Annotated in this window: 59 protein-coding genes, 2 tRNA genes and 3 pseudogenes (2 of these 64 only partly in view); 12 read left to right on the top strand and 52 right to left on the bottom strand. The window is 30.6% G+C overall.

Annotation, left to right across the window (positions count from 1 at the left end):
• The 13 genes and pseudogenes from rimM to FMM58_RS07345 form a co-directional block, all read right to left on the bottom strand.
• Nucleotides 1–486 carry the 5' portion of a ribosome maturation factor RimM gene (gene rimM / locus FMM58_RS07405; RefSeq protein ID WP_411675308.1) on the bottom strand. 75 nt of this gene lie to the left of the window's left edge, so only the first 486 of its 561 coding nucleotides appear in the window; it begins with the start codon at nucleotides 484–486; its stop codon lies beyond the left edge, outside the window.
• A complete protein-coding gene (locus tag FMM58_RS07400) occupies nucleotides 446–688 on the bottom strand; it encodes a KH domain-containing protein (protein ID WP_150141663.1) in 243 nt (80 codons plus the stop codon). Before FMM58_RS07400 ends, rimM begins: the two co-directional genes overlap by 41 nt.
• Before the next feature lie 2 nt (nucleotides 689–690).
• On the bottom strand, nucleotides 691–918 hold the full coding sequence (gene rpsP / locus FMM58_RS07395) for a 30S ribosomal protein S16 (RefSeq protein WP_150141662.1): 228 nt from the start codon (nucleotides 916–918) through the stop codon (nucleotides 691–693).
• 65 nt (nucleotides 919–983) lie between these two features.
• Entirely contained in the window at nucleotides 984–2321 is a 1338-nt protein-coding gene (gene ffh / locus FMM58_RS07390; protein WP_150180541.1) for a signal recognition particle protein, read from the bottom strand.
• Nucleotides 2322–2383: 62 nt separating this feature from the next.
• Nucleotides 2384–3136: a pseudouridine synthase family protein gene (locus tag FMM58_RS07385; RefSeq protein ID WP_150180540.1), complete on the bottom strand. Its 753-nt coding sequence runs from the start codon at nucleotides 3134–3136 to the stop codon at nucleotides 2384–2386.
• A complete protein-coding gene (gene waaA / locus FMM58_RS07380) occupies nucleotides 3117–4271 on the bottom strand; it encodes a lipid IV(A) 3-deoxy-D-manno-octulosonic acid transferase (protein WP_150141659.1) in 1155 nt (384 codons plus the stop codon). The genes FMM58_RS07385 and waaA overlap by 20 nt, the downstream gene beginning before the upstream one ends.
• Nucleotides 4272–4471: 200 nt before the next feature.
• Nucleotides 4472–5179, bottom strand: a pseudogene (locus FMM58_RS07375) (zinc ribbon domain-containing protein); the annotation flags it as partial.
• 9 nt (nucleotides 5180–5188) lie between these two features.
• Nucleotides 5189–5914: a Nif3-like dinuclear metal center hexameric protein gene (locus FMM58_RS07370; protein WP_150141657.1), complete on the bottom strand. Its 726-nt coding sequence runs from the start codon at nucleotides 5912–5914 to the stop codon at nucleotides 5189–5191.
• The gene (glyQ, locus tag FMM58_RS07365; protein ID WP_150141656.1) at nucleotides 5915–6775 is read right to left on the bottom strand and encodes a glycine--tRNA ligase subunit alpha; all 861 of its coding nucleotides are present in this window, start codon (nucleotides 6773–6775) and stop codon (nucleotides 5915–5917) included. It abuts the gene before it with no gap.
• Nucleotides 6772–7377 carry a DUF3972 domain-containing protein gene (locus FMM58_RS07360; RefSeq protein ID WP_223810266.1) on the bottom strand — a complete coding sequence of 202 codons (606 nt, stop codon included), beginning with the start codon at nucleotides 7375–7377 and terminating at the stop codon, nucleotides 6772–6774. The genes glyQ and FMM58_RS07360 overlap by 4 nt, the downstream gene beginning before the upstream one ends.
• 9 nt (nucleotides 7378–7386) lie before the next feature.
• A complete protein-coding gene (purE, locus tag FMM58_RS07355; RefSeq protein WP_150141655.1) occupies nucleotides 7387–7881 on the bottom strand; it encodes a 5-(carboxyamino)imidazole ribonucleotide mutase in 495 nt (164 codons plus the stop codon).
• Nucleotides 7882–9135 carry a peptidase U32 family protein gene (locus tag FMM58_RS07350; protein ID WP_150151995.1) on the bottom strand — a complete coding sequence of 418 codons (1254 nt, stop codon included), beginning with the start codon at nucleotides 9133–9135 and terminating at the stop codon, nucleotides 7882–7884. It abuts the gene before it with no gap.
• Complete coding sequence (locus FMM58_RS07345) at nucleotides 9132–9839, bottom strand: protein phosphatase CheZ (protein WP_150141653.1); 708 nt, start codon at nucleotides 9837–9839, stop codon at nucleotides 9132–9134. Before FMM58_RS07345 ends, FMM58_RS07350 begins: the two co-directional genes overlap by 4 nt.
• Before the next feature lie 262 nt (nucleotides 9840–10101).
• Between FMM58_RS07345 and glnA the strand changes: the two genes are divergently transcribed.
• Nucleotides 10102–11532 carry a type I glutamate--ammonia ligase gene (glnA, locus tag FMM58_RS07340; protein ID WP_150141652.1) on the top strand — a complete coding sequence of 477 codons (1431 nt, stop codon included), beginning with the start codon at nucleotides 10102–10104 and terminating at the stop codon, nucleotides 11530–11532.
• 1628 nt (nucleotides 11533–13160) lie between these two features.
• On the opposite strand, the gene FMM58_RS08805 is transcribed toward glnA, so the two are convergent.
• From FMM58_RS08805 to FMM58_RS07325, 4 genes are all read right to left on the bottom strand, one after another.
• On the bottom strand, nucleotides 13161–13307 hold the full coding sequence (locus tag FMM58_RS08805; protein ID WP_190317969.1) for a hypothetical protein: 147 nt from the start codon (nucleotides 13305–13307) through the stop codon (nucleotides 13161–13163).
• 81 nt (nucleotides 13308–13388) lie between these two features.
• The gene (locus FMM58_RS07335) at nucleotides 13389–13856 is read right to left on the bottom strand and encodes a tRNA (cytidine(34)-2'-O)-methyltransferase (protein ID WP_150141651.1); all 468 of its coding nucleotides are present in this window, start codon (nucleotides 13854–13856) and stop codon (nucleotides 13389–13391) included.
• Nucleotides 13856–14848, bottom strand: coding sequence for an alanine racemase (locus FMM58_RS07330; RefSeq protein WP_150141650.1), 993 nt, complete (start codon nucleotides 14846–14848; stop codon nucleotides 13856–13858). Before FMM58_RS07330 ends, FMM58_RS07335 begins: the two co-directional genes overlap by 1 nt.
• Nucleotides 14848–15828, bottom strand: coding sequence for a murein L,D-transpeptidase family protein (locus FMM58_RS07325; protein ID WP_150141649.1), 981 nt, complete (start codon nucleotides 15826–15828; stop codon nucleotides 14848–14850). The genes FMM58_RS07330 and FMM58_RS07325 overlap by 1 nt, the downstream gene beginning before the upstream one ends.
• A gap of 181 nt (nucleotides 15829–16009) precedes the next feature.
• On the opposite strand from FMM58_RS07325, the gene FMM58_RS07320 reads away from it, so the two are divergent.
• Genes FMM58_RS07320 through FMM58_RS07310 form a run of 3 tightly spaced genes read left to right on the top strand, consistent with a single transcriptional unit; the run spans nucleotide 16010 to nucleotide 17460 of the window.
• Entirely contained in the window at nucleotides 16010–16480 is a 471-nt protein-coding gene (locus FMM58_RS07320; RefSeq protein ID WP_150141648.1) for a copper chaperone PCu(A)C, read from the top strand.
• Complete coding sequence (locus FMM58_RS07315; protein ID WP_150141647.1) at nucleotides 16467–16904, top strand: hypothetical protein; 438 nt, start codon at nucleotides 16467–16469, stop codon at nucleotides 16902–16904. Before FMM58_RS07320 ends, FMM58_RS07315 begins: the two co-directional genes overlap by 14 nt.
• Nucleotides 16905–16908: 4 nt before the next feature.
• Nucleotides 16909–17460, top strand: coding sequence for an SCO family protein (locus FMM58_RS07310; protein WP_150141645.1), 552 nt, complete (start codon nucleotides 16909–16911; stop codon nucleotides 17458–17460).
• A gap of 150 nt (nucleotides 17461–17610) precedes the next feature.
• Here the strand turns inward: FMM58_RS07310 and kcuS are convergent, their stop codons facing one another.
• The 9 genes from kcuS to secA all read right to left on the bottom strand — a co-directional run bounded on the left by kcuS (nucleotide 17611) and on the right by secA (nucleotide 25383).
• Complete coding sequence (gene kcuS / locus FMM58_RS07305) at nucleotides 17611–17832, bottom strand: KCU-star family selenoprotein (RefSeq protein ID WP_150141644.1); 222 nt, start codon at nucleotides 17830–17832, stop codon at nucleotides 17611–17613.
• Nucleotides 17798–19912 carry a carbon starvation CstA family protein gene (locus FMM58_RS07300; RefSeq protein WP_150141642.1) on the bottom strand — a complete coding sequence of 705 codons (2115 nt, stop codon included), beginning with the start codon at nucleotides 19910–19912 and terminating at the stop codon, nucleotides 17798–17800. Before FMM58_RS07300 ends, kcuS begins: the two co-directional genes overlap by 35 nt.
• 402 nt (nucleotides 19913–20314) lie before the next feature.
• On the bottom strand, nucleotides 20315–20503 hold the full coding sequence (locus FMM58_RS09040) for a Fic family protein (protein WP_223810278.1): 189 nt from the start codon (nucleotides 20501–20503) through the stop codon (nucleotides 20315–20317).
• Nucleotides 20504–20632: 129 nt separating this feature from the next.
• Nucleotides 20633–20785: a hypothetical protein gene (locus FMM58_RS09035; RefSeq protein WP_190318980.1), complete on the bottom strand. Its 153-nt coding sequence runs from the start codon at nucleotides 20783–20785 to the stop codon at nucleotides 20633–20635.
• Nucleotides 20782–21000 carry a hypothetical protein gene (locus tag FMM58_RS07290; protein WP_150151990.1) on the bottom strand — a complete coding sequence of 73 codons (219 nt, stop codon included), beginning with the start codon at nucleotides 20998–21000 and terminating at the stop codon, nucleotides 20782–20784. The genes FMM58_RS09035 and FMM58_RS07290 overlap by 4 nt, the downstream gene beginning before the upstream one ends.
• Nucleotides 21001–21042: 42 nt before the next feature.
• Nucleotides 21043–21128 (bottom strand) — tRNA-Leu (locus tag FMM58_RS07285).
• Between the two features lie 26 nt (nucleotides 21129–21154).
• Nucleotides 21155–21493, bottom strand: a complete 339-nt coding sequence (locus FMM58_RS07280) for a F0F1 ATP synthase subunit C (RefSeq protein ID WP_150141638.1) — start codon at nucleotides 21491–21493, stop codon at nucleotides 21155–21157.
• 109 nt (nucleotides 21494–21602) lie between these two features.
• A complete protein-coding gene (locus FMM58_RS07275; protein ID WP_150141636.1) occupies nucleotides 21603–22802 on the bottom strand; it encodes an ABC transporter permease in 1200 nt (399 codons plus the stop codon).
• Nucleotides 22803–22806: 4 nt separating this feature from the next.
• Nucleotides 22807–25383, bottom strand: coding sequence for a preprotein translocase subunit SecA (secA, locus tag FMM58_RS07270; RefSeq protein ID WP_150141634.1), 2577 nt, complete (start codon nucleotides 25381–25383; stop codon nucleotides 22807–22809).
• Nucleotides 25384–25483: 100 nt separating this feature from the next.
• Here secA and lolA point away from each other — a divergent pair, with 100 nt between their 5' ends.
• Nucleotides 25484–25993 (top strand): LolA-like outer membrane lipoprotein chaperone, encoded by a 510-nt coding sequence (gene lolA / locus FMM58_RS07265; protein ID WP_411675310.1) that lies wholly within the window; start codon nucleotides 25484–25486, stop codon nucleotides 25991–25993.
• 2 nt (nucleotides 25994–25995) lie between these two features.
• Here lolA and FMM58_RS07260 read toward each other — a convergent pair whose 3' ends face one another.
• The 17 genes from FMM58_RS07260 to FMM58_RS07180 form a co-directional block, all read right to left on the bottom strand.
• Nucleotides 25996–26529 (bottom strand): HyaD/HybD family hydrogenase maturation endopeptidase, encoded by a 534-nt coding sequence (locus FMM58_RS07260; protein ID WP_150141630.1) that lies wholly within the window; start codon nucleotides 26527–26529, stop codon nucleotides 25996–25998.
• A complete protein-coding gene (gene cybH, locus FMM58_RS07255) occupies nucleotides 26526–27218 on the bottom strand; it encodes a Ni/Fe-hydrogenase, b-type cytochrome subunit (RefSeq protein ID WP_150151987.1) in 693 nt (230 codons plus the stop codon). Before cybH ends, FMM58_RS07260 begins: the two co-directional genes overlap by 4 nt.
• A gap of 9 nt (nucleotides 27219–27227) precedes the next feature.
• A complete protein-coding gene (locus FMM58_RS07250; RefSeq protein WP_150141627.1) occupies nucleotides 27228–28943 on the bottom strand; it encodes a nickel-dependent hydrogenase large subunit in 1716 nt (571 codons plus the stop codon).
• Nucleotides 28944–28945: 2 nt separating this feature from the next.
• Complete coding sequence (locus FMM58_RS07245; RefSeq protein WP_150141625.1) at nucleotides 28946–30085, bottom strand: hydrogenase small subunit; 1140 nt, start codon at nucleotides 30083–30085, stop codon at nucleotides 28946–28948.
• 140 nt (nucleotides 30086–30225) lie between these two features.
• Nucleotides 30226–32055 (bottom strand): bifunctional tRNA (5-methylaminomethyl-2-thiouridine)(34)-methyltransferase MnmD/FAD-dependent 5-carboxymethylaminomethyl-2-thiouridine(34) oxidoreductase MnmC, encoded by a 1830-nt coding sequence (gene mnmC, locus FMM58_RS07240; protein ID WP_150141623.1) that lies wholly within the window; start codon nucleotides 32053–32055, stop codon nucleotides 30226–30228.
• The gene (locus FMM58_RS07235; protein WP_150180543.1) at nucleotides 32052–34013 is read right to left on the bottom strand and encodes an N-acetylmuramoyl-L-alanine amidase; all 1962 of its coding nucleotides are present in this window, start codon (nucleotides 34011–34013) and stop codon (nucleotides 32052–32054) included. The genes mnmC and FMM58_RS07235 overlap by 4 nt, the downstream gene beginning before the upstream one ends.
• Nucleotides 34006–35097: a nitronate monooxygenase gene (locus FMM58_RS07230; RefSeq protein ID WP_150141621.1), complete on the bottom strand. Its 1092-nt coding sequence runs from the start codon at nucleotides 35095–35097 to the stop codon at nucleotides 34006–34008. Before FMM58_RS07230 ends, FMM58_RS07235 begins: the two co-directional genes overlap by 8 nt.
• Complete coding sequence (tyrS, locus tag FMM58_RS07225) at nucleotides 35094–36299, bottom strand: tyrosine--tRNA ligase (protein ID WP_150141619.1); 1206 nt, start codon at nucleotides 36297–36299, stop codon at nucleotides 35094–35096. Before tyrS ends, FMM58_RS07230 begins: the two co-directional genes overlap by 4 nt.
• Nucleotides 36300–36307: 8 nt before the next feature.
• Nucleotides 36308–38500: a RelA/SpoT family protein gene (locus FMM58_RS07220; RefSeq protein ID WP_150141617.1), complete on the bottom strand. Its 2193-nt coding sequence runs from the start codon at nucleotides 38498–38500 to the stop codon at nucleotides 36308–36310.
• A complete protein-coding gene (locus tag FMM58_RS07215; protein WP_150141615.1) occupies nucleotides 38487–38705 on the bottom strand; it encodes a DNA-directed RNA polymerase subunit omega in 219 nt (72 codons plus the stop codon). Before FMM58_RS07215 ends, FMM58_RS07220 begins: the two co-directional genes overlap by 14 nt.
• A 9-nt stretch (nucleotides 38706–38714) precedes the next feature.
• On the bottom strand, nucleotides 38715–39434 hold the full coding sequence (gene pyrH / locus FMM58_RS07210; protein WP_150141613.1) for a UMP kinase: 720 nt from the start codon (nucleotides 39432–39434) through the stop codon (nucleotides 38715–38717).
• A gap of 50 nt (nucleotides 39435–39484) precedes the next feature.
• Nucleotides 39485–40666 carry a murein hydrolase activator EnvC family protein gene (locus FMM58_RS07205; protein WP_150141611.1) on the bottom strand — a complete coding sequence of 394 codons (1182 nt, stop codon included), beginning with the start codon at nucleotides 40664–40666 and terminating at the stop codon, nucleotides 39485–39487.
• Nucleotides 40663–41469, bottom strand: coding sequence for an ABC transporter permease (locus tag FMM58_RS07200; RefSeq protein ID WP_150141609.1), 807 nt, complete (start codon nucleotides 41467–41469; stop codon nucleotides 40663–40665). The genes FMM58_RS07205 and FMM58_RS07200 overlap by 4 nt, the downstream gene beginning before the upstream one ends.
• Nucleotides 41456–42121 carry a cell division ATP-binding protein FtsE gene (locus FMM58_RS07195; protein ID WP_150141607.1) on the bottom strand — a complete coding sequence of 222 codons (666 nt, stop codon included), beginning with the start codon at nucleotides 42119–42121 and terminating at the stop codon, nucleotides 41456–41458. The genes FMM58_RS07200 and FMM58_RS07195 overlap by 14 nt, the downstream gene beginning before the upstream one ends.
• Nucleotides 42122–42156: 35 nt before the next feature.
• Nucleotides 42157–43326, bottom strand: a complete 1170-nt coding sequence (trmB, locus tag FMM58_RS07190) for a tRNA (guanosine(46)-N7)-methyltransferase TrmB (protein WP_150141605.1) — start codon at nucleotides 43324–43326, stop codon at nucleotides 42157–42159.
• Nucleotides 43326–44552 (bottom strand): fibronectin type III domain-containing protein, encoded by a 1227-nt coding sequence (locus FMM58_RS07185; RefSeq protein ID WP_150141603.1) that lies wholly within the window; start codon nucleotides 44550–44552, stop codon nucleotides 43326–43328. Before FMM58_RS07185 ends, trmB begins: the two co-directional genes overlap by 1 nt.
• Complete coding sequence (locus FMM58_RS07180; RefSeq protein ID WP_150141601.1) at nucleotides 44500–45471, bottom strand: RluA family pseudouridine synthase; 972 nt, start codon at nucleotides 45469–45471, stop codon at nucleotides 44500–44502. Before FMM58_RS07180 ends, FMM58_RS07185 begins: the two co-directional genes overlap by 53 nt.
• 73 nt (nucleotides 45472–45544) lie before the next feature.
• On the opposite strand from FMM58_RS07180, the gene FMM58_RS07175 reads away from it, so the two are divergent.
• Nucleotides 45545–46639, top strand: a complete 1095-nt coding sequence (locus tag FMM58_RS07175) for an FtsW/RodA/SpoVE family cell cycle protein (protein ID WP_150141599.1) — start codon at nucleotides 45545–45547, stop codon at nucleotides 46637–46639.
• A 47-nt stretch (nucleotides 46640–46686) separates the two neighbouring features.
• Nucleotides 46687–46763: transfer RNA gene (locus FMM58_RS07170), tRNA-Ile, on the top strand.
• 27 nt (nucleotides 46764–46790) lie between these two features.
• On the opposite strand, the gene FMM58_RS07165 is transcribed toward FMM58_RS07170, so the two are convergent.
• The 3 genes from FMM58_RS07165 to FMM58_RS07155 are packed head-to-tail and all read right to left on the bottom strand — an operon-like array spanning nucleotide 46791 to nucleotide 49729.
• Nucleotides 46791–47375: a DUF2726 domain-containing protein gene (locus FMM58_RS07165; protein WP_150141597.1), complete on the bottom strand. Its 585-nt coding sequence runs from the start codon at nucleotides 47373–47375 to the stop codon at nucleotides 46791–46793.
• Between the two features lie 54 nt (nucleotides 47376–47429).
• Complete coding sequence (locus tag FMM58_RS07160) at nucleotides 47430–48500, bottom strand: FUSC family protein (RefSeq protein WP_150141595.1); 1071 nt, start codon at nucleotides 48498–48500, stop codon at nucleotides 47430–47432.
• Nucleotides 48497–49729, bottom strand: coding sequence for a glutamate-5-semialdehyde dehydrogenase (locus FMM58_RS07155; protein ID WP_150141593.1), 1233 nt, complete (start codon nucleotides 49727–49729; stop codon nucleotides 48497–48499). Before FMM58_RS07155 ends, FMM58_RS07160 begins: the two co-directional genes overlap by 4 nt.
• Nucleotides 49730–49804: 75 nt before the next feature.
• Between FMM58_RS07155 and FMM58_RS07150 the strand changes: the two genes are divergently transcribed.
• The 3 genes and pseudogenes from FMM58_RS07150 to FMM58_RS07140 all read left to right on the top strand — a co-directional run bounded on the left by FMM58_RS07150 (nucleotide 49805) and on the right by FMM58_RS07140 (nucleotide 52061).
• A complete protein-coding gene (locus FMM58_RS07150; protein ID WP_150141591.1) occupies nucleotides 49805–50743 on the top strand; it encodes an NAD(P)-binding domain-containing protein in 939 nt (312 codons plus the stop codon).
• A gap of 44 nt (nucleotides 50744–50787) precedes the next feature.
• Nucleotides 50788–51560 (top strand): annotated as a pseudogene (locus tag FMM58_RS07145) (threonine/serine exporter ThrE family protein).
• Nucleotides 51557–52061 (top strand): annotated as a pseudogene (locus tag FMM58_RS07140) (threonine/serine exporter family protein). Before FMM58_RS07145 ends, FMM58_RS07140 begins: the two co-directional pseudogenes overlap by 4 nt.
• Here FMM58_RS07140 and FMM58_RS07135 read toward each other — a convergent pair.
• A complete protein-coding gene (locus tag FMM58_RS07135; RefSeq protein WP_150141589.1) occupies nucleotides 52042–53307 on the bottom strand; it encodes a M20/M25/M40 family metallo-hydrolase in 1266 nt (421 codons plus the stop codon). The pseudogene FMM58_RS07140 and the gene FMM58_RS07135 overlap by 20 nt on opposite strands.
• A 52-nt stretch (nucleotides 53308–53359) precedes the next feature.
• On the opposite strand from FMM58_RS07135, the gene FMM58_RS07130 reads away from it, so the two are divergent.
• Complete coding sequence (locus FMM58_RS07130; RefSeq protein ID WP_150141587.1) at nucleotides 53360–53899, top strand: thermonuclease family protein; 540 nt, start codon at nucleotides 53360–53362, stop codon at nucleotides 53897–53899.
• Here FMM58_RS07130 and FMM58_RS07125 read toward each other — a convergent pair whose 3' ends face one another.
• Entirely contained in the window at nucleotides 53900–54499 is a 600-nt protein-coding gene (locus FMM58_RS07125) for a sugar O-acetyltransferase (RefSeq protein WP_150141585.1), read from the bottom strand.
• A 162-nt stretch (nucleotides 54500–54661) separates the two neighbouring features.
• Between FMM58_RS07125 and FMM58_RS07120 the strand changes: the two genes are divergently transcribed.
• Nucleotides 54662–54829 carry a hypothetical protein gene (locus FMM58_RS07120; protein ID WP_411675309.1) on the top strand — a complete coding sequence of 56 codons (168 nt, stop codon included), beginning with the start codon at nucleotides 54662–54664 and terminating at the stop codon, nucleotides 54827–54829.
• Here the strand turns inward: FMM58_RS07120 and FMM58_RS07115 are convergent.
• From FMM58_RS07115 to FMM58_RS07100, 4 genes are all read right to left on the bottom strand, one after another.
• Nucleotides 54822–55397 carry a hypothetical protein gene (locus FMM58_RS07115; RefSeq protein ID WP_150141581.1) on the bottom strand — a complete coding sequence of 192 codons (576 nt, stop codon included), beginning with the start codon at nucleotides 55395–55397 and terminating at the stop codon, nucleotides 54822–54824. The two genes, FMM58_RS07120 and FMM58_RS07115, sit on opposite strands and share 8 nt — an antisense overlap.
• 2 nt (nucleotides 55398–55399) lie before the next feature.
• The gene (gene cmoB, locus FMM58_RS07110; protein WP_150151979.1) at nucleotides 55400–56263 is read right to left on the bottom strand and encodes a tRNA 5-methoxyuridine(34)/uridine 5-oxyacetic acid(34) synthase CmoB; all 864 of its coding nucleotides are present in this window, start codon (nucleotides 56261–56263) and stop codon (nucleotides 55400–55402) included.
• On the bottom strand, nucleotides 56264–57025 hold the full coding sequence (locus FMM58_RS07105; RefSeq protein WP_150151976.1) for a thiazole synthase: 762 nt from the start codon (nucleotides 57023–57025) through the stop codon (nucleotides 56264–56266).
• 62 nt (nucleotides 57026–57087) lie between these two features.
• Nucleotides 57088–57120 carry the 3' portion of a TolC family protein gene (locus FMM58_RS07100; protein ID WP_150141575.1) on the bottom strand. Its footprint extends 1341 nt past the window's final position, so the window shows 33 of its 1374 coding nt (coding positions 1342–1374); the start codon falls outside the window, past its right edge; its stop codon occupies nucleotides 57088–57090.

The raw sequence follows: 57120 nt of genomic DNA, 5'->3' as shown, positions 1-57120 counted from the left end.
ATATTTATCAATGTAAGGTATATAAAAATTCTTAGCTAAACCTTGTTTTATAAGTGTTTCATCGGTGTTAATTTCAAACAAACAAGAAGAAGTATTTTCTAAAATATCAACAACTTTTCCAAGTCTTTGTTTGCTATCATAAACCTCGCATTTTAAAATATCAAAATAAAAAAATTCATCCTTTTTAAGTTTGCATTCTTTGCGAGTTTTTTCTATACTTTGATAAAGTTCTTTATTTACTAAATTCTTAGCTAAATTTATATCTTCAAAGCCTTCAAATAAGATAGTTAGATTATCCTTATTAAAAGCTTTGATAGTAAGTGTTTTGTCATTACAAAAAAAAGTAGCACCTTTTTTAAACTGAGATAAAAAATCACTTAAATTATGCAATCTTAAATGGCCATTTAAACCTATAGTTTTACCAAGTTTTGCAACCTTTAATAATTCATTCAATGGCTTTAACCGTGACTCTATAATTAGTATCATCCTTGCTTTTATAAGCTGAAATCACAGTTTTAATAGCATTAATCATCTTGCCATTTCTACCTATCAATTTACCCGTATCAGCCTTGTCCGCATAAAGAATAAGTTCTACAAAATTATCGCCCAAATCAAGCTTTTCTATGGAAATTTTTTCAGGATATTGAGCTATTAATTTTGCATATTCTTCTAAAAATTTCTCAACCATAATTATTTACTAGTAATAGAAATAACTTTATCGCTAAGTCTAGCACCGACGCTTTTCCAATAATTTAATCTTTCAGTGTCAAATTTTACTACTTCTGGTTCTACCATAGGATTATAATATCCTATACTTTCGATCCAGCCACCATCTCTACGTTTTCTACTATCAGTTACAACGATACGATAAAATGGTCTTTTGGTCCTACCCATTCTTGTAAGTCTAACTACTGTCATATTTTCTCCTTAAAACTTTTAAAAAATTTTATTTATAAATACCACTAATATTTATAAATAAAATTTCACATAGGTCTTCTTGCTTGATTCATCATCTGCATTAAGCTATCCATTCCTTTTTTACCCGAAAAACGTTTTGCAAGTTTTGCAGCATTTTCAAACTGCTTTAAAAAACGATTTACTTGAATTTGAGATAAACCAGCTCCTAATGCAATTCTTCTTTTTCTAGCATTATTTAAAAGTTCAGGGTTTTGCCTTTCTTTTAAGGTCATTGATGAAATCATTGCCTTTATATGAATAATTTCTTTTGAATTTTCAAGGTCTATATCTTTTAATTGAGAAGCCATATTTGAAAGACCAGGTATCATTCCTATTAAAGATTTCATACTTCCTAACTTTTTCATACTTTCCATTTGATTTAGAAAATCTTCAAAATTAAAAGCCCCTTTTTTAATCTTTTGAGTTAATTTTTTCGCATCTTTTTCACTAATTACGGCTGCTGTTTTTTCAGCTAAAGTAGCTAGGTCACCCTCGCCCATAATGCGACTTACTATTCTATCAGGTACAAATAATTCTAAGTCAGCTACCTTTTCACCAACACCGACAAAACGCAAAGGAATTCCTATTTGTTTAGCTATACCAAGTGCAACCCCACCCTTTGTATCAGCATCAAATTTGCTTAAAATAACCCCACTAATGCCTAAACTATCATTAAAAGCTACAGCAGTTTTTACCCCATCTTGCCCACTCATAGCATCGGCTACATAAAAAATTTCATCAGGGTTTAAACTTTGCTTAATATCTCTTAATTCTTGCATCAAAGGCTCATCAATAGCCAAACGACCAGCAGTATCGACAAACAAAACATCCACCATGCTTTCTTTTGCTTTTTTAAGTGCTTCTTTAGCTACCTTTAAAGGATTTGTTTCATTTTCTATATAAAAAAGTGTTAATTCATTGCTTTCGCAAAGTTGTTTTAATTGTTCAACAGCGGCCAATCTTTGTAAATCACAGGCTGCGATTAATACCTTTTTATTGCGTAATTTTAAGTAATTGGCTAATTTAACCGTGCTAGTTGTCTTACCTCCACCTTGAAGTCCTACCATTAAAACGATAGTTGGTGGCTTTAAGGCAAACACAAAACCCGAATTTGCACCCTTAATACTTAAAATTTCTTCTAAATTTTTCTTAATGGCTAATAAAAATTGTTGCTGTCCTATACCACTTTTTTTTAAATCTTCTTCTATTAAAACTAAAAGTTCTTTTACTACTTTATGATGCACATCAGCCTTTAAAAGGGCTTTTTTTAGTGTATCTAAGGCGTTTTTAAGTGCCTTTTCATCATCTATAAAACGAAGTTTATTAATAGCAGTTTTAAAAGATTCGCTTACAAGTTCAAACAATTTTTACCTTTTTTATTAAAATTTTAAACTTCGCATTTTATAAAATTTTTGCTTAAATAGCTTTAAAAATCAAAATTTTTTAACTCAAAACCAAAATTTGAAAAACTATCATCTGGCAAGGCCTTAAATTTATAATCTAAAAGCCCTATTTCAAAGCTATGCAAATACATTCTATCAGCCTTAATTTTAGCATATTTTTCATCGCCTATAACACCATGTTTTATAAAAGAAGTATGCAGTCTAATTTGATGAGTGCGACCCGTTTTAATGATAATTTTAACCAAACTTTTATGCTTAGCAACCATTAAGGGTATTATTAAAGAATTTGCTTCTAGTCCTTGTTTTGAAATTTTACTAATAGCCCCACTCTTACCCTTTGTAGTTAACATAGGCTCATTTATCTCAATTTCTTGGGCTATTATGCCATCAAGTATGGCTATATAGCTTTTAAAAACTCTTTGTTTTTTAAACTCATTTATGCAAAGTTGGCGAAAATTCTCATCCTTACAAAGCAAGATAAGCCCACTAGTTTCTTTATCAAGCCTATTTAAAAGCCTTGCTTTGAAAAGTTCTTGCAAATTCTCACTTATTAAAGAATTTGGTTTATTTACAGCTATAATTTTTTCATCTTCAAAGATAATTTTAATATCTTGCATTTTTTTAATTTTAAATTTAACACTTGAATTTAATAAAGACCTAGCAACTGCAATTTTTTGTCCATTTACAAACACTAAACCCCTATCGATTAAATCCTTTGCCTTTGAGTGTGAAATTTTTTCTTGCAAAGCTAGTAATTTATATGCTTTTTCTTGCATTAATACCATCTTGAATACTTTGCATTATAGGGCTTAAATCTAGTTTTGATTTTAATTTTGCCCTTGTTTTAAAATTATGTATAAAATCATTTAAGTCCTGTAAATTTTCACAAAAACACACATTTTCAACCATTTCAAAGAGACTTTTTTGATTGTGTATAAATTTGCCACTTATTAAAACATTATCAAAACTTGCAACCTCTATAGGATTGTGCCCTCCTATATTATCAATAAAAGAACCACAAAGTACCACTATATCACTAATCGCATAAAAATTTACAAGCTCACCTAATTTATCTAAAAGCAAAATTTCTTTATTAAATTCGCTAATATCGTTTAAATTTGAAAATTTATCAAAGCTTAAATTTAAGTCCTTTAGCAAAGTCTCAACCTCCACAAAACGTTCAGGGTGTCTTGGGGCTATGATTAATTTTTCATTTTTTTCTAGCTTGAAATTTTGTAATAAAAGTTCTTCTTCGCCCTTATGAGTACTTGCAAAAATTATTAATTTTTCTTTAAATTTAGTATATTTTTTACTAGGATTAATTTTTAAAGTGCTTTTAATATTTGTAAAAACCTTAATATTTTTTGCCCCAAGTTCGCTAAATCTAGTTTTATCTTTATCACTTTGTACAAAAATTTCATCTATATAAGAAAAAATTTTTTTATAAAAAAAAGAAAATTTTTTATAAGAAGAATAAGAATTATCAGAAATTCTAGCGTTTATTAAAAGTATTTTAGCCTCTTTTAATTTTGCTATAAATACAAGCATTAACCAAAATTCAGCCTCAAAAATAACTAACACCTTGGTTTTACTCAACCAAAAAGGCAAAAATATCTCAAAGGCTAAAAAATTTACCTTAGAACAAAAACTTTTAGCCAAATCAAAACCCGTTTGAGTGATAACTGAAATTCTACTATCATAATTTAAACTTAATTCTTTAATGCTATTAACTTCCCCATAAGAACAAGCATGAAAATGTACATCTGCTTTTTTTTGAATTAAATTTTTATATAAAAAAAATCTTGCCTTTAAGCTTTGTTTATATTTTTCCTTACAAAATGAAAATATGAAAATAAAGGGGCTTAAAGGTATAAAAAGTATGATTAAGATTAAATAATAAAAAAAAATCAACTCTTTGTGCTTTTTGATTTAGTACTTGTTTTTACGCTCTTTGTACTTTTTGTACTCTTAGTGTCAGTTTTGCTAGTACTTTTTGCCGAAGTAGCTTTTGCCTTTGTAGCTGTTTTTGTATTTGTAGTCATCTTTGTACTAGCTTTTTTAGTGCTTTTACTTTCTTTTTTTTCTTCTTTTTTACTAATTAAATTATGGGCTTTTTCATCTTCAATATATAAAATTCTACCACAATGTGGGCAAGTTACAATCTCTTCACCCTTTAAGATATCCAAATAAGTCTTATCATAAATTCTCATAAAACAACCATAACAAGCTTGTTTGCGAACAGGAATTACAGCTGTATTTTTTGCCCATTTGCGAATTTTTTCATAAAAGCTTAACATTCTTTGATTTATATCACCGACAAGCTTAGTTTTTTTATCATAAACTACCATTCTTTCTTTTTCTATATCGTTAATCTGTTTTTGAATGCTAGTTTGAATATTTGTAAATTCTTCTTCTTCCTTTGTTTTTTGTTCTAAAAGCTCATTTTTAAAGCCTTGTTTATTGCTTAATAGCTCGTCAAGTCTTATTATCTCAGTATCTGCAGCCTTTAATTGTTCTTTTGCTATGCCTTCTTCTACCTTTAAGGCATTTGCCTCTCTTTCTGTTTTAATCAAGGCACTTTTTTTAGAAAGTTCTTTTATTTTTGCATTAAATTCTGCTATGTGATTATTATTTTGCACCTTTTGTTGTTCTATGTCTTTTATCTCATCATCAATTTGTGAAAGCTGGGTATTGATTTTATTAATTTTATTCTCAGATAATCTTAAAGCCTTACTAATATCTTCAATCTTTGGTTCAAAGCTATCAATCTCTTGGTCTATCTTTGATAAAAACACTAATTGTTCAAGGTACTTGTTCATAGAATTTCCTTAAAAATATTGAAATGGATTTTTTGAAACTGATATTATAACCTTTAAGGGCAATTTTTGCAAGTATTTTTTTAAACTTTGTGCAAAATATCTCTCGCTTTCATAATGCCCTAAATCTATTAAATTTAACTTATTGCTAATGGCTTCTAAGGCCATATGATACTTAAAATCTCCACTTAAAAAACAATCAGCCTTAACTAAATTTATCAAATCTCCCCCACTTCCAGTACAAATTGCAAGGGTTTTAATATTTTGCTTACCACAAAAACTAGTTCTTAAAATTTCTAAATTTAAACTCTTTTTTATATCATCACAAAGTGTCTTAAAGCTTGTATTTACTTCTACATATATTAAAAATTTATCCTGTGTAAAGTTTTTATAACCTAAAATTTCTTTCACAAAATACGCATTTAAATGAGATAAATCATAATTTGTATGCATAACAATCAAGCTTATATTTTTTTTAATTATTTCTTTTATAAATAAGCTAGGGTATTTATCATTGGCTAAATTCTTTAAACCCTTAAAAATCAAAGGATGATGAGTTATAAATAAAGAATTTTCTTCTGCCTTTTCAATCAAATTTTCATCTATATCAAGGCTTAAATAAATGGTTTTTATCTCATCGTTTTCATTACCTAATAACAAGCCACTATTATCCCATTCTTCTTGGTTAGCAAAGGGACTTAAATTATCTAAAAAATTATAAATTTCACTAAGTTTCATTTAATTCTCATTTAAGCTTTGCTTATAAACACTAGCACAAGATTTTGATAGCTCTCTAATTTTAAGCATATAATCTTGCCTTTTAGCCACTGAAATAGCCCCTCTTGCATCAAGTAAATTAAAAGTATGGGCTGCTAACATACAATAATCATAAGCTGGTAAGGCAAGGCCCTTTTCTAAAATTTGCTTACATTCTTTATAGGCATTTTCAAAATTTTCATTTAAAATTTCTACATTACTTACTTCAAAATTATACTTACTATACTCAAATTCGCTTTGCTTGTGTATATCATTATAAGTGATTTTTTCACCATTAAACTCATTCCAAACTATGTCATAAACATTATTTACATTTTGAATATACATAGCAAGTCGTTCTAAACCATAGGTAATTTCAGCACTTACTAAGTCAACAGCAATGCCTCCAACTTGTTGAAAATAAGTAAATTGAGTAATCTCCATTCCATCAAGCCAAACTTCCCATCCAAGTCCCCACGCACCAAGACTTGGGCTTTCCCAGTTATCTTCTATAAAACGAATATCATGCTTTTTTAAATCAAAACCTAAATTTTCAATACTTTTTAAATACAATTCTTGGATATTATCAGGGCTTGGCTTAATGAGTACTTGAAATTGATAATAAGCCCCTAAGCGATTTGGATTTTCCCCATATCTTCCATCTGTTGGCCTTCTACTAGGGGCTACGTACGCAGTGGCAAAGGGTTTTTTGCCTAAACTTCTTAAAAAAGTAGCAGGGTGAAAGGTACCAGCCCCTGCTGGCATATCGTAAGGCTGCATAATAGCACATCCTTGTTTTTGCCAAAAATCTTGTAAACTTAATATTATTTGCGAAAATGTCATTTTTGCTCACTTTGTTCTAAATTTTCTTCTAAAATTTCTATATTTTCGGCTTCTTCTTTAATATTTTCTTCTTTAGAATTTTTTTCTTTAGAATTTTTTTCTTCCTTATTTTCAGCCATTTTTTTATCAGAATTTACACCAAAGGCCTCCATTGTTTTATTCCACATTAATTTATATTTTCTTTTCATAAACTCAGCCTCTTCTCTGGCGTGTTTTAATTCTTGATTTAAGGTATCTATCGTCTTTCTATCTTCATCGTAAAGTTCTTGCATTGAATAAAGGGCATCTTTTAAGAATTTATTTTCATTTTTTAAAGTATCAAGGGTTTCATCCTTTGCATCAAGCACCTTTTCATGCAAATTTAAAATGGTTCCTATAGTTTTTTCAACAAAGCTTTCACCTGCTAAGGTCATTGAATTTACCATTGAATTTTTTGAAACAGAACTTGGCACCACGCTAAAGGTACCTTGATTTGCCTCTATATAAATTTTGCCATCTTCTTCTTTAAAATTTAAGGCACCATTTGCCATCATTCCCTTAACGACGTCCTCATTTAAATGCACTAATTTGCAAAATTCTTCAAGTTCTAAATAAGTTTGCATAAAAATCCTTTACAATAAAACTTCCACAGACTTAGAATCCTTAATCAAATTCTCCTCATTTTCACTTCTTTCATCCCTTAAAGCATTGGCTAAATTTTCATCATTTAAGGCTAGAATTTGCACAGCTAAATAGGCTGCATTAATAGCCCCTGCCCTACCTACAGCAAGGGTTGCTACTGGAATTCCCTTTGGCATTTGCACGGTTGAAAATAATGAATCCATACTAGCTAAAGCACTTCCTGGCATGGGTACGCCAATTACAGGCTTTATAGTAAGTGCTGCAACAGCCCCTGCTAAATGTGCTGCCATACCTGCTACTGCTATAAATACCTTAGCTCCTTTATCTTCTGCTTGTTTTACATATTTTTTAGTTCTTTCAGGGCTTCGGTGTGCTGAACTAATTACTAATTCATACTTAACTCCGAATTTTTCAAGTATTTTAACGCTTTCAGTAATAAGTTCATAATCACTCTTACTTCCCATTATAATAGACACAAAAGCCATTTAAATTTCCTTTCTTAAAAAGCTAAATTCACTAACTTCGCTTGGCATTTTGATAGCATTTTCATTGCCACTATGAATTTCACTCATGCTTTTACCATTTTTTGTTATAAGTTCTTTAAATTCAACAAAAAATTTATCATCTTTTTTATAAATTTTACCAATTTCATTATCACATTCTTTTAAATTTGAATTTAAGGGTGTCAAAAGCTCATAAGCTGTATTTAAAACAATTTTACCTTTGCATTTAATAAACTTGCCATCCTCACAAATTCCATGAACTTGGTGAGTCCCTTCTTCTATGCTTGAGAAATGATTTTGAGTATTTTGTTTTTCAAAGGCCCTTTGTATCAAATAACCATCTGTAAAACCACGATTTTTTAAGGTATTAATTTCATTTTCATATTTTTTAGCGTTAAAGCTATCATTTAAAGCATCCATTATAGCCATCTTATAGGTGCGAGTTGTAAGTGCTACATAATACTCACTTTTAGTACGACCCTCGATTTTAAAGGCATTTATACAATTTTCTTTCATAATTTTTTGTATATAAGCACACAAATTTAAGTCCTTAGAATTAAACACATGAGTACCTTCTTCATCTTCTTCTAAACGAAACAAAACGCCATTTTCTTCATTTTTAGCATAAAGTTCGTATTTAAAGCGACAATCATTAGCACAACTCCCCCTATTACTCATCCTGCCACTTTGCACAGAACTTATCAAACAGCGTCCAGAATATGCAAAACACATAGACCCATGCACAAATGCTTCAAGTTCTAAATTCGTTTTTTCTTTGATAATTTTTGCATCATTTAAACCAAGTTCTCTTGCTATAACTACGCGTTTTACCCCGAGTTCTTTATACATTTTAGCATCTAAGTAATTTAAAACATTTGCTTGAGTTGAAATATGTAAATTTATATCAGGGGCTAGCTCTTTAAGTAAATAAATAGTTCCTAAGGACGCCACTATAAAAGCATCAGGCCTCATTTCATAAAGCCTTAAAATATGTCTTTTTAAGCCTTCTATTTGACCACTTAGATAAAAGCCATTTAATGTAACATAAATTTTTTTACCCATTTTATGAGTGTATTTTATAGCCTCTTCAAAGCTATCATAATCAAATTCCCTATCTGTTCTAGCCCTTAAAGAAAAATTATTAACCCCGGCATAAACAGCGTCAGCACCATATGCTAAGGCTATTTTTAACTTAGTAAAATTTCCCGCTGGTGCGACAAGTTCGGGTATAATCATTTTTGTCCTAATGATGCAATCAGTGCCTCGATATCATCATTGCTTACTACATCAGTATTTATATCCCCTTCGATATGAACGGCTGAACCAACGCGTTTTTTATCATCAATCTTGCCCTCAAATAAAGAACTCATATAGCGACTCAATGCTCTCATAACATTAATAACGCGTTCAATTTTTTGTCTATGTATATCTTGATACTGCATAGCATCCATTGCCATAATAACTTCATCTTGCCCATCTTGCAAATTTGTAGCTATTTCCTTGCTTTTGTCTTTAATATTTTTATTTAATTCAAGCGCTTCAACAAAGCTTACAACATGTGGAAATTTAGTATTTAGCTTAGTAAAAATTTCTATATTTTTATCAAAAACCTTATTTAACTCACTCATTAGGGTTTCAGAATTTGCAAAGAAATTATTAATACTTTCAAGTTTTTCTAATAACTCAGTAGCCTTTACTTCGCTATCCTTTGTCACATCATCAAGCTGGTGAACTACCTTGTGTTGGTCATTTGGTGGAGGAGGTGGCCAAAGTACATCAGGATGTGGGGAATAATCAGCGATTTTAACATTTTCAAGCATAACATTATCGCCCTTATCCTCCAAGTCTTTCAAGCTTTCATCATCTTCAAGCTTATCTGTGTTTTCTTCATCAAGAGAAACATCTCCCTCCATTAAAGCATCAAGTTCTTCTTGAGTCATAACTTTCCCTTTTTATAGTTTAATACTTAAAATTATAGTCTATTTATTTTAATTTGTCGTTATTTTTTACATATTTTTCATATTAAATTAGTCTTTTGTTTCTTTTTTATAAAAATTATTTTCATTACTAGGCTATTTTTAAGGCTTTGAAAGGACTTTTAAAAATAAAATTTTAAAAAATGTAAAAAATTTTTTTTAATTAAAGCTTAATTAAAAATTTTATGCTACAATTTTAAAAATTAATTCTTAGAAGGAGTAAAAAATGGGTAAATTTGTTAATAATATTGACGAATTTTTTAAGTTTTGTGAAAAAAATGAGGTAATTTTTGCTGATTTTCGTTTTACTGATATGATAGGTACTTGGCATCATATTACCTATAATATACACGCTATTAGCAAGGAAACTTTTGAAGCAGGAATTCCTTTTGATGCAAGTTCGGTTAAGGCTTGGCAACCTATTGATAAATCTGATATGATTTTAAAACCTGACGCACAAAGTGCGTTTTTAGACCCCTTTACGGCCGACCAAACTATAGTTGTATTTTGTGATGTTTATGATATTTATAAGGGGCAAATGTATGAAAAATGCCCTAGAAGTATAGCAAAAAAGGCTATGAATTATCTAAAAAATAGTGGCATTGCTGATACTGCTTATTTTGGACCTGAAAATGAATTTTTTATCTTTGATAATGTAAAAATCGTAGATAGTTCAAATTGTATGAAATTTGAAGTAGATACAGAAGAAGGCGAGTGGAACGATGATAAGGACTATATTGATGGCTATAATACAGGGCATAGACCAAGGGCTAAGGGTGGTTATTTTCCAGTTCAACCTGTTGATTCTTTTGTTGATATTAGAGCTGAAATGGTTCAAACTCTTGAAAAAGTTGGTCTTAAAACCTTTGTTCATCACCACGAAGTAGCACAGGGACAATCTGAAATTGGTATAAATTTTGGCACCTTAGTTGAGGCTGCTGATAATGTACAAATTTATAAATATGTAGTAAAAATGGTAGCTCATTTAAATGGCAAAACAGCTACCTTTATGCCAAAACCTTTATATGGTGATAATGGCAATGGAATGCATGTACATATGAGTTTGTGGAAAGACGGGGTAAATTTATTTTATGATAAAGATGGCTATGGAGGTCTTAGCCAAACAGCTATTCATTATATAGGTGGAATTTTAAAAAATGCTAGAAGTGTAGCAGCCTTTACAAATCCAAGTTCAAATTCGTACAAAAGGATTATCCCTGGTTTTGAAGCACCTTGCATTTTAACCTATTCTTGTCAAAATAGAAGTGCAAGTTGTCGCGTACCTTATGGCACAGGCAAAAATTCAGCTCGCATTGAAATTCGTTTCCCTGATAGTACCTCTTGTCCTTATCTTGCCTTTGTAAGCTTGTTAATGGCAGGGCTTGATGGCATAGAAAATAAAACTACGCCTGTTGGTCCTATGGATGAAAATTTATTTGAATTAACCTTGGATGAAATTCGCGAAAAAGGTATAGAACAATTACCTCACACTCTAAGAGGAAGTTTAGAGGCCCTAATTCGTTACAATACCTTTTTAAAGCCTGTTATGAGTGATATTTTTATAGATGATTATCAACATTTAAAATTTGAAACTCAAGTGTGGCCGGTTGAGGCTAGGCCTACTGCTTATGAGTTTAAAACCTGCTATTCTTGTTAATTTAAGCGACTTTTTCAGTCGCTTAAATTAAATATTATTTTTAATCTTTTTGTATTATAACGTCGAAATTTTTCAAGGAGTTTTACAATGAAAGTTAAAATTTTAGTATTTAGCTTACTTGATATTTTATTTGTAGCAAAGATGAGTTAAAGAATAATGCTATAAAAGATAGAAATTATTATGAAACACATGAAGATAAACTTAATGCTAAATTTGATTGGTGTTTAAATAAAATTAAACAAAATGGTGGCGATGGAGTAGATATTAAATAAGTATTTTCATATAGAACTCAACATATATTTTCTAGGGCAAAATACCTTGCAAGCTTACTTGAAGACTATGAATACATTCATTTTAAAGATGATAAAATCGATATGGAAAACTGCATTATGGCAACCACAATAATATGCGATAGAATTTTAGCAAAAGAAATGCAATAATTAATGTCATCTCAACAATAATCCATTATGTAAATTTAAATTTGCATAATGGAATTTAAATATAATTTACTATATTTTTAATCCTTAAAAAACCAATTAGCTTTAAAAAAACCTTATTATGAAATTTCAAAAATTATACTTAAAGTATAGCCATTTTTATAAATTTTTTCGTTTTTTAAATCTGAAAAACTTACTGCATATGTAAGTATCTTACCACTTTCAAACACTTTTCCTACTAAAGCTTTTGAAAAATCGCTAGTATGTATATAAAGCACATCTAATTTTTATCTTAGGTCTTATGCTATTATCTATCTCAATCATAAAAATATCATAATCATTCATATCTTTATAATTTTCATGTTCATATAAATATAATGGTATCATTTTTGGATAAATACATTTTTTAATTATTTTTGGATTATATATCCAAAAAATATTTTGAAATTTGCCTCTAAGAGAATCTAATGTAAAAAAAACAAGCTTAGTAATTTTTTTGAAATACTAATTTATTATCTTGCATAATAAATTGTGGAATATATTCAAAATTACAACGATTTTTTATATTTGTATACAAATTTTTCCTGTTTAAATTACAAGCTTTAATACGAGAAGTAAGCACATTCTGCATATAAAAATAAATAAAAATATAAAAAAATCATTAAATTTCTTTAATAATATACAATATTCCAACATATTGTATATCTTGGTCTATTTGATTTTATATAAGATAATTATATAATTTTTCCCAATTATAGTTAAGTTGTAATGTAGTCATTGGTATATGTCCTGTATGAATATAACATGAATTATTTCCATATTCATAGCAAACTAAACTCTGTAAAATTTTGTTTTTTTCAGAATAATCATCAGAATATCTATACAGAAGTATCTGGTGTAAAAATTTTATATGTAATATATGTTTTTATATAGGACTATTAAACACAATCTCAATTTCATTATTATTAAAAAACAAATTTGCTTTTATTTCTTTTTTGCCAATGTCGTATTCTTTATATTTTAAGATAAGCTTCGTCTCATTACTAATATTTAGCTTATTAATTACCAACCTATAAGAAATATTAGTAATAGATAGCCATACTTTTTTATTGTTTAAAACAATATTTATCTTTGTCCTTCTGATATTATTTTTGATTGTGTGTTTCCATTCAAAACTTTAAAATTGTATATTTATTCTCTATTTTCAATCTTTGCAATCTCGTATATTGATGCAAAAAGTACTATATTTTTTTCATTATACTCATATAAATTATTAGAATTTTTATAATCTAGGGCATATAAATTTAAACACAATAAAATAATTAATATTTTTTTCATTGTTTATCCTTGGTTTTTTAATAATTAATTATATCAATTTTTTTATTTTACAAACAAAAATTTTTAAAATACTTGTATAAACTAAGCCTTAAAATAAGTAAAATTTTGCCTTAATGCTTCATAGCTTATAATGCCAACGCTTGTGGCCAAATTTAAACTTCTGCCACATTCTTTCATAGGAATTTTAATCATATTTTCTTTATTTAAATCCATTAATGATAAAGGCAAACCAAAGCTTTCACTGCCAAAAAATAGGTAATCCCCTTCTTTAAATTTAACTTCAAAATAAGCTTTAACGCCCTTAGTTGTAGCAAAAAAGAACTGTTGTTGAAAAGCTAAATTCTTAGCCAAAAACTCGTCTAAATTCTCCCAAATAATAGGTTCTAACTTAGCCCAATAATCAAGACCAGCCCTTTTAAGTGCCTTATTTGATATATCAAAAATGGTAGGCTTTATGATATGTAAGGTAAAACCTGCATTAAAACACATTCTACCGATGCTACCTGTATTTTGTGGAATGCGTGGATTTACTAAGACTATATTAAACATTAAACAAGAATTCTTTTAATATTTGGGTGTAATTTTACTAAAATTTCATAGCTTATAGTGTTAAAAAAATCTGCCCAAATTTGAGCGTCTTTTAAAACACAAATTTCATCCCCACTATCTTCGCAAGAAAAACTATCCATAGACATTCTACCAAGCATTTTTTTACCATTTGCTAAATACAAAATTCCTTTTCCATTGTATCTAAATAAACCATCCGCATAGCCTAAATCATAAGTTGCTATATTTATACTTTCTTTTGCTACAAATTTACCACCATAGCCCACACCTTGCCCGACTTCTAAAACCCTAGAACTAAGTTTATGAGCGTATAAACTTAAAATTTTTTGCAAACTTTCATCACCATAACCAAACTGCGTTAAACCTACCCTGCATAACTCATCTTTTGGAAAATTATTTGTTCTAAAAAGGGCCGATGAATTATAAGAATGAAAAAGCAAATCTTTTTTAGCTAAATTTTTTATAATTTTCTTAGCCATTTCAAAGATATTTTTTTGTATAAAAAAACTTGCGTCCATTTCATCAGAACCCGCAAAATGCGTAAAAATTCCTTCTAAATTTAGCTTATTTTTTAAAATTTCTTTATAGGCAAATTCTAAATTTTGAACACAAACGCCATTTCTATGCATTGCTGTATCTATTTTTAAATGAATGCGAGTATTTTCTTTAAATAAACGGGCTTTTGAGATATCATTTAAGGCATAAATAAAGGCTGAGTTTTCATTGCTATTTGGGATATGAGATAGGATTAAGATATTATCAAAAAAAGCCTTTAACTCATTAGCCTCACCTTCATTTTTAACGGCTATGAAATTTACACCCATATTTTTTGCAATGGGTGCTAAAAGCGTGGCTGAGTGCCCATAAGCATTATCTTTAAAAACGCAAATTATCTTATTAAAACCACCTGCCCTAGTTGCAATTTTATTTAAATTTGCTTCGTAGAATTTTTGATTTATTCTAATTAAAGACATTATTTTTCTGCGAGAATTTGCATCTTGCCATTATTTCCTAACCTTACATACAAAACCTTATCGCCTCTAAATTGATAATTTTTTGTGTAATAATCTTCAAAAAATGATATCCTATACATTTTATCGCCATTTATATTTGGATAAGGGCTTATAGAGATATTTGAGAATTTAATAACCTTATGTTCTTTGCGCGAAAAAATACTTCTTTTCATTTCGGCAAATTGTGAAAACTGACTCTTATCAAAGCGTCTAAAATTATCCTTATCATAAAAACTTAGATAGGTATCAACATCGCTAATTGTCCAAGCATGTTTCCAAGCAAATAAATCAGCAAAAAGTCCTGCTATCTCATCCTTTGAGGCACTTACATAATCCTTTTCTTCTGTTAAAACAAAGACCTTAGTTTTACCATCATCAAGCACCTTTGAAAAATTTTCCAATTGGTCATTTGTTAAAGCTATACAACCTCTCGTTTTGAATTCATCAAGCCTTTCTCCATCAAGAGGATAACCATGAATCCAAATTCCACCACCTGTTTTACCTTGTAACTGATCAAGTAAATTTGGATAAGAAGTAGCAAAAGCAAGAGGTCCATAATACTGATCAGGTCTAAACTTACGACCCAGCTCATAAAAACCAACAGGCGTTTTTAAATCGCCTTCTTTTTCTTTATCGCCCATTAAGCCGGTAATTACATCTTTTTGTTCAAATTGTTGCTGTAAAACCCCGTTTTTATAAGAATAAACCCTTACTACCTTATCTGTTTTATTTGTCCTAACGATAAAGGCATCATTATCATAATATCCCAAAGAAATATCCTTATTTGCTAGTTGCTCAAGCCAAAGATTTTTATTTGCAAGTTCTTTTTCAATAGCCACACCAACAGCTTCTAAGCCGTCATTTAAATAAATTTTTACCAAATCAGCAGAGGCGAATAAGCTAGTTATGAAAAGAAAAAAAATCGTAATTAATCTTAACAAAATTTATCCTTATTGAAATGAAATTAAAGTGAAATTATATTATTTTTTTCTTAAATAAAAGCAAATCTAAAAATATTTATTAAAAACAACTCAAATTTAATAATCGTTTGCAAAAAGTTAATTTTTATTTTTTATAATACAAAACTTGTTTTTTACAAGCAATATATTCAAAGGAGAAAATATGAAAAAAGCGATGCTTTCTTTAAGTCTTTTAAGCCTTGGGCTCTTTGCAGCAGATATTAGCGTAGAGGATGTTTTTGTTAAACAAACTCCTCCAAATGCAAAAAATAGTGCTATCTTTTTAACGCTTAAAAATAACAGCGACAAAGACATAGCCTTAGTTAGTGCAAAATCAAATTTAAGCGATAAGGTAGAACTTCACACTCATACTAATCAAGATGGCAAAATGTCTATGATTAAGGTTGATAAGATAGATATTAAAGCTCATTCTAATACTGCTTTAAGACCTGGCAGTTATCATATAATGCTTTTAGATATTAAAAATCCAGTTGATGCAAATACTAGGGCTGATTTAACTCTTGTTTTTGATAATAAAGAAAGTATAGAGCTTAAAAATATTTCTAGCAAAGAACTTAAAAAGCCTAACCACCCAAAACCAAAGGGTGATAACACAACAAATGATAAAAAATAAAATTTTTCTTATTTTAATCTTTGTTATTATACTTGGCATTGCTTTATATGGGCTTTTGCCAAGTTTTTCAAATGAAAATTTACTTCCCTTAGAATGTAATTTAAATAAAGAAAATTGTGAATATAAATTTAAAGATAAAATGGTTAAAATTTCACTTAATCCTAAACCTCTACAGGCAATGGATATTACTCATTTAGTAGTTGAAAATTTACCTGAATTTGAAAATTTAAAACTAGAACTTTATGGGCTTAATATGGATATGGGTAAGATAAAACCAAGATTAATTAGACTTGAAAATGGTAATTATATAAGTAAAATTGTACTTAGTCTTTGTAGCTTAGAACAAATGCGTTTTAGAGGCGAATTTATACAAGATAATAAGCCTATAGGGCTTCATTTTGATTTTGATTTAACAAATAGGTAAGAATATGAAAAAAATTTTAATTGCTTTAATAGTATTTTTATGTGTAATAATGACTTTTTTTTACTTTAAAGATACAAATAAATACGACTTTGTGCTTAATTCTGAATTTGGAGAAAATACTACTTTATCAACCTTTAAGGGTAAAAAATTAATTATTTATTTTGGCTATACCTTTTGCCCTGATGTCTGCCCTGCAACCTTAGTAGTTTTAGCACAAGAATTAGAAAAACTTGAAAATAAAGACGCTTATTTATTATTTGTTTCCCTTGATATTGAAAGAGATAAGGATATTAAAAAAACAAATGAGTGGTTAAGGTATTTTTACCCAAATTCCACCTCTTTAATAGCTAGTAATGAAAAAACTTTGCAAAAAATAGCAAATAATTATGGGGTAAAATACCATAAAGTTGACTTGCACGATTCTTTTATGCAATACTCAGTAGCCCATAGCAACGCCTTATATTTTATAGATGAAAATGGTAACTTTTGGGGAGATATCACAAATTTAGACCCAGAAGAATTACAAGATACCTTAAAGAAATTTTTGCAAGGATAGATTTATTTATAAATAAAAAATTTTTGACATTTTTACAAAAAAGTTAATTGATTAACCACAAAGAAAATTCAAAAAAGTACGCTAATAGTAAATGAAGAACTCACATTATACAAATATGTAATTTTATTAAAAAATGTTGTTAAGAAATTCTTAACAACATTTACCTACGCCACCACTATTATATCTTTTTTCTAAACGTTCTTTGAAAAACTCACCTCTGCTTTGTGGTTTTCTATCAGGGTGTGCTTTTTTCATATGTTCTAAATATTTATCATAACTTGAAAGCCCAACAAGTGGATGGAAAAACCTTTCGGCTTTTCCATATATATGCTTTATTCTACTGACTATTTTTAATGGAGTCGAGTTTGACATAAGCATTTTCCTTAAGAGGAATTTTAATCTTACCAAAGCAAATACCAGCGCAAGCGATGATTACAAGCAAGGTAGTTATCATAAAGAATATACATAAAACAGCATTTAGAATATTAGCAAATTTAGACTGAGACGCGATAGATAGGTCTTTTTCAATCTTAGCTTTTTCGGCTTCATCTTGTATACTAGCAAGTTGGGCTTTTAAGGCTTCTATTTTATCGCCTTGTACCTTAGCAACTGCAATGTGTGAAACAGCATTATGAACCCTATCACCTTCTTTGTAAGGTAAAACTTTTTGAATTCCACCATAAAGAGTAGCTACTAAAACAAAGATAGCAGGTACAAGTGTAACCCAAGTGTAACGGGCTTTTCCCATTTTTACTAAGATAGCAGTAACTAAAAGCAAAGCCATACCAGCTAACATTTGGTTACTTACGCCAAAGAGTGGCCAAAGTGTATAAATACCACCTTTTGGGTCGATTGCCCCTTGATAAAGGAAATACCCCCAGCAAGCAACGCCTATAAGGGTAGCCAAAACACCAGCCCAGAAATTATGGATATTGCCAAGTGGTTTATAAATATGACTTAACATATCTTGTACCATAAAACGGCAAGCCCTAGTACCAGCATCAACGGCTGTTAAAATAAATAAGGCTTCGAATAAAATAGCAAAGTGATACCAGAATTTCATCATATCAACCCCACCTAATAATTCATGTAAAATCAAAGTAACGCCGATAGCAAAGGTAGGAGCACCACCTGTTCTTGAAAGAATAGTTTTTTCACCTATATTTTGTGTAAGATTGTTAATATCTTCTGGTGTTACCTTAAAGCCCCATTCTGAAATCACAACAGCAGCTTGTGCTACATCACTAGTAATTAAAGCAGCTGAGGAATTTACAGCAAAATAAAGACCAGGTTGTAAGATAGAAGCACAAATTAAAGCCATGATACCAACAGCACTTTCTGCAAGCATTGAACCATAACCTACAGGCAAGGCGTGGGTTTCATTTTCAAGCATTTTTGGAGTTGTACCACTTGAAATAAGGGCATGGAAACCACTAATAGCGCCACACGCAATGGTTATAAACAAGAAAGGAAACCAAGCACCAGCAAAAACAGGACCTGTTCCATCTAAATATTGTGGATTAATCTTTGGCATTTGTAAATTTGGGGCAACAAAAATAATAGCAATAGCCATTAATACGATAACACCTATTTTTAAGAATGTTGAAAGATAATCACGAGGTGCTAATAAAAACCATACAGGTAAGATTGCAGCGATAAAGCCATAAGCCATAACTATTAAAGATAAGGTAGGAGCATCATAAGTAAAATACGCAGCAAGAGCTGGATTATTAGCTACATCATTACCCCAATAAATAGATAAAAGCAAAAGTATAAAACCTATAACAGAGGCCTCTCCAACCTTACCAGGACGCCAAAAACGCATATAAAGACCCATGAAAATCGCAATAGGAATAGTCATTGCGATAGTAAATAGACCCCAAGGAGAATCAGCTAAAGCCTTTACAACAACCATGGCTAAAATCGCAATGATAATAATCATAATACCAAAGATTGCGACCATAGCAACACCACCTGTAAAAGTGCCCATTTCATCTTTAATCATTTCGCCAAGTGAGCGACCATTTCTACGAGTAGAGATGAAAAGAACAACAAAGTCATGTACTGAACCTGCTAAAACGCCACCAACCAAAAGCCAAAGCATTGAAGGCAAGTAACCCATTTGAGCAGCTAGTATAGGACCTACCAAAGGACCAGCACCAGCAATAGCAGCGAAGTGATGGCCAAATAAAACATATTTGTTTGTAGGAACAAAATCACGTCCGTCATCTTGAGTAACAGCCGGAGTTGCTCTATTTTTATCAAGTCCTAAAACATTATAAGCAACAAAGCGACCATAAAATCTATATCCAATAGCATAGATACAAATCGCTGCGACAACTAGATAGATTGCCGATACTGTTTCGCCATTTTGTAATGCCAGATAGCAAAAACAAAAGGCACCAAGAACAGCTATAAATAGCCATAGTATTTTATTAGTAATACTACTCATTCATTCTCTCCTTAAATTAAATTACATTACAAGATTAGCAAAATAAAAATTAAAATTAGTGAAAAAAGTTAAAAATTGTATAATTTTTTACTAAAAGTAACATTTTTTATTAATTTTTAAAACTAAACTTAAATTTAGCTTTAAAAAATATTTATGTATAACTTGAAATTTATTGAAAATTTAAAGTTATTTGTGTTTGTTTTTAGTGAAAATGTTTATTACCTACGCCTATGCTTATTTTTAGTATCCATTGTCTTATAAATTACTATCAGTTAATAAATCACTAAGATTTTCTTTATTTTCTTTTAAATATAATAAATTGCATTTAAATAAATTTCGTACTTGTTCTAATTGTAATTTACTTGCTAAAATACTTGAATCAATAAAATGTTTTTTAGGGATTTAATTTAAATCTAGTTCATATCCAGCATTTTTAGCTAATTGATTAATAAAAGTGCGTTGTGTTCTGCCATTGCCCTCTCTAAAAGGATGCAAGGCGTTTAAATTTGTAAAAAAATCCGTAATCTTATCTAAAAATTCATCACTTTCTAAGCCACAAAATAGCCTATTTTCTTTTAAATCGTTAAAAATTTCATCTGCCTAAATCGCCAGGTACAAAATGCGTCAAACCCTTTAAAAATGGCATTAATAAATTTAATTCAAACCTATCTTTTCCTGCCCACTCATAGACATCTTAAAATAAAAAATAATGAATAGCCTTTAAATGTTTATAATCAAATAAGCCTTGATATGGTTAAAAAATAATTGCTTCTCCCTAGCTTCAACCATTTTTACTTCTTTTTCAAATAATTCTTTTAAATTATTTGCCCCTATTTTATTAGTTTTAAGCAAGAAATTATCAAATTCTGTCATTTAACTCCCCAAGCCCTTAGTTTTTCATTCATAATATCTTCGGAGTCTTCACCTCTATCAATCCTAATTAAATCAAAAATATCCTCTTCATCCAAATACATACCCTCAATTGCCGAATTTCCTATAATAGAAAGATTTTGTTTATATTGTTCGTAAGTTAATTCATCTTTGTAGCGATTTAAAAGATCGATACATTTTTGAATTTGTAGGTCCATATTAGCACCTTTGCAAAAATTACAAAATTGTATAAAATAAAATGGTGCGGTTAGCGAGATTTGAACTCGCACACGCGTGGCGCACTACCCCCTCAAGATAGCGTGTCTACCAATTCCACCATAACCGCAAAAGCCCTAAATAAGGGCTTCATTTTTAAGCAAAAGGTATAAAAGGGTTAGCATAAAGGGCGATTAATGCAATAACAAGTGCGTAAATAACTTGTGCTTCTATCATCGCTAATGCGATAAACATTGTTGTCATTAATTTCCCACCAAGTCCTGGATTTCTTGCAGTACCAGCAATGGTAGCAGCCGCAGTATGTCCCATACCTATAGCCCCACCAAGTGCAGCAACACCAAGTCCAACACCAGCAGCTAAAACAGAAAAAGCTTTAATCCAAACATTGATTGCTTCTTGTTCAACAGGAGCATTTCCAACATCAGCTAATGCAACCACTACAAAAGCCATGAGTAAAAAAACAATTTTTTTCATCGTAAGACCTTTAAAAAGAATTTGTTTTAAATCCGTTCGGCTTGCGTATCCCTACTTAACATTTAAAACGGCTATTATTATAACAATTGCTAACTTTAAATAAATTTAATTACTCATTTCTTAAAGCATCTAAAACATCAATTTGAGTTGCCTTTTTTGCAGGGTAAAATGAAGAAAAAGCTATTATAAGCAAGGTGCCTATTAGGGTAAGCAAAAAATCTAAAATGGATAAATCAAGAGGAAGCTTACTAGTACCATAAACATCAGCTGGTAAATTTATAATATTAAAATTTCCTAGTACAAAAAGCACTATAAAGGCAAGTATAATCCCACATATCATTCCACTTCCACCGATTAACATGCCTAGTACAAAAAAGCTTTTGTTAACTTCTTTTTTACTGGCACCTAGTGCAAGTAAGATAGCTATTTCATTACGTCTAGTCATAACTATCATTAAAAGTGAGCTAACTATATTTAAACTAGCTACTAGGATAATTAACATTAACACTATAAAAAGTGCCCTTTTTTCGAGTTCAAATGCAGAAAAAAAATTTGAGTTTTGTTCCCACCAACCTATACTAGCATAATCATCGCCTAAGAAATTTTTTATCCTTTCAATATCCTTAAAGGCATCATTTGAAAAGACATGCACTCCATCATACACATCAAAGATATTTAAAATTTTTCTAAGGGCATTTACATCAACAAACATATAAGCCTTATCATAAAAAGCAAGACCAGAAGTAAAACAAGCCTTTACATCAAAACGTTTTGTTTGAGGTATCAAAGAAAAGCCACTTGGATTAAAATTTGAAAAAATAAGCGTGTGTTTATCATCTTTTTGTAAATTGAACTCACTTGCTAGATTACAACCTATTAAAATATCATAATTGCTTAATTTTTTATCCTTTAAGGCCTTTGCAATAACTTCATTTATCTTTATCTCATCACTAAAATTTACACCAAAGACAATGCCACCTTCAAAGCGATTGTCGCCCTTTGAAATAACTTGAGTACTTAGATAAGGACTAAAATTTAAATTTGGAAATTGAGTTTTTAAACTATTTATAAGATTATCATCAATCCTTGCGTAAAATTTTGGCAAGATTGTAATAGGATAATTCATAACAAAAAAACGTTTTTGAAATTCCTTGTCAAAGCCATTCATTATAGCCATAGCAACAAGTAAAACGCAAAGCCCTACACATACGCCTAAAAAGGCTAAAATCATTGATAGGGCTATAAAGGGTTGTTCTTTGTCAAATCTTAGATATTTAAAAAGTAAATATCTTAAAACGCTTTTTTTCATTATTTTAAGCTAAAATTCCTTGCTTTGGACCACTTTTTCCATGGCATTCTTTGTATTTTTTACCACTACCACAAGGACATTTTGCATTTCTTGGTACCTTTTTAAATTCAGCCTCGCCACCTTCGCTTACTCCAATTTCCACGCTTTGTGCCCTTAATTTTTCAGCTTCTTCATTTACCTTTTCTTCAAGCTGTTCTTGTAAGCTATCCTTTAAAACAATGCTAAATAAAAGCTTAACACTATCAAATTTAATGCGTTCGACAAGCTCTAAAAATAAATTATAACTTTCTTTTTTATATTCTACTAAGGGATCTTTTTGATTATAACCTCTTAATCCTATGCCCGTTTTTAAGATATCCATTTGATATAAATGCTCTCTCCAAGCATTGTCAAGCACTTGCAAATATAAAATTCTTTCTATATTTCTAAGCTGGTTTGTTGGAATGGATTGCATTTTGTTATTATAAGATTGTTCTAAAATTTCATTTAATTTATCTTGAATTTCTAGTATGCTTAAATTTGTAAAATCTTCTTTTATTATTTGGGTAGAACAATCATGTAAAATTGTATTTTTTAAGCTTTCAAAATGCTCTCCACTTAAACTTTCTTCAATCATATACTCACTAATTACACTAGCTACATACTCAGCAATATTTTGAGAAATTTTAGCCCTAATATCATAATTTTCATCTAAAAGCTCGTTTCTATATTTATAAATACTCTTTCTTTGTTCATTTGCTACATCATCATACTCTAAAAGGTGTTTTCTACTTTCAAAATGCAAACTCTCTACTTTTTTTTGTGCATTTTCAACTGCCCTTGTAACAATACCTGATTCTATGCTTTCGCCTTCTTTTATACCAAGTCTATCCATAATAGCCTTAATTCTATCACCCCCAAAAATTCGCAAAAGATTATCTTCTAAACTTAGATAAAAACGACTCATTCCAGGGTCTCCTTGCCTACCTGAACGACCTCTTAATTGATTGTCAATGCGTCTGCTTTCATGCCTTTCAGTGCCTATTATGTAAAGTCCTCCAAGTTCTCTTACCTCATCATCAATCTTTATATCAACGCCTCTACCAGCCATATTCGTAGCTATAGTTACAGCACCCTTTTTTCCAGCATCTGCTATGATTAAGGCCTCTTGTTCATGGTTTTTTGCATTTAAAACATGGTGAGGGATTTTTTCCTTAACTAGCATATTATGAAAAACTTCACTTCTTTCTATGCTTGCAGTTCCTACTAAAACAGGTTGTCCCTTTGCATTTGCGTATTTTATCTCATCAATTACAGCCTTAAATTTTTCATCTTGAGTTTTATAAATTAAATCATGCCTATCTTGCCTAATAACAGGGATATTCGTAGGTATTGAAACAACGTCAAGTCTATAAATTTGTGAAAACTCGGCTGCTTCAGTTTGAGCTGTTCCTGTCATACCTGCTAATTTTTTATACATTCTAAAATAATTTTGAAAGGTTATATCGGCTAGTGTTTGACTTTCTTCTTGGATCTTAACCCCTTCTTTTGCCTCTAAGGCTTGATGTAAGCCCTCGCTAAATCTCCTACCCTCACTTAATCTACCTGTAAACTCATCCACTATAACTACTTCTTGATTTCTTAGCACGTAATGAACATCTTTTTCAAAAAGATTATGAGCCTTTAAAGCTTGGTCCAATTGGTGTGCTAAAATAGCATTATCAAGGCTATATAAATTTTCAACCCCAAAAAGCTTTTCTGCCTTTGAAATTCCTTCTTCTGTGATTAAAATCGAACGATTTTTTTCATCTACTACAAAATCACCTTGTGGTTTAGCCGGTGGAATTACATTTTCCGCCCTTTGCATTTGCTTGGCTACTTCATTTGCCTTAATATATCCATCTAGTGTGCGATTTGTTGGACCACTGATTATTAAAGGCGTTCTTGCCTCGTCTATTAAAATACTATCAACCTCGTCTACAATCACAAAATTATGTCCTCTTTGAACCTTATCAGAGGCTGCAAATTTCATATTATCACGCAAATAATCAAAGCCAAATTCATTATTTGTACCATAGGTAATATCGCAAGTATAAGCAAGTTTATGCTCATCATCTGAATTTGAAAGCACTACCCCTACTGAAAAACCTAAAAAATTATATAAAACGCCCATTTGTTCAGCATCTCTTTTAGCTAAATAATCATTTACCGTTACAACATGCACGCCCTTTAAAGTAATGGCATTTAAAACCACAGGCAAGGTGGCTACAAGGGTTTTTCCCTCCCCTGTTTTCATCTCAGCAATCTTTCCTTCGTGAAGTACCATACCTCCTATTAATTGCACATCAAAATGTCTCATTTGTAAGGTTCTTTTACCTACCTCTCTAACAATGGCAAAAACATCACACAAAACATCATCAAGGCTTCTTTCATCTTTTAAAACTGATTCTTTTATTTTATTAAATTCAGTCTTTAAATCTTCATCGTTTAAGGCTTCATAACGAGATTCAAGGGAGTTTATTTGTTCTACACGTTTAAGATATTTTTTAACTTCTCTTTCATTTTTTGTACCAAATATAGATTGTAAAGCTTTTGCAAACATTTAAAAACCTTTGCTAGAAATTTTAAAGTCCTTATTATAACGATTATTTAATTAAATTTAGCTAGAATACAAATAAAAATATGAAATTTTTTAAAGGATTATTATGAGAATTATTCTTTGCCTATTTTTGTGTCTTTTGCAAGGCTTTTGCTTTAATTTAAGTTTTAAAAATTTTTCTAGTGATTTTACTCAAAGTGTTAGTTCAAAAAATTCAAAGATTGATTACAAAGGACATTTTATAATAACTCCAAATCAAGCCTTTTGGAAGTATGAAAGCCCTAATAAAAAAGAAATTTATATAAATAAAGAAGATATTGTTATAATAGAACATGACTTAGAACAAGTTATTTTTTCTAAATTTGATAAGGTACCAAATTTAAGCGAAATTTTCAAAAAAGCAAAACAAATAGATAGCAAAACCTACGAGGCAAAATATGACAATATCAATTACACTATAAAATTAAATAAAGATAGCGTTGAAAATATATCTTATCAAGATGAATTTGAAAACAATATTTTAATAGAATTTTACAATCAAAACAAAGATGATTTTATAAATTCAAATGTCTTTACTCCTAAAATTCCTAAGCATTATGATAAGGTTCGCTAAATTTAATTTTTATAAGAATTTAAAGCTATTTCTTGCAAGGAAAAATCAGCTTTTTTAACATAAGAAAAACTTTCCTTACTAAGATAATCAAGCAAAGTTTTTTCCATTATACTAGCTGCTTTTATAAGCTCATTAGAAAGTTCAAAACTCATAGCCTCTATCCTTTTTGGAACACAGGCTAAAATTTGAGTTTTTGGTAAATCCCCATTTAACTCCATAAACTGCAAAGTTTGAAGCATTTCAAGCTCATGTGCACTTCCACTCCAAGAAAGCTTTTTTGGCATAGCATCATAAGGAAAAAAAAAGACATCGCCTATATTAGAACTATCAGCCTCAATGCAATCTACAATAACGATTTTATCATATTTTGCGATAATATAGCTCAAATGAAAGGCTAAGGTTCCACCATCTATAAAGTCTATATTGTGAGTTTTATGTGAAAAATCGTAGTTTTTTTGAAGTTGTTTGCAAAGATGAACACCAACGCCTTCATCTGCAAACATAATATTTCCTATACCAAGTATAAGAAAATTCAATTTTTTTCTTCCTTTATAAAACGATAACCACTAATTATCGCATCGAGGGCACCATCTTTTCCTTTTACAGCGTTAAACACAGCCATATAAATGTGGATAGGTACAAAAATCAATATAATCCACATAAAAATTCTATGCCAAGTTCTAACGCTTGCAAGTCCACCAAACATAGCCTCAACGGGTCTTAAAAGATTATGCAAAGCACCCGCTAGACCTTCGTGATAGGTATGTACATAAAGAATTAAACCTGTAAGAATAATGCCAAAAATCACTAGATAAAAGAAAAAATAAGTAACAAATTGCAAAGGATTATAAACGCCCTTTAAAGACGGGTGTTTTCCTACAAAAAGATAAAATTTAATCTGTTCTATCCATAATTTTACATTAAAGGTATCAACTATGCTTATTCTTTCCTTAGCACTTACCCTATCAAAAAAGAAAAGATAAATTTTAAAAATAACACAACCAATTAAAACAAAACCCACAGCTTGATGAACTAAGCGAATATTTGCTTGTAAAAAGCTTGTAGGTTCGCTATTTGGAGCAGCGCTTATAAAAACATAGGAAAGATAAAAGCCAGTCATCGCTAAAACTACTATACAAACGGCCCTAACCCAATGCGTAAAACGCAAACCTATGCTAAATTCGTAATCAGCCTTTCTTTGCAAAGCTTTATCTCTATCTTGCATGAAAGCCTCCTATAAATTGACATTAACTTTATATTCACTTAACTCATTTCCCTTTGTATCCATAACATGCACAGCACAAGCAATGCAAGGGTCATAAGAGTGAATTTTTCTAATGATTTCAAGTGGTTGTTTAACATCGGCTATTTTAAGACCAATTAAACATTGTTCATAACTTCCACCTACACCATTTGCATCCTTTGGAGAAGCATTCCAAGTAGATGGTACCACAGCTTGCCAATTTTCAATAACGCCATTTTTAATCCTACACCAATGGCTTAATGTACCCCTTGGAACATGCCCTATGTATCTACCTTTATATTCTTTATTTGGGTCTATTTTATAAGTAGTATAGGTACTTTCATCTATTTTTAAATTTTCAATTAAATTATTAAAGGCACGAAGTCCATGAGTAGCTATAATCTTAGCCTCAAGGCAACGAGTGGCAGTTCTTCCTAAGGTACTAAATACAGCTTCAAGTGGTAAGCCAGTATCCTTTAAAAACTCATCTACAATAGGAACTACATTTGCATTTCCCTTAGCATAATTTATAACAACATTTGCTAAAGGTCCTACTTGCATAGGCATTCCATCATATCTTGGGGCCTTAATCCAGCTATATTTGCCTTTTAAATCAAATACCTTACCCTTAAGTACTTGACCATGATGGTCAATGCTTTCTCCATCAACAAGCCCTGTATAATTAGGATTTGTCTTGCCATCATAAGGGTGTAAGGCTTCATTATCAGCATACCAAGAATGAGTAGCCTCTTCTGTGATTTTATCTTCTTCTACCTCATAAACCTTGCTAATATCGCCATTTTTAATGATACCACTTTCAAATAACCACTCATTTTTACCGAGTTGAAATTCTTGGAAGGTAAATAAATTTGTAACGCCAACATCGTTTAAAACGCTAGGTTCATTAGCATAAGCCTTACCAGCCATAATCAAATCAGGATAATAAGCCCGGTTAATGAAATCAGTGACCTCTTGAATCTTAACCAAATATTCTCCCATTCTAGCAGGTGATAAAAGATCCATTACGCAAGTAACACCACCAACGCTTAGACTTTGTGGGTGAGGTTGTTTAGAACCAAAGATAGCCATAGCCTGGGCTACTGAGCGTTGAATTTTTAAACATTCTAAATAATGGCTTAGGGCTATTAAGTTTTCCTCAGCACTTAAATGATAAGTAGGATGCCCATAATAAGCATTTGCAAAAGGTCCTAAATTTCCTTTATCTACAAATGCTTTAACCCTTTGTTGCACCTCTAAAAGTTTATCAGCACCAGTAGCATAAGGATTTGGAGTAAAATTAAAGGCTAAATCACTAGCTTTTTTTACATCAGCACCCAAAGCACTTACAATATCTACCCAATCAAGTCCGTGTAATTGATAAAAATGTACTATATGGTCATGTAAAAATAAAGCAATATTCATTAATGTCCTAGTAAGTAAGGCATTTAATGGAGGTTCAATGCCAAGTGCATTTTCAACTGCTACAATACCGGCCTTATAATGAGAAAAGGTACAAACCCCACAAATTCTTTGTGTCATAAAACCTATATCGCGTGGATCACGTCCTTTTACTATAGTTTCTATACCACGCCAAAGCGTAGAACCAGCATATGCTTCTTGTACTACATTATTATCATCAACCACAACTTCAATTCTAAGGTGTCCTTCTATCCTAGTAATAGGGTCTACTATTATTCTTTGACTCATTTTTAATCCTTATTTTTTTGTATAGAAGCAATAACTGCATGTGCTGCAATAGCAACGCCTGTTAAACAAAGCACACCTATGCCTATCTTATCGCTTAGATTATCAGCCCCAAGTCCTAGGGTAGTACCAAATTTATGACCTGCCATAGGCTCTTCAAATGGTTGCATATTATCCCAAAAATTAGGCTCAGAACAACCTATACAGCCATGCCCTGCTTGGATAGGCCAAGAGGTGTGGCTATTAAATCTTTCCCTTGAACAATTATTAAAGGTATAAGGTCCCTTACAGCCTACCTTATAAAGACAATATCCTTTTTTTGCACCCTCATCGCCAAATTCTTGCACGAATTCACCGGCGTCAAAATGCCCTCTTCTTTCACATAAATCATGAATTCTAAGTCCATAAGCCCACTTTGGTCTATTATAAACATCAAGAGTAGGAAGTTCTTTAAATAATAAAAGTTGTAATACATTACCAACTATATTTTTTTCACTTGGAGGACAGCCAGGAACATTAATAATAGGCTTTGAAGTAATCTTATGAACAGGTTTTGCATTGCTAGGATTTGGCCTTGCTGCTTGAATTCCACCAAAAGAAGAACAAGTACCTATAGCTAAAACTGCCATAGCATTCTCACAGGCCTTTCTTGTAATCTCATAACCAGTATGTGCTTGTCCTCCAACGGTTAAATATCTTTCTTGATCCCCTGTTGGAATGCCTCCTTCTACCATTAAAACATAATTTCCCTTATATTTTTCAATGGCATTATTAAGATTATCTTCTGCTTGCCAACCAGCTGCAGCCATTACGGTTTCATGGTATTCAAGTGAAATATAATCAAAAATCAAACTATCAATAGTAGGGGCATCACTTCTTAATAAACTCTCACTACAACCAGTACACTCTGCCATATGTAGCCACACAACAGGCACTCTATCAGCAAGTTCTGCAGCACGTGCTACCATAGGCACAAAACTAGTAGGAAGTGCTAAAAATGCAGTCATAGCACCAGCCCATTTCATAAAATCTCTTCTGCTAAAACCAGCTTGTTCTAAGGCTTTGGAAATAGAATTGTTGGAATTACAGGAAGGTAGTTTCTCAAGTGCATCTAATCTAGCACTTATCTGAGAATAATCAAGCATCATATCTCCTTTTTTTGCTTAATATAATATTCTTTTCAGTTACAATAATAAGCTAAGTTCATTTAAAAGCTAGTTAAAGCGTTTATTTTTGTTATATTGTGTGCAATTTAGTAACATAAAAATAAAAAATTGAAGAAAATTTATAAGCCTTTTTTAAGCTTTCTAATTAAAAATCTAGCTGGGTGAATGTATGGTACAAATTCTTTAAACATAGCTAATGGTTCATTACAAATTAAGGCACAAAGATACCTAGCAGCAATTATACTTGTACTAAACCCCCTTGAACCATGACCAAAATTTAAATATAAATTATCATGATTTTTTGGCAAAATTTGAGGTCTTTGTTTTGTCCAAAGTAAGCCTTTATAAGCATTTTTGTAAAATTCTTCATCATAAAAAGCACCAATTATTGCAAATCTATCGCTAGAATAAGAACGAAATCCTACCTTTGAACCTATGAGTTTTAAATTATAAATTTTAACAAATTCCTTAATATTTTCTAAATTTTCTTTATCATCTTCTAAATTTGGCATCTTGCTTAAATTTAATCTATCATAACTAGCCCCTATTACTTGCAAATTATCTATTTTAGGACAAATATAACCCTTTGAAGAAAGGGCGATTTTAGTATTTAAAAAGGGCTTTAGGTGGCTAACCTGTCCTCTAACCTTACTTAAATTCATAGCATCATAATTTATAAAATCCTTTGTATCACTACCCATGGCATAAATTATTATATCAAAATTTGGCCTTTTATCTGCATTTTTAAAATACAAACTAAAATTTTTATCTTTTTTAAAATAGCTAAATTCATGCCCTAAATAAAGCTTTGCCTTGCTTAATTTAAGTAAATTTTTTACTATTTTTTTTGGGATTATTATTCCACCATCCTTTAAAAAAGCCTTATTATCATTTATACAAAATAGAATATTATCCCTTTGATCTAAAAATCTTTTATTCATTAATTCATTATGGCTAAATTCCATAACCCCATCAAAGCTTAATCCTAAAATTTGCCTATAAAATCTACTTGCTTCTATATAAGCAAACTGCGAAAATTCGCCAAGTGCCACGCCTTTTTTAAGTATCAAAGAACTTAATATTCCACTTTCATTATAACTAGTACCTTCTTCTAAAATTTCATTTTTTTCAAAAATGCTAATTTCAAAACCCCTTAAGCTTAACTCATAAGCTAAACTAGTTCCACTAATACCTGCCCCTATGATAGCTATTTTTTTGCCACTTATATTTGAAAGAAGCCTTGAAAAATAATTTTCTTTTTCTAAAATTTCACTTTCTTTTTTAAAAAAAGCCCTTAACATTTCTCTTTTATGAAAACTTTTTATTTTTTGAATTTCAAAGTCATATTTTAAAAGTATATTTTTTACCTTAGAAGAAGCACTATAGGTACAAATTATGGCATTTTTTAAACAAAGTTTGCTTAAATTTTTAATGGTATTTTCACTAAACATTTCTTCATTTTTACTAGGAGAAAAGCCATCTAAATACCACACATTAGCCTTAAAATCTAAATTACTTAAAACACTTATATCATCAAAGATTAAGTCTAAAAAAATATCCTTAAAATAAAAACGATAATAGCCCCTTTTACAAGGTGGATAAAATTCTAAAAATTTATCTATGTATTCTTTAAATTCATTGTAAATTCCAAGCCTTTCATAGCACTCTTTTAAAATGTGTTTTTCTATATAAAAACCTTCAACGCTTACATAAAAAAGTCGTTTTGGTCTATTTTTTAAGCTTAAAAAATGCTTTAATGTTAAAAAGAAATTTAAGCCTAGGCCAAAGCCTGTTTCTGCTATGATAAATTGTTCTTTTGTATCAAATTCAAAGGCTCTTGTATAAACAAATTCCCTTTCATTTATACTATTTTGTGAGTTAAAATAAAAGTCGTTAAAATCAAGCGAAAAGGGGGTATTATCCTTAAAAACTAAATTCGCTTTTTTCATTTATTATGATAAAAATAATTTTCAACCCCATCAGCAATCCCTCTTGCTAATAGGTCTTGGAAATTCTTATTTGCTATTCTTTTTGATTCGCTTGGATGAGAAATATAGCCAATCTCTAATAAAATCGCTGGCATTTGAGCCCCAACTAAGACCCAAAATGGTGCCTCTCTTACTCCTCCATCAACTACCTTATATTTTTGCCTAGTATTTGATAAAACGCTTTTTTGTATATCGATTGCTAATTTATTTGAGGCAATTATTTTTTCGCGGTTTAAAAAGTGTAAAATATTTTGCTTAGAAAAATAATTAACCTCTTCTAAATCGCCTTGATTTTCCTTCTCAGCGACCTTTTTACTGCGTTCACTTCTAGCAGGAGATAAGAAAAAGGTTTCAACCCCTTCCATAGCCTTAGCCTTATCTTGCGTTGGTGCAGCGTTTGCGTGTATTGATAAAAACAAATCTGCCTTTTTATCATTTGCATACTTTGTCCTAGTTCTTAAATTTATAAAATTATCCTTACTTCTAGTGTAAAGCACCTTATAGCCCCTTTTTTTAAGCTCATTTCCAAGCTTTAAGGCCGTATTTAAAACTATATCCTTTTCTTTTAATTTTACCTTGTTATTAACAGCCCCAGCATCTTTGCCACCATGCCCAGCATCAATTACTATAAGCTTGGTTGCCTTATAAGCAGAACTTAGAGTATTTTTACCACCCTTTGAGATAGTTTTTGTAACGACAACTTCTTCTTCATCCTGCTTTTTTTCTTTGCTTTGGGTCTTTTTTTGTGTTTTTTCTTTACCTTGAGTTTTAGTGCTTTTTGTAGTACTTTTAGTATTTGAAAAGGCTAAAATTAAACTTTTATCACTGAGTTCTTTAAAAATTTTTTCTTCTTTAATAGAACTTAAAACTATACGAACAATTTGTGGAGTAAACTGAGTGATAGTAATAAATTTATCCTTAAATTCATAATTTTTACGACCACCTTCTAAAATACCTTCAAAAGAATAAATATAACGATAATACTTTGAGTCCTTTGTAGTGCTAATATTTATTTCATCATTATCTAATTTTTGATTTAATTTTAATAACACGCCCTCATTTTCTTTATCTACACTTAAAACATAAAGGTTTGAATTTTCTTTTTTAACATCTTTTTTTTCAGGCTTTTTTTCTTCTTTTGGCTTTTCTTCTTTTTTTACCTTTTTAACTTCACTTTCTTTTTTAACTTCTTTCTTATCAAAACTAGCTAAAAGATTAACCTTATTTTCATTAAATTTAAATTCTACATTAATTTTTTCCTTTGCCCTTACTACTATACGAATGGTTTTTGGGTTATATTGAGATATTACTATGGAGTAATCTTCATAAGTAAAATCCTTTCTAACGCTTTCAAAAACACCACTTAAATCAGTAATATGTCTATAATTACCTTTTTCATCTAGCACAAAGCTTTTTAAATCATCTTTATCTATCTTAGTATTTAAACTAAATTCCACGCCTGTATCATTTTTTTTAGCATTTAAAATATAAATTATCTTTTGCGAATTTTTTGAAGTGCTTGAATTTAGGGCTATTATACTATTATCTGGTAGTTTTGAATTTGTGTTTTGAGTAGTCTCATTTTCTTTTTTTTGAGTATTAAGTGATTTTGTAGCTTTTTTTAAATTATTGATATTTTCAGCACTTACCCCACTTTCTTCAAGCTCACTAACATAGCTTTCATCGCTTAAATTTAAGGTATTTGAACTTACCACTAATCTTTTTAAAATTTCTAGCTTAGTACTTTCATCATCCCTTATAACACTTTGTATATATAGGCTTTTGAGTTGTTGGTGATACTTAGTTTGCGTGTCAGGGTTAGAAGTTATAAAATTATCATCAAAAGATGTTAATTCCTTTTCATAAGTAGCAAAAAGAAAATTGAATAATATTAAACTAAGTAATAAAACCCTACTCACCATTCACAAGTTTATCCATTAATTCTTTCACTGAAATTAATTCTTTCAAACGATAGCCATTGGCACCCGTAAAGAAAAGTCCCGTTTCTTTTTTGCCCGCATAGGCATCATAAAGCCTATCAGCTATACAATAACCAACCTTTGTAGCCTCCTTACCTCGCCCACAAGGTGCTACGCAATTACTAACACAATTTATCTTAGGTCCCATTCTTTTATCCACTAAATTTAATAAATTTGTCCTAATACCGCGAGCTGGGTATCCAACAGGAGATTTTATAAGTTCTATGTCTTCTTTTTTGCAATTAATCAAAACTTGCTTAAAATCATCACTTGCATCGCATTCAAAGGTACCTATAAAACGAGTTCCCATTTGTACGCCACTAGCACCCAAATTTAAAACATTTTCTATATCTTTTTTATCCCAAATTCCACCAGCTACTATTATAGGAAAGGACCCCCAATTTTTAGCCTCTTCTACAACAGGCTTAATTAAATTTTCAAGTTGATAATTTATATCAAGGCATTGTTCATAAGTAAAACCCTGATGACCTCCACTTTTTGGACCTTCTAAAACAACAGCATCAGGCAAACGATTATAGCGAGCTTGCCAACGTTTACAGATAATTTTTAAGGCCTTAGCAGATGAGATTATAGGTACAAGTGCGACATCTTCAAAACCCATTGTAAACTCAGGTAAATTTGTAGGCAAGCCAGCCCCAGAAATAATAACATTAAAACCAAGCTCACAAGCATCCCTTGCAATCCTTGCATAATCATTACTAGCACATAAAATATTACAACCCAAAGGTGCGTTTCCACAAACCTTTCTAGCATTATCAATAATGGCTTTAAGTCCATTTCTTGAATAAAAATTATTACTACCATAAGGCTTTGAGTTAAATTCCTTGCTAATATGGCTTAAATTCTCATAATATCCAGTTCCTACAGAAGAAATAATACCAAGCCCTCCATTTAAAGACACAGCACTAGCTAATCTATCCCAACTAATGCCAAGCCCCATTCCACCTTGAAAAATGGGATATTTTATAGTATGCTTTCCTATAGTTAAGGGTTTAAAACTCATTGAATTACCTTTAATTTTGCAAATTTTCTCTTGCCTATTTGTAAGATATACTCACCTGCTTTAAGTTTCATTTGTTCATCTTTTATTTTTTGTGAATTTATGCTAACTGCATTTGCTATTATATCACGTCTTGCAGCAGAAGTTGAATGGCACAAAGCACATTCTACTAAGGCCTTAGCTATCCAAATTTCACCACTAATTTCAAATTCTTTTATATCACTTGGCAAGGCATTTTGAGAATGGACCTTATCAAATTCATCCTTTGCAAGTTTTGCTAAATCTTCATTATAATACCTTGTAACTATTTCAAGGGCTAAATTTTCCTTTGCCTTTTTTGGGTGTAAAAAATTATTTTTAATATTTTCTTTTATCTCTTCAAATTCAGCCAAACTCTTAGAACTTAAAAGTTCGTAATATTTTAACATTAACTCATCACTAATGCTTAAAAGCCTTGCATACATTTCGTTTGGATTTTGAGTAAGCCCTACATAATTTCCTAAACTCTTACTCATTTTATTAACCCCGTCAAGCCCTTCAAGTAAAGGCATCATAATAACGGCTTGTTGTTTTTGAGTGTTATAAATTCTTTGTAGGTGCCTACCCATTAAAAGATTAAATTTTTGGTCTGTCCCACCCATTTCTATATCACATTTTAAAGCCACGCTATCATAGCCTTGAAGTAAAGGGTATAAAAATTCACAAATACTTATAGGGCTTTGTTCTTTAAATCTTTTAGTAAAATCATCCCTTTCAAGCATTCTAGCTACGCTAAAAGTAGAACTAAGTTCGATTAAACCGGACGTTCCTAAAGCATTTATCCACTCAGAGTTAAAGCAAATTTTAGTTTTATCTTTATCTAAAATTTTAAATACCTGTTCTTCATAAGTCTTAGCATTTTTTAAAACCTCTTCTTTGTTAAGTCTTTTTCTTGTTACATTTTTACCAGTTGGGTCTCCAATTTGTGCTGTAAAATCACCTATTAAAAAATATACTATAGCCCCATGCTTTTGTAAAAAGGCTAATTTTGTTAAAACTACGCTATGTCCTAAATGCAAGTCAGGGGCTGTTGGGTCAAAACCAAGCTTAACAAAGAAATTTTCGCCCTTTTCATAATAATTTTCAATCAAAGTTTTAATCTTTTCTTCATCAATTATTTCAGCACAACCTCTTTTAAGTTCTGCAAAAATATTGCCCAAATCCATACCCACTCCTAAATAGAACTTTCTTTATATGCGTCATTTAAATACACAAAATCTAAAATTTTACAACGCGTTTCAAGTCTTTCGCGTATCTTTTTTACCTTGACATTCTCAGGTATTTCCATGGTTATTTCAAAATAATCAGCCATAGAATTTACGCTTGAAAGATTAATCGTCAATAAATTTATTTGCATTTTAGCAAGTAAATTTAAAAATTCGGCTAATACGCCTTTTTTATTTTCTAAAGAAAAAATCATTTTATAACTTTTTTGCGTATCTAAATCCCATTTTATAAAAACCATTTCTTTATTTTCATCAAGCATTTTTCCTGCCCTAGTACAAAGCTTATGGTGTATGCTAGCTACTGAATTTTTAACAAAGGCTATTATATCATCGCCCTTTTTTGGATGACAGCAATACTCAAATTCCACATTTGAAATTTTATGATTTGCATAAAAAATGCAATTGCCTATTTTTTGTTCTCTAATATCATATTTATTGAAAAAATAAGACTTTTTGCCGTATTTTTTAAGTATGTTTACCACATCTTTTAAATTTGATTGACTTTCTGAAATTTGGCGAATTCTGCGACTTAAATTTTCCTTTTCAATCCACTCTTCAATAAGTTCTTGTTTTTCACTAAAAATAAAACAAAGTATATTAAGGGCATTTTGATAACTAATCTCTTTTGCCTTTTGCCTACAATACTCCCTAATACTAGCCTTTGCCTTTGCGGTTTTAACGCTATCAATCCAAGAACACCTATAAAAACTCTCATCACTAGTAACAATACGAACAATATCCCCATTTTTAAGCTCAGTTAAAAGTGGCACTTTTATACGATTAACATAAGCAGTTTTTGCATGAAGTCCTATTTTAGTATGTACCTCGTAAGCAAAATCAAGCACGGTTGCACCTCGTGGCAAAGTAAAAATTTCACCATTTGGAGAATAAACAGCCACGTCTTCAACATATAAACTATCTTTTGCATACTCATAAAGTTCTACAGCATTATAGTCCTCACTAATATGATTTATACTTTGCATAGAAAGGTCACTCAACCAATCAAGCCTAGGAATAGCCACATTGCCACTTTCTTTATACTTCCAATGTGCAGCTATGCCAAATTCTGCGATTTTATGCATATCAAAGGTACGAATTTGGGCCTCTATAATATTTTTAGTATCAAAAAGCGTAGTGTGAATTGTTTGATAACCATTTTGCTTAGGCAAGGCAATATAATCTTTAAAACGCGATACAAGAGGGTTAAAATGCGTATGTAAAACCCCAAGTGCTAAATAACAATCGCTTATCTTTTCTACTAAAATTCTAACCCCAAGCAAGTCAAGTACCTCTTCAATCCCAACGCCCTTTCTTTGCATTTTTAAATAAATAGAATAACTATGTTTTATACGCTTTTGAATTTCAAAGGTCCCTTGCCTAAAACCATTACTTAAAAATAAAAGTTCAATCTTAGTAATAAATTCATTAAGTCCAAGTTGCATTTGTTGGTCGTTTGAGTTTATATAATTAAAAATTTGCAAGTACTCATCAGGCATTAAATATTTAAAACTTAAATCCTCTAAATAATTTTTAATGCTTGAAATTCCAAGTCTATGAGCTATAGGGGCGTAAACCACAAGGGTTTCTTCGCTAATTCTTTTTTGTTTATCCTCCCTTAGTGCATCAAGGGTTAGCATATTATGAAGTCTATCACAAAGCTTAACTATTAAAACGCCAACCTCTTTGACACTAGCAAGTAGCATATTTCTAAAAGTAAGGGCAGATTTAGTTAGGTTTTTGTTTGAATTTGATTCTATAAGATTATCCTCTCTTATTTCAATAATCTTAGTAAGCCCTAAAACAAGGCTTAGCACTTCTGAGCCAAATTCATTTCTTAATTCTTCTTCGCTACAAGCTGTATCTTCTATCACGTCATGTAAAAGTGCAGCCAAAATAGTAGGCTTATTTTCACTTAAAAATGCTACTAAACTAGCCACTAAGATAGGGTGAACTGCGTATGGTTCTCCACTTTTTCTAACCTGTCCTTCGTGCGAACTAATGCAAAAATCAACTGCCTTTTCTAGTAATTCATCCTTATCACAAACCCTAAATAAAAGTTCTCTAGCACCTTCAAGGTCTTTACAATTTTTAACCTCTTCAACTAAGTCTTCAAGAAATAATTCTTCATCAAGTGTTTTCAACTAAGCCCTCTAAAGTAATTTTGCCCTCGGCAATCTCAAAAAGTGCAAGGTCTGCTAACTTCATTTTTGTCTTATCAAATTCGATTAAAGGCTGTGCACCTTGTGCTAATTGTTCCGCCCTTTTTGCAACAACAAGGGCAAGTTTATACCTGTCATCATTCATTTTTTTAAGTGCTTTTGCCACAACTTCTTCAATTCTTTGCATTTTTTCTCCTTAACTATTTTTTACTATAGAACAAAGGCTAGTATCACCTTGTATTATCTTTAACAAATTCCCTTCCTTAAACATATTACAAACCACGATAGGCAAGGTATTATCCTTAGCTAAAGCAATAGCTGTATCATCCATAACCTTAATATTATCTTTCATTGCCTCGTCATAGTTTAAAACATTGATAAATTGAGCGTTAGTGTATTTATTTGGGTCCTTATCATAAACCCCATCAACCTTTGTAGCCTTAATAACCATATGAGCGTTAATCTCAACTGCCCTTAAAATCGCCGTTGTATCAGTGGTAAAATAAGGATTTCCAGTACCAGCTGCAAAGATAACAACTCGCCCTTTTTCTAAATGCCTATTAGCCCTTCTCATAATATAAGTTTCACAAAATGCTTCCATTTTAATAGCACTTTGAACACGTACCTCAACACCATAACTTTCCAAGGCCTCTTGTATAGCAATAGCATTTATAACAGTGCCTAACATTCCCATATGATCGCCACTTGTTCGCTTTATAAGTCCACCCTTTGAAGCAGATACACCACGAATTATATTTCCACCGCCTATAACAATACCAACTTCTATATCATTTTCTACAAGTTCTTTAATCTGCATCGCAAGGTATTTTAAGATTGAATTTTCTATACCAAAACCATTCTCACCAGCTAAAGCCTCACCCGAAAATTTAACCAAAACCCTTTTTTTTTCTTGCATAATATCTCCTTTAAACTTTGCAATTATAGTTAAAATAGTATTAAAATAAGCTAATTTAAGCTAATGAGTTCTAAAGGATTTATGTGAAAATTTTTTTGAGTAACCTCAAAGGTTAAATCATCTTTTATCCTACCAACAACAGCACCTTTTTTTATATTTTTACCTACCTTAACGGTCGGGGCTATCTTATCTAAGTGTGCATAAATAGTATGAATTCCATTGCTATGTTCTATAATCACAACCCTTTCAAGCATACCAGTATCCTTTGCAAAAACGATTTTGCCATCAAGTACGCTTTTAACAGTGGCATCGCTTTTTTTACTACGCAAAATCACATTTTCATTAAAAATTTTAATATTATAAATTGGGTCTACATAATTGCCAAATTTTTGCTTTACAACAAAGCTTTCTAGGGGTGCAATAGTCTTTTTGCCAGTGTATTTTTTAACATTACTTCCTTGATAGCTAGAACCTATTTGACGAATTTTTTGACTATCATTAGAACTAATCTTACTATCCTTAGCGTTAGTTTTAGAATTTTGCTTTTCTATAATTTTAAGTTGATTTAGTGTCTTTCTAATCTCATTTTGCTGGGCACTTAAATTTTCAAGCTTTTTAGTATAAATATCCCTATCCATTTTTTGCTTATTAATAACATTTAATTGCTTTTTTTTAAGCTCGTTAAATTTATTTACTTGTTCATTATAATCTTTAAGACTTAAATTTATTTTTTTAATCTGTTCTTGTTTATTATCTATCATCTTACTTAGTCCATCATAATCCTTACTAAGCTTTGAAATTTCATCATTTAGCATCATATCAATGCCTTGTAATACCTCTAAGGCTATAAAGCTTTCCTCACTTTCTATATAACCTTGGGGAATGGGCAAATCATAAGCAAAATCCTTAGCTATCAAGCTTACTAGTTTATTTTCCATTAAGGTCCTATTTTTTAATAATTCCTTGTTTTGATTAGCTAAATTATCAAGTTCTTTATTTTGTACCTTAGCATTGCTTTCTAGTTTTGAAATTTGCAAATTTAAATCTTGTATTTGAGAATTTATCTCTTTTAAAGCCTTTTCTCCATTTAAAATTTCAACTGCTAAGTCTTCAAGCTTTTTATTTAATTGTTCTTGGCTTTTTTTATTTGCTTCTAAATTCTTTGTTTTTTCCTTAATAGTACTTGAAAAAAGTACGCTTAAAGCTAGTAAAAAACAAAAAATAATTCTCATTTTTTAACCCTAAACATAACAGAATTTACACAAAATAAAGAAACTATTAAGGTAGCTACAAAAATAATTCCTAAATCAATGAAAAAATTTATAGGAGGAAGTTCTATATCTACGCTTTTTAAGCTTTCTTGTACTATGGATAGATTATAAAATTGGGTAAAAAATCCAAGTAAAATTAAAAAGGCGATTAAACAATCTAAAAAGACTATTTTATAAAGCATAAAAGAACGAAACCAAAAAGGAGCCCCAAATAAACACATAATCTCCACCCTTTGAGTGTGTTCATAAAGCCAAATTCGCATTTGTTTTAAAAATAAAACAAAGCTTAAAAGTATGATTATAAAAAGAAAGGACCAAAGAATCATTTCTATTAAGACAAGCAAAGAATAAATTTTATTATGCGTTTTTGCGAATGTTTCTACCTTGTTTATGCCATTAATACTAAGTAATTGTTTTTCTATGTTTTCAAGTTCACTTTGAGTAGGTAAATAATCAAGTTTAAGGCTATAAAATTTAGGTAAAGAACTTCTTAAAAGCTTTAAATTTTTTTCAGAAACATCCTTTTTAAGCCTATCTATTAAATCCTTTGGATCAAGTAAGCTCATACTTATAAAAGAACTTACCTTTGATTTTATATTTTTTTCATCAAGCGCTATAGTGCTTGTAACTATAATGTTATAGTCCTTATTTACTATATTTTCATAATGCTTTATAGTAGCATTTGTAATAAAGACAAATTCAAAGGCAAACATCATAAAAAGCAATGGTAAAATAAGGGCTAAATGCGTTCTAAGAGATTTCATGCATGTTTCCATTGTCTATATTAAAACGTCTATAATTTACCCTTAGATTGCTTGGAATTCTATGAGTAACCACTACAACACAGGTTCCTAATAACTCTCTAGCTGATTTTAACAAAGTCCATATAATATCTGAGGAGTACTCGTCCAAATTCCCAGTAGGCTCATCACACAACAAAAGCTTAGGATTATGTGCTAAAGCTCTTGCCATTGCAACCCTTTGTTGTTCTCCACCAGAAAGCTGGTCAGGCATTTTATCGGCCTTAAAGGTTAAATTTACATGTTTTAAAAGCTTAGCAGCTTGCTCTTGGCAAATTTTCTTACTATAACCCTTTATCATTAAAGGTAACATAACATTTTTTGCCACGCTCATTTCTTGGATTAATCTATAATCTTGAAAAATAATACCTATCCTTTGCCTAAGTTTTAAAAGCTCATTATTTCCTATATGTTTCATAGATGCCCCACACACTTCAAGCTGACCAGAAAGCAGGTCTAAGTCCCCATAAAAAGACTTTAAAAGCGTGCTTTTTCCACTTCCACTTTTACCTGTGATAAAAACAAAATCATCCTTATTAAAGATAAAACTAGCCTCTTTAATAACAAGCTCGTCATAACCTAGTGAAAGTTTTTGTGCTACTATGAAATTTGACATCTTTTTCCTTTGCTATAATTTTGTTTTGTTTTTGCTTAAAATTCAAGAATCTTTCTCAAAAAATGCAAGGCTTTTAAATTTGCGTGAGTTTTAAAGGGTTCATTAAGAATAAATTCAATCTTATCGCTAAGTAATAAATAACTATGTTCTGGCTTATTGAAGTCCCCAAAGGCTATCTTTAAAACAAAATTTTCTTTAGTTTCATAAATGCTTTCTAAATTTAAAAAAAAATCATCTTCTTTAAATTTTTGCTTAGAAAAATTTTTTGCAAAATTTGCTAATTTTTCTTTATTAAGCTTAATCTCTTCTATATTAAATTTTTCAAGTTCTACCTTTTTTTCATCGCTACTTATCTTTGATACTATTAAATCATAAATATCCTTTTCTTGCTTTTTCCACCTATCTTCATACTTGCTTGAAATTTCTAAATCCACATTTTTATTAATTAAAATTTCATGCTTTTTAAAGCTTAAAAATTGTTTTAAAGTAAAATCAAGGTACTCAAAACTATCAGTCCTTAACTCAAATTTTCCATTATCAATTAAAACCCTTGCAACCTCTTTGCAAAATTCCTTACTTACAACCCTTCGGTGTGGCTTTTTATCCCAAGGAACAGGAAAATGCAAGAAAATTTTTTCAACACTATTGCTAGTCAAAACGTTTAATAAAAGCCTTGCATCGCTTTGAATAAGCAAGATATTATTTAAATTTTGAAACTTAGCTAATTTTGCAACTTGATTTAAACTAGGATTATAAATTTCAACGCCAAGTATTAAAATTTCCGGATTTTTTTTAGCTAAAAAAAGCAAATGACGACCCGAACCAAAGCCTATTTCTACATAAATTTTTTTATCTTTAATCCTTTGTAAAAGCTCGTTAAAATCACTTGCTATTAATGGAGTTTTACTTGTTAGATTATTATTTTTAACACAAATTGCACTATCAATTATATTATCACAAAACTCATCCCTAAACAAAACCAAGGCCTCTTGCAAAAGCCCTATTTTTGAAGGCTTAGAATGCTTATCTGCCTTGATTATAAAATAATCTTTTTCTTTTTTGATTTGTAAAAAAAATTTTTCATCGTTAAATTTGGTTAAAATAAGCGTAACTGATGAATTTTTAGCACTAAATAAAAAAGAAATGCCCTTTTTTTCAAAGGGCAAAGTTAAGGATTTTAGATATTTTGTTCTAAAATTTGGCATTATTGTTTTGCTTTTACCTTATTAGAAGCTTCTGATTGTAAATTTCCTGAATCAATGGCATATACTTCATAAGAATACTCAACCCCTGGCAATGCATTAGTATCAAGCATATTTTTATTTTTTATACCCTTAAACACTGCTGCTTTTTCACCGCCTGTTCTTTTTACTATATACTCAACTGCCCTATCATCATTATCAGACCATTCTAAACTTATACCCTCGCTAGTACTTTTCGCACTTATAAGGCTTGGGGCACTTGGAAGTCCTAGAGTTTGACCTGAAACGCCCTCGCTTTGCAAAGGACCTTCAAGCCCATCAATATCCACTATACTAACCTTATAACTTTTTGATTTACCAGCACCTCCAACGGCGTCTTCATAGTGATTTGATTGAGTTTTTGCAACTAGGGTATAAGGTAAAAAAGTTGAGCTTGTAGCATAAACCTTATAATATGAAAAATCCTTATAATTGCTTTCATTCCATTGTAAGCTAATCTTATTTGACCCATCAATACTTGCACTAAGTCCTTCTACAACAGGTGGCAAAGCCTTACTTGTAGCACTTAAAACAGCACTTGCCTCGCTAATCACCCCATCAAAGCTTTGTGCATAAATTATATAATCAAAGCTTTGATTTGGTTTTAAATCATCATCTATGTACTCAGCATTCAAGCGATTTTTAATCTGGGCTAGTTTTTTAAATTTGCTTTCATCACTTTCTTTTCTTTCTATGATATAAGCATTAACCCTTAAATCGCTATGTGGTCTCCATACAAGCTTAATTTTATTTGCTAAATTTGTAAGGGCCTGTGCGTAAGAAATGGCAGGCAATCTAACATCTGTCATAATCTCAATCACATCGCTTTCTTCTGAAATATGATTTTGGTCATTAAAGCTTTTCATCTTATAAAAATACTTTGTAGAAGGTTCAAGCTTAGTATCTACAAAATGCGTTTGAAATTTATTTGTAATAGTTTCAACAAGCTTAAAAGTAGGCTCAGCCTCACTAGCCCTATAAATATAAAAACCCTTGATATTTTCATTATACAAAGGCTCCCATTCAAGTGCGACATTACTCATATCGCTTAAGCTTTTAAGCTGTTCAATCTTTGGTAAACTCTCATTTAATAGCACTTCTTTAGCGGTAAATTGTTGTGAAACTCCACTACAAGCACTAAGAAAAAGAGTTAAACTCACTGAGCAAAAAATCAAGTGTAATTTTTTCATGTACTTCTCCTAAGGTAAATTTTTTCAATAATCTTTCTTTGAAATCTTGCATTAAAGGGGCCTTAACAAAAATTTCTTTTTTGCTTCTTGGATGCGTAAAATACACATAATAAGAATGCAACATAACCCTTTGTTTTTCGCCCTTAAAACCATATAATTCATCTCCTAAAATATGCCTATTTATACTTGCTAAGTGTGCCCTTATTTGATGAGTTCTACCTGTAAAAAGTTTTGCACTGATTAAGGCAAAATCATTACAATCTAAACACGATATAAAAGCACTTTTAGCACTCTTTGCACCTATTTTTAAGATACCTTTTTCATCAATAGCTAATTTTTTGATACGATTATTTGGCGTTCTAATCAATGCCTTTTCTATGATTATTTTACTATCTTTTAGTGGCAAATCAATTAATGCAAGATAAATTCTACCCATAGTTTTTAAAAAAAGTTGTTCGCTTAAATTTTTATGAGTAAAATTATTTTTAGCTATCACAATGGCCCCACTGGTATCTTTATCAAGCCTGTGTATTAAACCAGGTCTTAATTGCCCACCCAAATTTGAAAGCATAAAATTTTTATTAATAAGCCAGTCTACTAAAGTTGGTCCTTTAACCGAATTTGCCCCGTGAACTACTAAATTTGGTGTTTTATTAAGCACTAATAAATCATCATCTTCATATAAAATTTCAAGGTCAAAATTTATTTCTTGTTTTTCTTTAATATCTTTTATTTTAGGCTTTAAAATGCAAATTTCATCATTTAAATTTAACTTAAAAGAGGTCTTGTTTTGAATTTTATTATTTATTTTAACTAGGGAATTTTTAATTAATAAACTTACTTGATTGCGACTTTGTTTAAGGTGCTGGGCTAAAAAAATATCAAGTCTTATTTCTTCATTTGCTAAAAAAGTTTGCATTTTTTCCTTCAAATACTTTAAAAGTTTAAAATTTTAGCATATAATAGTAATAAATTTTTTAAAGGTAAAAATTTTGATTGTATTAGATAGACGCATTCTTACACATTTTGATTATATGCAGCCAATCTTAGTCTTACCTATTGTCGCGATTTCTTTTTTTTTAACCTATGAGGCAAGTGTAAATTTAGTAGAAAAACAATTTATATACACCTGTGTAGGCTTTTTCTTTTTTACCTTTTTCTTTTTCTTTCCCATTAGAAAACTTATGTGGCTTATACCCTTGTTTTATTGGGTTGGCATTCTTTTACTTTTAAGTGTTGATATCTTTGGCGTTGAAAAACTAGGGGCTGCTAGGTGGCTACAAATTCCATTTACTACTTATACCATACAGCCTTCTGAATTTTTTAAACCAGCCTTTGTCTTAATGCTTGCATATCTTATTTACAATAACCCACCACCTGATAATGGCTACAAACTTAAACAATTTATAAAGCTTAGCTTTTATATAATCTTGCCATTTTTATTAATAGCAAAAGAACCCGACCTAGGAACTGCAATGGTTCTTATAATAGTAGGCTTTGGAACGCTTTTTATCATAGGGATAAATTATAAAATTTGGCTTAGCATTGTTTTAGTACTCTCAATAACCTCGCCTGTAATGTATACTTATTTATTAAAGCCCTATCAAAAGCAAAGAATTCACGATTTTATAGCCGAAAAACCAAGCTATCAAGTAACCCAGGCCATGATTGCTATAGGCAATGGAGGACTTTTAGGAAAATCGCAAAGTGAGGCCACGCAAACGCATTTTAAATTCTTACCCATTCATACTAGCGACTTTATCTTTGCTTACATGGTAGAAAGATTTGGTTTTGTCGGGGGTTGTGTTTTAATCGTATTGTATATTTTTTTAATCTTGCATTTATTAAGCTTAAATCATAAACTGCGGAAGGACCACTTTGGGCGAGTAGTTTTAAACGCAGTTGCCTTATTTATTTTCATTTATACAGCTGTTAATATCTCTATGGTTATAGGCTTTGCGCCAGTTGTTGGAATTCCCTTGCCTTTTTTTAGCCATGGAGGAAGCTCTTTTACTACCTTTATGGTATTTTTTGGGCTTTTGCAACACTTAATAACCTTTCGTTTTTCTTGGTATGAAAAATACTAAATTTTTTTTAAGCAAAATATGCTATAATTTCGCTTTTTTACAAGGTTGGATTTATAGCTCAGTTGGTTAGAGCAACCGGCTCATAACCGGTTGGTCGCAGGTTCAAGTCCTGCTAAATCCACCATTAGTCATACTTTTAAAAAATAAATTTCTAATTTACTTTTAACTTTTCATTAAGAAGAGTGATTAATTTTTCTTTGTCTATCTTATTATTTTTAGTACAAATGTCTTTACTTGATATCTCTATATATAATATTTTCATTTTTTCTAAAAGTTTTTTCTTTAAAGTATCATTATTTTTAACTTGAATATATTTTTCTTCTCTTTCTTTTTCATTAGCTACAAAACCACTTCCAGTGTGTCCACTCCCATGAAATTCTATTACACACAAAGGTAGTTTAGAAACTTTATGCAAAAGAACAAAATCTGCAACAAAACTAGAATAAACTTTCCATGTTTCATCATTAGTGGTTTTATCTATAAAAGTTTTATAAGCTACTTGTGGACAAACTATATAAGCTCCTCTTATACAATTAACTAAAGCCCAATATATATCAGTTTCACTTTTATTCATCACTTTTTTTATTTTAAAATTTCCTTTTTCTACTAAATTTATTTTATCTTCAAAGGTCAAACTTTCTTGTAATTTTGTGCTTTCGTATTGTTTTTTTCTAAAAACACCTTTTTTATTTCTATTATAAGCATAAAAAATACGTACAAAAAACCTAAGAAACATAAAAACTCCTTAAAATGTATTTTCATAAAAATAACAATTTTTGTCTAAATATTACTAAATCTTCTTCCTAAAAACTAGTTTTGAAATTTGTTCAAAAGGGATTCTTAAAAATGGCTTGTAGATTACAAAGCCACCGATTAAGCCTAAAATACTACCCACAATCACATCTTGTAATCTAGCAAGGGCTATTAAATTCGCATCCACATTCATAAAGCTAGTAGCCTCTGCTAAGTAAGTTACATAAGGGGTTAAGAAAAATATAGCTATAGCATAGTTTCTAGTTACTACAAATTCAGTCATAAAAACTAAAAACATCATTAAACAAACAAAAGAAATAGTACTAAATTCAATCTTTAAAAGATACCAAGCAAACAAGGTCCCAAGGGCTGTGCCTAAAATCCTTTGAATTTGCTTTATCCAAACCCCATTTAAAGAAATGCCTTGCATTACAACAGTGCAACTTACTGCTACCCAATAACTTCTTTCAAGTTCTAAAAATGCCCCTAAAAATACAGCAAAACCTACAAAAAAGCCTATAATAACAGAATCAACTACTATTACCTCAAAGCCCCAGTTTCCTCGCTTTGGTATGGGCTTTGGAAGTGAGTTTTTAAAGCAATAAATTACCAATAAAGAGTAAATAAAGGCTATGAAATTTGCTACCATAGTACCAAGGGTTACAAGCCCTGTTAAAAAGATATAATCTTGAATTTCAAAGGGAAAAAATGAACCCAACAAACAAGCAAAAACGAAGAAAAAATAACCAGGTGCCCCTACATCATAATACCTTACTAAAATAGAACTAGCCATAGCTACAAAGCCCACTAAAATAGGCATTAAAGTAGGTGCTAAGTGTGTTAAAAGTCCTAGTAAAAAAGATAAAGAAATTCCAAAAGAACAACACATTACAACTGCCATTCTATGATACATAGGAGTATTTGGTATATATAAAAACGCCATTACCCCTATCATAGAAATAAGACCTAAATCAAGCCTTTTATAATATGCCCCAACCCCTAAAACCAAACCAACTCCCAAGGCTATAAAAAAAGGTAGTTGCCACACTCTTTGAGTGGAATTTAAGGCTAAAATATCTATAAAATGTTTAAATATTTTTTGCCTCATTGCCTTATTTGTCCATCACCATAAATGATATATTTGTAAATGCAAATTTCATCAACCCCCATAGGACCTCTTGCGTGAAGCCTGCTCGTGCTAATTCCAACTTCTCCACCAAAGCCAAATTCTCCACCATCACTAAAACGAGTAGAAGCATTTGCATAAACACAAGCTGAATTTATAAGCCTTTGAAATTTGGCTATGTTTTGTACATCATTTGAAAGTATGCAATCGCTGTGAGATGAACTAAATTCATTTATATGCCTTATAGCCTCGCCCAAATTTTTAACGCTTTTAATGCTTAATTCAAAATCAAGCCACTCAGTAGCAAAGTCTTTTTGAGTAGCTAAAAAAAGTTCTAAATTCGCATTTTCAAAATGTTTTATAATGTTTTTATGGGCATGAATTTTAATATTATGCTTTTTAAAGGCTTTTTTTAATAAATCAAAAAATTCTAAATTTATATTTTCATGTATCAATAAGCTTTCTAAAGCATTACAAGCACTTGGTTTTTGGCATTTTGAATTTATTATAATATCCACTGCATTTTTTAAATTTGCACTCTCATCAACAAAGATATGACAAAGTCCCTTATCTTGCTTAATGAGTGGAATTTTCGTATTTTGTGCTATATTTTTTATCATTTCTTCGCTACCTCTTGGAATGATAACATCTATTAAATCATCAAAGGCTAGCAATTCCTTAATCTCGCCCTTATCATAAAGCATTAAAAAACAATCTTTCAAGGCGTATTTTTCAAGTACTTCACAAACTATATTAAAAAGGGCTAAATTTGTATTCTTAGCCTCGCTTCCTCCTTTTAAAATACAAGCATTAGAACTTTTTATCATTAAGGCTATAATCTCAGCACTTAAAGCCGGTCTTGCCTCATAAATTACACAAATTAAACCTATAGGAATGCTAATTTTTTGAATGCTTAAGCCTGCATAATTTTTCCAGCCTCTTTGTATGTTGTTAATAGGGTCTTCTTGCAAAGCAATCTTTTCTAAGGCATCGCACAAAGAAGTTAAACGTTTTTCATTTAACAATAACCTATCTCTAATAGCCCCTGTTTTTTTGAAATTTGCCATATCCTTTTCATTTGCCTTTAATACATTTTTAAAATTTTTTCTTAAATTTAAGGCTATTTCAAAAATTATATTTTCTTTATCCCTTGAGGTTAAGTCTAGTAATTTTTGAGAATTTTTTTTGATATTTTTTATTAAATTTCTCATTTTTAATCCTTTATTTACGAAAAACTTGCTAAATTTGTTTATTATACAATCAAAATTAAAACCAAAGGTAGTATTATGAAAAAAGTTGATTTAATCGTTATCGGGGCAGGTCCTGCTGGTATCGGGTGTGCAGTTGAGGCAAAACTTGCAAATAAGGAAGTTTTACTTTTAGAAAAGGGTGGTCAAATTTGTCAAACCTTAATGCAATTTTACAAGGATGGAAAAAGGGTAGATAAGGCTTATAAAGGTTGTGATGGTACAAATCATGGGCATATTCCTTTTGAAGATGGTACAAAAGAAAGTACTATTGAAACCTTTGAAAAGGCATTAAAAGACAATAATATCGAGATTGAATTTTCAAGCGAGGTTGAAAGCGTTAAAAAAGATGAAAATGGCTTTATACTAAGTACTGGTAAGGGCGTTTATCAATGTAAAAATATAATAGTAGCAATTGGTAGAATGGGGCGCCCTAATAAGCCTGATTATAAATTACCTTCTTCTCTTGCTAAGGTGATAAATTATAACGCAAATTCAGTACAAAGTGGTGAAAATATCCTAATTGTAGGTGGAGGAAATTCAGCTGCTGAGTATGCTGTGGATTTAGCAAATTCAAATAAGGTTTGTTTATGTTATAGAAAAGATAAATTCACAAGGTTAAATGATATAAATTTACAAAATATTAACGATGCTGTTAGTAAGGGCAAGGTCGAATTAAAACTTGGCATAGATATCGTTGAAGTAGAGGATGAAAATGGCAAAGTTAAAGTTAAATTTAATGATAATTCAAGCCTAAGTTATGATAGATTAATTTATGCAATAGGAGGTTCAACCCCTGTTGATTTCTTACAAAAATGTGGTATAAATGTCGATGAAAAGGGTGTTCCTGCTATGAATGAAAATAAAGAAAGCAATGTTAAAGGAATCTTTGTAGCAGGTGATATAGCTACTAAAAACGGAGCTAGTATAGTTACTGGCTTAAATGACGCATTTTCCATTATAAAAACCTTATCTTAAATTTTAAACTTCTACTTTTTGTAGAAGTTTTTAAAGGGTGTTTCTTGCAAAAGCCACAAATTCAAGTAATTAGTAATTTTTTAATAGATTATGTTAGTACTATACTAAGTTCTGGTACCTATACGGCTATAATTTCAAAATGCGTTGGACGCATAGCTGAAATTTATGGCCATGATATAAATAAATTATTTTTTTCACCATTATTCACTAAATATCACGGATAAAGATGATAATTCCATTTATAGAACCTATATAATCCCTAATAAACACATACATTTAAATTTTAAACTTATCTTAGACCTTAGTGGCCTGTCCTGGGCAATTTATGATAAAAAATACGATTTAGAACTTTCAAAAAGGCTTTTTGAAAACTAAGTACCCAAAAAAATATCCTTATATTTATAATCTTTTCTTTATTTCCTTGGCAAATGCGTCCTTTTGTTCGCTTTTTGGTGGCGATATTTTTGGGGCTATTTTTGTATTTTTAGGTACGCTTTGTGGCTTGATTTTAAGATATTTTTTAACTAAAATAAAAATAGACTTACGCGTTCAATATGTTATTTGTGCCTTTATTTCTTCTTATATAGTTTATCTTGGTATAGTATTTTCTTATATACAAAAAGCAGATATCGCCCTTGGTTCAAGTATTTTATATTTAATACCCGGGGTATTTTTCATAAATTCTATAATTGATATCTTAAAAGACCATATTATAATGGGGATAAGTCGCATTATTAGCGTTGTAATCTTAGTTTGCTGTATAGCAGCAGGAATTTATCTAACTTTAAGCATTAGCGATTTTAGGTTTTTATTCTGATAGAAATATTGTTAAAAGATATATGTTTTGCAGCCATTGTGGGTTTTGGCTTTGCCTATGCTTGTAATTCTCCCTTAAAAACATTGATTTTATCAGCAATCCTAGCAGCCATAGCCTATGTTTTGCGTTTTTCTTTGCTAAATTTTGGCATAAATAACATAGCAATTGCCACCTTTATAGCATCTTTTTGTATAGGTTGTTTAGGAATTTTGCTTGCAAAGCTTTCAAAAACACCTGCTGAAATTATTGCCTTTCCTGCCTTAATCCCTATGATTCCAGGAATTTATGCTTATAAGGCAATTTTAAATTTCATATCCTTTACTAGAACTGAAAACATAGAATTAAAAAACAAATTTTTAACGCTTTTTTTTGATGAGTTTTTTACTACAATCTTTGTTAGTATATCCCTTGCCAGACATTAGTATAACTTTATTAATATTTTTTGAACAAAGCTTTATGATGACAAGGGGGAGAAAGGAATTTAAGAATAAATCCTTTTAAGCAAAGAAAACACCGCCCTTTTAATGCGTTCAATAGAGGCTAACTCACACCTTTCATCCGTTGAATGAGGATTATAAATATTTGGTCCTATACAAGCACAGATTAAATCTTGTTTTTGTTCTATTATGCCACATTCCAAACCAGCATGGATTGCTGAAATTCTAGCCTCTTTAATCTCTTTTTTAAGCTCATCTAATAACATTTTACTAAGTTCATTTTCCCCACCCTGCCAAGGTGCGTAAAAATTATAAGTTTTTATTTTAAAATCATTAAAATGAGCCTTTGTTTCAAATTCCAAATTTTTCAAGGCTTCTAAATTATTTGACCTGGCAAAAAGGCTAAATTTAACCACCTTTTTTTTCATTTTTAAAAGGGATAAATTTATACTGCTTTCAACTATGTTTAAATTTTTATTATAAGACCTAACCCCTTGAGAAAAGGAATTTATGATATTTAGTAAAAACTTACTTTCTTTTACAACCCTTACGCATTTTTTACCCTTGAATTTAAGTTCTATAAACTCATTTTCTTTAATCTTTTCTTTAAATAAAACTAATACCCTGGCATTTTTTGCTATAGAATTTATCCTTTCCCCGCCATTAAATTTAATTATTTCGCCACTATTTAAGGCTATAAATTTAGCCATTTCTTTAATGGAATTTTTACGATTTTCTACAATATCAATGCCAGAATGCCCACCCTTAAAATTCCTTGCGTTTAGCTCATAAACATAACCGCAACTTTTTTTAAAATGAACTTTCAAACTAGTATCTATATCAAGACCTCCAGCACAACTTACTATAATATCTTTTTCATCTTCGTGGTCTAAATTTAAAAGCATTTTTGAATGAAGTTTAAGCTCTAAATTCTTAGCCCCAAGAAGTCCTACTTCTTCGTTATTTGTAAGCAAACACTCAAAATTATCAAACTCACTCATAACCTGCATAATAATAGCTACTCCTATGCCGTTATCTGCTCCTAATGATGAGTTTTTAGCCTTTAAAAAGCCATTTTCTTCATAAAGTTTTATATTTGGGGCTTCCCCCATACAAACCATATCATAATGACTTTGCAAACAAATTTTAGGCTCCCCTTTAATACAATGGATATTTCCAGCCTTATCACTTTTTACAATGCAATTTTTATCTTTTGCAAATTCTATTAAAAAATCCCTTAGTTTTTCAGTTTCAAAACTGCAATGAGGAATCTGACTAATTTTTTCAAAATTTTCTAAAACTTCTTTCATTTATACTCCTTTGTTAAAATTATGGCATATTTTAATGAATTTTAGGCATACAATGAGAATAACAAGAAAAAATATACTAAATTTAAGAAGACTTTTAAGCAATCCAAAACAGCTTTTCATACTATTAATAATAAGTCTAGCCTTATTTTTAATGCAAGAATTTAGCCAAGAAGGTGAGCATTTTAGTGCCCAAGTTTTAAGGGTTATTGATGGTGATACCATTGAAATTTCATATCAAAATGAAAAAAGCAAGATTCGCTTTTTTGGCATTGATGCACCCGAGTTAAAACAAGAATTTGGGGAAGAATCAAAGCTTTTTTTAAGTTCTTTGATAGATAAAAAGCAAGTTGAAGTATTTAAAAAAGATAAGGATAAATACAATAGAATTTTAGCCATTATTAAGCTTAATAATGAAGATATTAATAAAAAAATGGTTAGATTTGGATACGCCCATGCCTATATTTATTACAGCGATATTTATAAGGATGATGAAAAAATCGCAAAGGAAAATAAATTAGGACTTTGGGCAGATAAAAACCCTGTAAGTCCTTATGAATGGCGTAAAAAAAATAACTTAATTAAGAAAAATTAATCAAATTTGCTTTATAATCCTTGCAGGATTTCCAGCCACAATCACATTTTCAGGCACGTCCTTTGTCACCACGCTTCCTGCAGCAATTATAGAATTATCCCCTATTGTCACATTTGGACAAATGGTAACATTAACCCCAAGCCATACTCTATTGCCTATGACAATGGGCTTATTAAAAGTAGAGTGGCGATTATAAGGGTTAATATCGTGATTTATGGTAACGATATTGCATTTTGGACCGATAAGAACGTCATCTCCTATACTAATGCCACCCCTATCCATAAAGGTACAACACTGATTCATAAAAAAATTCTTACCTATGCTAATATTTTTACCATAATCTACATAAAAAGGAGGGATTATCCACGCACTGCTATCAACTTCTTTTCCTATGATTTTACTAAAAAGTTCTCTTATTTTTTCTTCGCTATGATTGCCATTATTTAGCTCATTTGTAAGCCTTGCAGTTTCTAAAATAATATCTCTAATCTTTTCAAATTCCTTAGTTTTTGTATCGATTAACTCACCTTCTATGTCGCGTATAAAAATATCACGGTTAGTACTTTTACTTGGGGAATTTCTTTTGCTATATGAGTTCATTTTTTCTCCTTTTAAAATTGAAATTATAAAACTTAATACTAGCTATAAGTCAAGTAAAAATTATAAAAATTTATTAATTAAATAATGCTAAGATTTCAAAAATAAAAAAGGTTAAAAATGCTTTATAAGATACTTTTAAAAATAAGCTTAATTATCACAATAATGCTAAGTTTTAGTGCATGTTTTGTAAATGAAAGAGGGATAGGAAATCGTTATTATAGTGATTGTGTGGAGTATTATGATGCAAGTGGGACCTATCATAAGGATTGCCCTGAAAATTGGATAGATATCCCACAAACACCAAGCGAGGTTAGAAAAAAGCTTAATTAACCTTAGCCCCTGGCATATTTGGCATAACGCCAGTATTAACAGCAATGGTTTCAGCTGCTTCTTCTTCTGATTTAGCATTTGTAGTTGAAGGTGGTCTTTTAAGCCTAAATATATGCTCATCAGTTACTACAATTTGCAAGGTAGATTCAAAAACCTTTATCTCCTTAACATGTCCAACCACTCTAACATCTCTTTTTTTAGAAGTTTCATCAAAAAGTGCATGGGCTTCAAGTTCAAGTACGTCTCCAAGTTTTAAAGGTGCATAAAAAAAGCAACGAGAACCGATTAAAACAGAATACTCTTTATTAATAGCTGCTTGTGCTACATAATTGGCCGCTGCAAAGATATAACCATCAAAAACTAAGCCTTGGTCATCTACTATCATATCAGGGGCAGTTATAAGTACGGATTTTGCGTGATTTTTTGAAAGTTCTATTATAGTACCACTAACTGCTGTATTTAACTCAGGACATACTAAAAGCTCAGATTTAACACGGGTTATATCTTCTTGCGTAGCAAATTCCTCAAGCTGGGCGAATTCTTCGTAGTTTTGTTCTTTTTTTGCCATATTTAAACCTTTAATTTAACATAAACACGTTTTGGACTCTCATAACCCTCGAAAGTTAAACTGCTATCATTTGGATCTAAAAAATCACCCAAAGAATAAGAATCAATCCACTGCGTTTTACGTTGTTCATCAGTGCTAGTTGCCTTTTTTGCAAGAATTTCAAAGTCTACAAAACCAGCCCGTTCGCACCAATTTCTTAAAGCTAATATCGACGGAATGAAATAAATATTTGATATTTTTGAATAAGTTTTTCTAGGAATTAGTGCAACCTCTCTTTCATCATCTATATACATAGTATCTAAAAACACTACTCCTTTATCGTTTAAGCCTTTTTTTAAATCCTTTAACATTTTTATAGGGTCGCTTCTGTGATAAATCACGCCTAAACAAAAGATAATATCAAATTTTTTTTCATAACTTGGTAAATTTTCAACACCTAAAAGCTCGTATTTGATATCTGTTTTAATTAAGGAATTTATTAACTCAAATTGTAAGCGATATTTAATGCTTGGGTCAAAGCCGGTTATGCTTTTTGGGTTAAATTCAAGCATTTTAAACATATAATAGCCATTATTGCAACCTATATCAGCTACATTTTTATCCTTTAAAATATCTAAATATGGTCTTAAAATATCAAATTTAATAAAACTTTGCCACTCGCTATCTATAAACAAATCACCTATTTTAAAGGGTCCTTTTCGCCAAGGCTTTAATTCCTTAGCTAAATCTAAAATTTCTTTGTCCTTATCTTTATTAATAGCTATATCAACGTTTTTACTAAGACTAAATTTAGCATTTAAATCGCATTCTTTTAAGGCTTGAATTCTTTTAAAAAGTGGAGATTTTAATAATTGATTTTCAAGCATTTAATCTCTTAAAAAGCCTGTAACTGGCGAACTAGGTCTTGCATTATTTATACTAGCAAGACCTGATAAATAAGCAAGTCTACCTGCCCTAACCCCTAAGGCAAAGGCCTTTGCCATGCATGCTATATTATTAGCCTCTGCAATGGCAGTATTTGCCATAATAGCACTTACCCCCATTTGCATAGCCTCACAAGCTTGTGCAGGGTTTCCAATACCTGCATCAACTATTATAGGTAAATCAATCTCATTTAATAAAATTTGGATAAATTCCTTAGCACAAAGTCCCTTATTGCTACCTATTGGCGCTGCTAAGGGCATAATAGCAGCTGCCCCTGCATCTTGCATACTTCTAGCAGCGTATAAATCAGCACTCATATAAGGCAAGGGCGTAAAGCCATCCTTTGCTAATAACTCAACTGCCTTTATAGTTTCATAATTATCAGGCAATAAATACTTGCTATCATTAATAATCTCTATCTTTATAAGCTCACCACAACCAAGCTCCCTTGAAAGTCTTGCTAAACGCAAGGCCTCTTCTGCATTTCTAGCCCCTGAAGTATTTGGCAAAAGGGTAATATTTTTTGGGATAAAATCTAAAATATTAGCTATCTTGCTACCATTTGCACGGCGTAAAGCCAAGGTTATAATTTCAACCCCGGCCTCTTCAATGGCTGATTGTATTAAATTTAAAGAAAATTTACCAGAACCTAATATAAAACGAGAAGAAAATTCAAATTTTCCTATCTTTAAAATATCTTGCATTTCTAACCTTGAAAGTGTAATAAAAACTTATTTTAGCTTAAAAATTTTAATCTTATTTAAATTTATCGTTCTAACTCGCTAATGCCTATATTTTC

It is taken from the genome of Campylobacter sp. LR291e (assembly GCF_008633915.1).
In the GTDB taxonomy this organism is placed as follows: domain Bacteria; phylum Campylobacterota; class Campylobacteria; order Campylobacterales; family Campylobacteraceae; genus Campylobacter_D.
The sequence above is the reverse complement of the archived record's forward strand: the minus strand, read 5'-3'. Positions and strand labels throughout refer to the sequence as shown.

What these genes read in the sequence shown, in the direction of transcription:
- kcuS (WP_150141644.1), bottom strand. Translation starts at nt 17,832, where the DNA reads ATGTCAAACTCGACTCCATTAAAAATAGTCAGTAGAATAAAGCATATA.
- FMM58_RS07165 (WP_150141597.1), bottom strand. Translation starts at nt 47,375, where the DNA reads ATGTTTCTTAGGTTTTTTGTACGTATTTTTTATGCTTATAATAGAAAT.
- FMM58_RS07120 (WP_411675309.1), top strand. Translation starts at nt 54,662, where the DNA reads ATGCTAAGTTTTAGTGCATGTTTTGTAAATGAAAGAGGGATAGGAAAT.
- FMM58_RS07200 (WP_150141609.1), bottom strand. Translation starts at nt 41,469, where the DNA reads ATGAAATCTCTTAGAACGCATTTAGCCCTTATTTTACCATTGCTTTTT.
- FMM58_RS07315 (WP_150141647.1), top strand. Translation starts at nt 16,467, where the DNA reads ATGATAAAAAATAAAATTTTTCTTATTTTAATCTTTGTTATTATACTT.
- FMM58_RS07215 (WP_150141615.1), bottom strand. Translation starts at nt 38,705, where the DNA reads ATGCAAAGAATTGAAGAAGTTGTGGCAAAAGCACTTAAAAAAATGAAT.
- FMM58_RS07125 (WP_150141585.1), bottom strand. Translation starts at nt 54,499, where the DNA reads ATGAACTCATATAGCAAAAGAAATTCCCCAAGTAAAAGTACTAACCGT.
- FMM58_RS07345 (WP_150141653.1), bottom strand. Translation starts at nt 9,839, where the DNA reads ATGACTCAAGAAGAACTTGATGCTTTAATGGAGGGAGATGTTTCTCTT.
- FMM58_RS07310 (WP_150141645.1), top strand. Translation starts at nt 16,909, where the DNA reads ATGAAAAAAATTTTAATTGCTTTAATAGTATTTTTATGTGTAATAATG.
- secA (WP_150141634.1), bottom strand. Translation starts at nt 25,383, where the DNA reads ATGTTTGCAAAAGCTTTACAATCTATATTTGGTACAAAAAATGAAAGA.
- FMM58_RS07180 (WP_150141601.1), bottom strand. Translation starts at nt 45,471, where the DNA reads ATGCAAACTTTTTTAGCAAATGAAGAAATAAGACTTGATATTTTTTTA.
- FMM58_RS07185 (WP_150141603.1), bottom strand. Translation starts at nt 44,552, where the DNA reads ATGAAAAAATTACACTTGATTTTTTGCTCAGTGAGTTTAACTCTTTTT.
- FMM58_RS07320 (WP_150141648.1), top strand. Translation starts at nt 16,010, where the DNA reads ATGAAAAAAGCGATGCTTTCTTTAAGTCTTTTAAGCCTTGGGCTCTTT.
- glnA (WP_150141652.1), top strand. Translation starts at nt 10,102, where the DNA reads ATGGGTAAATTTGTTAATAATATTGACGAATTTTTTAAGTTTTGTGAA.
- FMM58_RS07135 (WP_150141589.1), bottom strand. Translation starts at nt 53,307, where the DNA reads ATGAAAGAAGTTTTAGAAAATTTTGAAAAAATTAGTCAGATTCCTCAT.
- FMM58_RS07155 (WP_150141593.1), bottom strand. Translation starts at nt 49,729, where the DNA reads ATGAGAAATTTAATAAAAAATATCAAAAAAAATTCTCAAAAATTACTA.
- FMM58_RS07280 (WP_150141638.1), bottom strand. Translation starts at nt 21,493, where the DNA reads ATGAAAAAAATTGTTTTTTTACTCATGGCTTTTGTAGTGGTTGCATTA.
- FMM58_RS07245 (WP_150141625.1), bottom strand. Translation starts at nt 30,085, where the DNA reads ATGCTTGATTATTCTCAGATAAGTGCTAGATTAGATGCACTTGAGAAA.
- FMM58_RS07205 (WP_150141611.1), bottom strand. Translation starts at nt 40,666, where the DNA reads ATGAGAATTATTTTTTGTTTTTTACTAGCTTTAAGCGTACTTTTTTCA.
- trmB (WP_150141605.1), bottom strand. Translation starts at nt 43,326, where the DNA reads ATGCCAAATTTTAGAACAAAATATCTAAAATCCTTAACTTTGCCCTTT.
- purE (WP_150141655.1), bottom strand. Translation starts at nt 7,881, where the DNA reads ATGGCTTTTGTGTCTATTATAATGGGAAGTAAGAGTGATTATGAACTT.
- FMM58_RS07250 (WP_150141627.1), bottom strand. Translation starts at nt 28,943, where the DNA reads ATGAGTCAAAGAATAATAGTAGACCCTATTACTAGGATAGAAGGACAC.
- FMM58_RS07385 (WP_150180540.1), bottom strand. Translation starts at nt 3,136, where the DNA reads ATGCAAGAAAAAGCATATAAATTACTAGCTTTGCAAGAAAAAATTTCA.
- FMM58_RS07360 (WP_223810266.1), bottom strand. Translation starts at nt 7,377, where the DNA reads ATGCAAACTTATTTAGAACTTGAAGAATTTTGCAAATTAGTGCATTTA.
- pyrH (WP_150141613.1), bottom strand. Translation starts at nt 39,434, where the DNA reads ATGCAAGAAAAAAAAAGGGTTTTGGTTAAATTTTCGGGTGAGGCTTTA.
- rpsP (WP_150141662.1), bottom strand. Translation starts at nt 918, where the DNA reads ATGACAGTAGTTAGACTTACAAGAATGGGTAGGACCAAAAGACCATTT.
- FMM58_RS07275 (WP_150141636.1), bottom strand. Translation starts at nt 22,802, where the DNA reads ATGAAAAAAAGCGTTTTAAGATATTTACTTTTTAAATATCTAAGATTT.
- FMM58_RS07335 (WP_150141651.1), bottom strand. Translation starts at nt 13,856, where the DNA reads ATGTTTAATATAGTCTTAGTAAATCCACGCATTCCACAAAATACAGGT.
- FMM58_RS07115 (WP_150141581.1), bottom strand. Translation starts at nt 55,397, where the DNA reads ATGGCAAAAAAAGAACAAAACTACGAAGAATTCGCCCAGCTTGAGGAA.
- FMM58_RS07330 (WP_150141650.1), bottom strand. Translation starts at nt 14,848, where the DNA reads ATGTCTTTAATTAGAATAAATCAAAAATTCTACGAAGCAAATTTAAAT.
- mnmC (WP_150141623.1), bottom strand. Translation starts at nt 32,055, where the DNA reads ATGAAAAAAGCGAATTTAGTTTTTAAGGATAATACCCCCTTTTCGCTT.
- FMM58_RS09035 (WP_190318980.1), bottom strand. Translation starts at nt 20,785, where the DNA reads ATGACAGAATTTGATAATTTCTTGCTTAAAACTAATAAAATAGGGGCA.
- FMM58_RS07230 (WP_150141621.1), bottom strand. Translation starts at nt 35,097, where the DNA reads ATGAGTTTTAAACCCTTAACTATAGGAAAGCATACTATAAAATATCCC.
- tyrS (WP_150141619.1), bottom strand. Translation starts at nt 36,299, where the DNA reads ATGGATTTGGGCAATATTTTTGCAGAACTTAAAAGAGGTTGTGCTGAA.
- FMM58_RS07300 (WP_150141642.1), bottom strand. Translation starts at nt 19,912, where the DNA reads ATGAGTAGTATTACTAATAAAATACTATGGCTATTTATAGCTGTTCTT.
- FMM58_RS08805 (WP_190317969.1), bottom strand. Translation starts at nt 13,307, where the DNA reads ATGAAAAAAATATTAATTATTTTATTGTGTTTAAATTTATATGCCCTA.
- FMM58_RS07290 (WP_150151990.1), bottom strand. Translation starts at nt 21,000, where the DNA reads ATGGACCTACAAATTCAAAAATGTATCGATCTTTTAAATCGCTACAAA.
- FMM58_RS07150 (WP_150141591.1), top strand. Translation starts at nt 49,805, where the DNA reads ATGAAAAAAGTTGATTTAATCGTTATCGGGGCAGGTCCTGCTGGTATC.
- FMM58_RS07195 (WP_150141607.1), bottom strand. Translation starts at nt 42,121, where the DNA reads ATGTCAAATTTCATAGTAGCACAAAAACTTTCACTAGGTTATGACGAG.
- FMM58_RS07350 (WP_150151995.1), bottom strand. Translation starts at nt 9,135, where the DNA reads ATGATTATACCCGAACTTGTCGCACCAGCGGGAAATTTTACTAAGTTA.
- glyQ (WP_150141656.1), bottom strand. Translation starts at nt 6,775, where the DNA reads ATGACATTTTCGCAAATAATATTAAGTTTACAAGATTTTTGGCAAAAA.
- FMM58_RS07370 (WP_150141657.1), bottom strand. Translation starts at nt 5,914, where the DNA reads ATGAAACTTAGTGAAATTTATAATTTTTTAGATAATTTAAGTCCCTTT.
- cmoB (WP_150151979.1), bottom strand. Translation starts at nt 56,263, where the DNA reads ATGCTTGAAAATCAATTATTAAAATCTCCACTTTTTAAAAGAATTCAA.
- FMM58_RS07130 (WP_150141587.1), top strand. Translation starts at nt 53,360, where the DNA reads ATGAGAATAACAAGAAAAAATATACTAAATTTAAGAAGACTTTTAAGC.
- FMM58_RS07400 (WP_150141663.1), bottom strand. Translation starts at nt 688, where the DNA reads ATGGTTGAGAAATTTTTAGAAGAATATGCAAAATTAATAGCTCAATAT.
- FMM58_RS07160 (WP_150141595.1), bottom strand. Translation starts at nt 48,500, where the DNA reads ATGAGGCAAAAAATATTTAAACATTTTATAGATATTTTAGCCTTAAAT.
- FMM58_RS07105 (WP_150151976.1), bottom strand. Translation starts at nt 57,025, where the DNA reads ATGCAAGATATTTTAAAGATAGGAAAATTTGAATTTTCTTCTCGTTTT.
- cybH (WP_150151987.1), bottom strand. Translation starts at nt 27,218, where the DNA reads ATGCAAGATAGAGATAAAGCTTTGCAAAGAAAGGCTGATTACGAATTT.